The 54394-nt window shown below is 64.5% G+C and carries 45 protein-coding genes; 23 read left to right on the top strand and 22 right to left on the bottom strand.

The genetic code is table 11. From position 1 onward, the window contains the following. The 7 genes from SAS01S_RS09625 to SAS01S_RS09595 all read left to right on the top strand — a co-directional run. The coding region (locus tag SAS01S_RS09625; RefSeq protein WP_066807471.1) for a glycoside hydrolase family 2 TIM barrel-domain containing protein at positions 1 to 1316 on the top strand (1316 nt) is incomplete at its 5' end. Between the two features lie 255 nt (positions 1317 to 1571). Beyond that, the gene (locus tag SAS01S_RS09620; protein ID WP_066807468.1) at positions 1572 to 4601 is read left to right on the top strand and encodes a TonB-dependent receptor; all 3030 of its coding nucleotides are present in this window, start codon (positions 1572 to 1574) and stop codon (positions 4599 to 4601) included. A gap of 77 nt (positions 4602 to 4678) precedes the next feature. Beyond that, complete coding sequence (locus SAS01S_RS09615) at positions 4679 to 5734, top strand: glycoside hydrolase family 43 protein (protein ID WP_157082751.1); 1056 nt, start codon at positions 4679 to 4681, stop codon at positions 5732 to 5734. A 50-nt stretch (positions 5735 to 5784) separates the two neighbouring features. Next, a complete protein-coding gene (locus SAS01S_RS09610; protein ID WP_439646837.1) occupies positions 5785 to 8076 on the top strand; it encodes a GH92 family glycosyl hydrolase in 2292 nt (763 codons plus the stop codon). Positions 8077 to 8114: 38 nt separating this feature from the next. Further along, positions 8115 to 9524: a glycoside hydrolase family 125 protein gene (locus SAS01S_RS09605; protein ID WP_066807465.1), complete on the top strand. Its 1410-nt coding sequence runs from the start codon at positions 8115 to 8117 to the stop codon at positions 9522 to 9524. Positions 9525 to 9546: 22 nt separating this feature from the next. Continuing rightward, a complete protein-coding gene (locus SAS01S_RS09600) occupies positions 9547 to 11868 on the top strand; it encodes a GH92 family glycosyl hydrolase (protein WP_066807464.1) in 2322 nt (773 codons plus the stop codon). Between the two features lie 105 nt (positions 11869 to 11973). After that, on the top strand, positions 11974 to 12873 hold the full coding sequence (locus SAS01S_RS09595; RefSeq protein WP_066807463.1) for an ROK family protein: 900 nt from the start codon (positions 11974 to 11976) through the stop codon (positions 12871 to 12873). A 15-nt stretch (positions 12874 to 12888) separates the two neighbouring features. Here SAS01S_RS09595 and SAS01S_RS09590 read toward each other — a convergent pair whose 3' ends face one another. Beyond that, positions 12889 to 13638 carry an SDR family oxidoreductase gene (locus tag SAS01S_RS09590; protein ID WP_066807462.1) on the bottom strand — a complete coding sequence of 250 codons (750 nt, stop codon included), beginning with the start codon at positions 13636 to 13638 and terminating at the stop codon, positions 12889 to 12891. Positions 13639 to 13736: 98 nt separating this feature from the next. Here SAS01S_RS09590 and SAS01S_RS09585 point away from each other — a divergent pair, with 98 nt between their 5' ends. Continuing rightward, positions 13737 to 14642 carry an AraC family transcriptional regulator gene (locus SAS01S_RS09585; protein ID WP_066807461.1) on the top strand — a complete coding sequence of 302 codons (906 nt, stop codon included), beginning with the start codon at positions 13737 to 13739 and terminating at the stop codon, positions 14640 to 14642. Between the two features lie 97 nt (positions 14643 to 14739). Here SAS01S_RS09585 and SAS01S_RS09580 read toward each other — a convergent pair whose 3' ends face one another. From SAS01S_RS09580 to SAS01S_RS09530, 11 genes are all read right to left on the bottom strand, one after another. Further along, positions 14740 to 15756: an LLM class flavin-dependent oxidoreductase gene (locus SAS01S_RS09580; protein ID WP_066807460.1), complete on the bottom strand. Its 1017-nt coding sequence runs from the start codon at positions 15754 to 15756 to the stop codon at positions 14740 to 14742. 80 nt (positions 15757 to 15836) lie between these two features. Then, positions 15837 to 16616: a 3-keto-disaccharide hydrolase gene (locus SAS01S_RS09575; protein WP_218016279.1), complete on the bottom strand. Its 780-nt coding sequence runs from the start codon at positions 16614 to 16616 to the stop codon at positions 15837 to 15839. 56 nt (positions 16617 to 16672) lie between these two features. Continuing rightward, a complete protein-coding gene (locus SAS01S_RS09570; RefSeq protein WP_066807458.1) occupies positions 16673 to 18358 on the bottom strand; it encodes a GMC oxidoreductase in 1686 nt (561 codons plus the stop codon). Positions 18359 to 18381: 23 nt separating this feature from the next. Continuing rightward, positions 18382 to 19218, bottom strand: a complete 837-nt coding sequence (locus SAS01S_RS09565; RefSeq protein WP_066807457.1) for a sugar phosphate isomerase/epimerase family protein — start codon at positions 19216 to 19218, stop codon at positions 18382 to 18384. Further along, positions 19215 to 19784 carry a gluconate 2-dehydrogenase subunit 3 family protein gene (locus tag SAS01S_RS09560; RefSeq protein ID WP_066807456.1) on the bottom strand — a complete coding sequence of 190 codons (570 nt, stop codon included), beginning with the start codon at positions 19782 to 19784 and terminating at the stop codon, positions 19215 to 19217. The genes SAS01S_RS09565 and SAS01S_RS09560 overlap by 4 nt, the downstream gene beginning before the upstream one ends. A 40-nt stretch (positions 19785 to 19824) precedes the next feature. Next, entirely contained in the window at positions 19825 to 20748 is a 924-nt protein-coding gene (locus SAS01S_RS09555) for a hydroxypyruvate isomerase family protein (RefSeq protein ID WP_066807455.1), read from the bottom strand. Positions 20749 to 20760: 12 nt separating this feature from the next. Further along, positions 20761 to 21147: a c-type cytochrome gene (locus SAS01S_RS09550; RefSeq protein ID WP_066807454.1), complete on the bottom strand. Its 387-nt coding sequence runs from the start codon at positions 21145 to 21147 to the stop codon at positions 20761 to 20763. Continuing rightward, complete coding sequence (locus SAS01S_RS09545; protein WP_066807453.1) at positions 21147 to 22244, bottom strand: sugar phosphate isomerase/epimerase family protein; 1098 nt, start codon at positions 22242 to 22244, stop codon at positions 21147 to 21149. Before SAS01S_RS09545 ends, SAS01S_RS09550 begins: the two co-directional genes overlap by 1 nt. Continuing rightward, a complete protein-coding gene (locus SAS01S_RS09540; RefSeq protein WP_066807452.1) occupies positions 22241 to 23380 on the bottom strand; it encodes a Gfo/Idh/MocA family protein in 1140 nt (379 codons plus the stop codon). The genes SAS01S_RS09545 and SAS01S_RS09540 overlap by 4 nt, the downstream gene beginning before the upstream one ends. A gap of 20 nt (positions 23381 to 23400) precedes the next feature. After that, entirely contained in the window at positions 23401 to 24657 is a 1257-nt protein-coding gene (locus tag SAS01S_RS09535) for an MFS transporter (RefSeq protein WP_066807451.1), read from the bottom strand. Between the two features lie 190 nt (positions 24658 to 24847). Beyond that, complete coding sequence (locus SAS01S_RS09530; protein ID WP_066807450.1) at positions 24848 to 25870, bottom strand: LacI family DNA-binding transcriptional regulator; 1023 nt, start codon at positions 25868 to 25870, stop codon at positions 24848 to 24850. 318 nt (positions 25871 to 26188) lie between these two features. Here SAS01S_RS09530 and SAS01S_RS09525 point away from each other — a divergent pair, with 318 nt between their 5' ends. Both SAS01S_RS09525 and SAS01S_RS09520 read left to right on the top strand, forming a co-directional pair. Continuing rightward, the gene (locus SAS01S_RS09525; RefSeq protein ID WP_066807449.1) at positions 26189 to 27547 is read left to right on the top strand and encodes a UDP-glucose dehydrogenase family protein; all 1359 of its coding nucleotides are present in this window, start codon (positions 26189 to 26191) and stop codon (positions 27545 to 27547) included. 11 nt (positions 27548 to 27558) lie between these two features. Next, on the top strand, positions 27559 to 28701 hold the full coding sequence (locus SAS01S_RS09520; protein ID WP_084238751.1) for a glycosyltransferase family 4 protein: 1143 nt from the start codon (positions 27559 to 27561) through the stop codon (positions 28699 to 28701). Here the strand turns inward: SAS01S_RS09520 and SAS01S_RS09515 are convergent. Further along, a complete protein-coding gene (locus tag SAS01S_RS09515; RefSeq protein WP_157082750.1) occupies positions 28659 to 28952 on the bottom strand; it encodes a hypothetical protein in 294 nt (97 codons plus the stop codon). The genes SAS01S_RS09520 and SAS01S_RS09515 overlap by 43 nt on opposite strands. A gap of 182 nt (positions 28953 to 29134) precedes the next feature. Here SAS01S_RS09515 and SAS01S_RS09510 point away from each other — a divergent pair, with 182 nt between their 5' ends. From SAS01S_RS09510 to SAS01S_RS09495, 4 genes are all read left to right on the top strand, one after another. After that, entirely contained in the window at positions 29135 to 31336 is a 2202-nt protein-coding gene (locus SAS01S_RS09510; protein ID WP_157082749.1) for a calcium-binding protein, read from the top strand. A gap of 112 nt (positions 31337 to 31448) precedes the next feature. Beyond that, positions 31449 to 32639, top strand: a complete 1191-nt coding sequence (locus SAS01S_RS09505) for a glycosyltransferase (protein ID WP_066807446.1) — start codon at positions 31449 to 31451, stop codon at positions 32637 to 32639. Further along, the gene (locus SAS01S_RS09500; RefSeq protein ID WP_066807445.1) at positions 32636 to 33184 is read left to right on the top strand and encodes a polysaccharide biosynthesis/export family protein; all 549 of its coding nucleotides are present in this window, start codon (positions 32636 to 32638) and stop codon (positions 33182 to 33184) included. The genes SAS01S_RS09505 and SAS01S_RS09500 overlap by 4 nt, the downstream gene beginning before the upstream one ends. Then, positions 33184 to 33885, top strand: coding sequence for a serine O-acetyltransferase (locus SAS01S_RS09495; RefSeq protein WP_066807444.1), 702 nt, complete (start codon positions 33184 to 33186; stop codon positions 33883 to 33885). Before SAS01S_RS09500 ends, SAS01S_RS09495 begins: the two co-directional genes overlap by 1 nt. On the opposite strand, the gene SAS01S_RS09490 is transcribed toward SAS01S_RS09495, so the two are convergent. The 4 genes from SAS01S_RS09490 to SAS01S_RS09475 are packed head-to-tail and all read right to left on the bottom strand — an operon-like array spanning position 33874 to position 37920. After that, the gene (locus tag SAS01S_RS09490) at positions 33874 to 35175 is read right to left on the bottom strand and encodes an outer membrane beta-barrel protein (RefSeq protein ID WP_066807443.1); all 1302 of its coding nucleotides are present in this window, start codon (positions 35173 to 35175) and stop codon (positions 33874 to 33876) included. The two genes, SAS01S_RS09495 and SAS01S_RS09490, sit on opposite strands and share 12 nt — an antisense overlap. Next, positions 35172 to 36095 carry an endonuclease/exonuclease/phosphatase family protein gene (locus tag SAS01S_RS09485; RefSeq protein ID WP_157082748.1) on the bottom strand — a complete coding sequence of 308 codons (924 nt, stop codon included), beginning with the start codon at positions 36093 to 36095 and terminating at the stop codon, positions 35172 to 35174. Before SAS01S_RS09485 ends, SAS01S_RS09490 begins: the two co-directional genes overlap by 4 nt. Further along, positions 36092 to 37045, bottom strand: a complete 954-nt coding sequence (locus tag SAS01S_RS09480; RefSeq protein WP_066807441.1) for a glycosyltransferase family 2 protein — start codon at positions 37043 to 37045, stop codon at positions 36092 to 36094. The genes SAS01S_RS09485 and SAS01S_RS09480 overlap by 4 nt, the downstream gene beginning before the upstream one ends. Next, positions 37045 to 37920, bottom strand: coding sequence for a glycosyltransferase family 2 protein (locus SAS01S_RS09475; RefSeq protein ID WP_066807440.1), 876 nt, complete (start codon positions 37918 to 37920; stop codon positions 37045 to 37047). Before SAS01S_RS09475 ends, SAS01S_RS09480 begins: the two co-directional genes overlap by 1 nt. Before the next feature lie 281 nt (positions 37921 to 38201). On the opposite strand from SAS01S_RS09475, the gene SAS01S_RS09470 reads away from it, so the two are divergent. From SAS01S_RS09470 to SAS01S_RS09455, 4 genes are read left to right on the top strand one after another with little or no spacing between them, the layout of a single operon-like run. Further along, positions 38202 to 38918: a glycosyltransferase family 25 protein gene (locus SAS01S_RS09470; RefSeq protein WP_245656827.1), complete on the top strand. Its 717-nt coding sequence runs from the start codon at positions 38202 to 38204 to the stop codon at positions 38916 to 38918. Next, the gene (locus SAS01S_RS09465; protein WP_066807439.1) at positions 38908 to 40389 is read left to right on the top strand and encodes an oligosaccharide flippase family protein; all 1482 of its coding nucleotides are present in this window, start codon (positions 38908 to 38910) and stop codon (positions 40387 to 40389) included. Before SAS01S_RS09470 ends, SAS01S_RS09465 begins: the two co-directional genes overlap by 11 nt. Further along, positions 40386 to 41399, top strand: a complete 1014-nt coding sequence (locus SAS01S_RS09460) for a polysaccharide pyruvyl transferase family protein (RefSeq protein ID WP_066807438.1) — start codon at positions 40386 to 40388, stop codon at positions 41397 to 41399. The genes SAS01S_RS09465 and SAS01S_RS09460 overlap by 4 nt, the downstream gene beginning before the upstream one ends. Further along, positions 41386 to 42093 (top strand): TylF/MycF/NovP-related O-methyltransferase, encoded by a 708-nt coding sequence (locus SAS01S_RS09455; RefSeq protein ID WP_066807437.1) that lies wholly within the window; start codon positions 41386 to 41388, stop codon positions 42091 to 42093. The genes SAS01S_RS09460 and SAS01S_RS09455 overlap by 14 nt, the downstream gene beginning before the upstream one ends. Here SAS01S_RS09455 and SAS01S_RS09450 read toward each other — a convergent pair. The 4 genes from SAS01S_RS09450 to SAS01S_RS09435 all read right to left on the bottom strand — a co-directional run bounded on the left by SAS01S_RS09450 (position 42050) and on the right by SAS01S_RS09435 (position 47577). After that, complete coding sequence (locus SAS01S_RS09450; protein ID WP_066807436.1) at positions 42050 to 43408, bottom strand: O-antigen ligase family protein; 1359 nt, start codon at positions 43406 to 43408, stop codon at positions 42050 to 42052. The genes SAS01S_RS09455 and SAS01S_RS09450 overlap by 44 nt on opposite strands. A gap of 12 nt (positions 43409 to 43420) precedes the next feature. Then, the gene (locus SAS01S_RS09445) at positions 43421 to 45619 is read right to left on the bottom strand and encodes a GumC family protein (protein WP_066807435.1); all 2199 of its coding nucleotides are present in this window, start codon (positions 45617 to 45619) and stop codon (positions 43421 to 43423) included. A gap of 5 nt (positions 45620 to 45624) precedes the next feature. Next, the gene (gene galU, locus SAS01S_RS09440) at positions 45625 to 46482 is read right to left on the bottom strand and encodes a UTP--glucose-1-phosphate uridylyltransferase GalU (RefSeq protein ID WP_066807434.1); all 858 of its coding nucleotides are present in this window, start codon (positions 46480 to 46482) and stop codon (positions 45625 to 45627) included. Positions 46483 to 46650: 168 nt separating this feature from the next. After that, positions 46651 to 47577: a hypothetical protein gene (locus SAS01S_RS09435; protein ID WP_066807433.1), complete on the bottom strand. Its 927-nt coding sequence runs from the start codon at positions 47575 to 47577 to the stop codon at positions 46651 to 46653. A gap of 395 nt (positions 47578 to 47972) precedes the next feature. Here SAS01S_RS09435 and SAS01S_RS09430 point away from each other — a divergent pair, with 395 nt between their 5' ends. The 4 genes from SAS01S_RS09430 to SAS01S_RS09415 all read left to right on the top strand — a co-directional run bounded on the left by SAS01S_RS09430 (position 47973) and on the right by SAS01S_RS09415 (position 52069). After that, a complete protein-coding gene (locus SAS01S_RS09430) occupies positions 47973 to 48149 on the top strand; it encodes a hypothetical protein (RefSeq protein WP_157082747.1) in 177 nt (58 codons plus the stop codon). Positions 48150 to 48365: 216 nt separating this feature from the next. Then, a complete protein-coding gene (locus SAS01S_RS09425; protein WP_245656826.1) occupies positions 48366 to 49709 on the top strand; it encodes a sugar transferase in 1344 nt (447 codons plus the stop codon). 199 nt (positions 49710 to 49908) lie between these two features. Continuing rightward, positions 49909 to 50757: a lysozyme family protein gene (locus SAS01S_RS09420; protein ID WP_066807430.1), complete on the top strand. Its 849-nt coding sequence runs from the start codon at positions 49909 to 49911 to the stop codon at positions 50755 to 50757. Positions 50758 to 50788: 31 nt separating this feature from the next. Further along, positions 50789 to 52069: a caspase family protein gene (locus SAS01S_RS09415; protein ID WP_169804934.1), complete on the top strand. Its 1281-nt coding sequence runs from the start codon at positions 50789 to 50791 to the stop codon at positions 52067 to 52069. An 89-nt stretch (positions 52070 to 52158) separates the two neighbouring features. On the opposite strand, the gene SAS01S_RS09410 is transcribed toward SAS01S_RS09415, so the two are convergent. Beyond that, complete coding sequence (locus SAS01S_RS09410; protein ID WP_066807428.1) at positions 52159 to 53337, bottom strand: mandelate racemase/muconate lactonizing enzyme family protein; 1179 nt, start codon at positions 53335 to 53337, stop codon at positions 52159 to 52161. Between the two features lie 130 nt (positions 53338 to 53467). Here SAS01S_RS09410 and SAS01S_RS09405 point away from each other — a divergent pair, with 130 nt between their 5' ends. Next, positions 53468 to 54301, top strand: coding sequence for an IclR family transcriptional regulator (locus SAS01S_RS09405; RefSeq protein WP_084238743.1), 834 nt, complete (start codon positions 53468 to 53470; stop codon positions 54299 to 54301). Positions 54302 to 54394 lie beyond the last annotated feature (93 nt).

The raw sequence follows: 54394 nt of genomic DNA, 5'->3' as shown, positions 1-54394 counted from the left end.
GGCTCGAGCCGGTGCCCAAACTCCATATCGAGGACGTCCGCGCGACGCCCGACATCGACCGCGGAGTCGTCGATGTCGCGGTTGCGTTGAGCGGCTGGGCGAACGACACCGACGCCGTGCGGCTCACGGCGAGCGCCGGCGGCAAGGTGATCGCGTCGACGATCATCCGCGCCAATCGCCGCGCGACGCTCGCTATCCCCAATGCTCGTTTGTGGTCGCCTGACGATCCCTATCTCTACGACCTCAAGGCCGAGCTCGTAACCGTTGCTGACCCCTATGCCGGGCAGGAGGAGCGCGACCGCAAGGCCTATGATGCGCGCTTCACCGCGGGAGAGGATCGGACTTATGCCGCGGCGCGCATCGCCGGCACGCCGCGCGATACGGTCGACGCCTATTTCGCGATGCGCAAGATCTCGATCGGTCCCGGGCGGGTCGGGGGCCAGCCGGCGATCCTGCTCAACAACAAGCCGCTCTTTCAGAACGGCACGCTCGACCAGGGGTGGTGGCCCGATGGACTCTACACCCCGCCGTCCGAGGAGGCGATGAAGAGCGACCTGGTCTTCCTCAAGAAGGCGGGCTTCAACATGCTGCGCAAGCACATCAAGGTCGAGCCGGCGCGTTATTATTACGACGCGGACCACCTCGGAATTCTGATCTGGCAGGACATGCCGTCGGGCGGCGGCGAGGACCAGTTCGTCACGGGCACCAGCAAAAGCCAGGCAGTGCTGTCGTCGGACGCGATGGCGGAGAATCAGAGCGAACTCGCCGCGATGATCGGCGACCTGCGCGCCTTTCCCTCGATCGTGATGTGGGTGGTCAATAACGAAGGCTGGGGACAGTACGATTCCGCGACCCTGGCCCGCTACGTCAAAGGCATGGACCCCAGCCGGCTGGTCGATGCCGATAGCGGCTGGCTCGACGTCGCGCCCGGCGACTCGGATGTGTTCGACATCCACACTTATGAAGACGTACCCAATACGCCGACCCGGCAGTCGAGGCGCGCGATCGTGATCGGCGAATATGGCGGCATCGGCATGCCGATCGCGGGTCATATCTGGCGACCGGGCCAGAAGAATTGGGGCTATCAGGTGGCGACCGACGAGGAGGATTATCTCGCCCGGTTCCGGCGCAAGATGGACGGCGTCATCCGCGCCGCGCGCGAGGATGGACTGAGTGCGTCGATCTATACCCAGACGACCGATGTCGAGGACGAGATCAACGGTCTGCTGACCTATGACCGTGCGCGGGCCAAGGCGCCGCCGGAAGCGCTGTCGGGGGTCGCAGCGCCGCTGTGGAAGCTGCCTGATACGCGGTAATATACTGATTATATGAAATAAATTGTGACGGCCGCGCCGACTTTTTTGCGTCGTAAGCGTGGGACGCAACGGGACGGGGCAGCGTTTCGAGCGTTATAAATCGCGCTGGACAATTTAATTGACAAATTGCTTTTTATATTCTGAATTGCGCCGCGACAGTTGGGCGGACGGGCTTTGAGCCCAGCCGCGGCGTCGGAAGAAAACAAAAAAATCGGAGGGCGCTAACGCCCTCATCCATGGAGAGGGAAGATCCATATGAGCATTCGTCACATCGATTTCGGCTTGGGCACGGCATGCACCCGGTCGCGGGCCAGGCTGATTCGCGACCTCATGCTGACCGCCGGCGCGGCAATCGGTTTCTCGGGCGGTTTCTCCGGCATTGCCCAGGCGCAGACCGCGCCCGCCACACCCACTGCGCCCGACGCTAACGTGCAACCCGCCGATCCCCAGGCTGCCGACTCGACCGGCGAAATCACCATCACCGGATATCGTCAGTCGATCGAGGCCAGCTTGCGGACGAAGCGCGAGGCCAATGCCTTTATCGATGTCATCACTGCGGAGGACGTCGGCAAATTCCCCGACAAGAACGTCGCCGATGCGCTACAGCGCGTGCCGGGCGTCATCATTTCGCGCGACGGGGGCGAAGGCTCGCGAGTCAGCATTCGTGGTCTGAATTCCGACCTCACGCTAACCGAGCTCAACGGCAATTTCATCGCCGGTACCGACAGCGGCGATCCGTCGCGGTCGTTTAACTATCTGCTGCTGCCGTCGAGCATGATCGGCAGTGTCGAGGTGTTCAAGTCGCCCGAGGCGCGGCTCGATGAAGGCGGGGTCGGCGGCACCGTCATCCTGCGCACGCGCCGGCCGCTCGATCTCAAGCCCTGGTCTGGCTTCGTTTCGGCTGAAGGCACCGACTCGGATGTAACCAAAAAGGTCGAACCCCAGCTCACTGGTCAGATTTCGTGGCACAACGACGCCGGTACGATTGGCTTGTTGGTCGGGGGTAGCTGGCAGAAGCGCACCAATCGCGAGATGGATGGGTCGACCGAGAGCTGGCAATGGTGGACCGATGGCGGCCGCAGCGGCAAGCTGGCAACCGACGTCAACGGCAAGGTGCTCCCCAACCAGGACGCGATCACCTATTGGTCGGAGGACAAGGCCCCGACTACGCGCTCGGGCCAGCATTATAACGGCTATTGGGCGCCGCAGTCGGTCGACGAGCAAATTACTACAGACAAGCGCGAGCGCATCGGCATCCAGGCTACGGTCGACCTGAAGCCGTTCGACAATCTGCGTCTGACTTTCAATTATTTCCGCTTCCAGCTCAATCGCACGCGCGAGGACAATGTCCTGAAGATTCCCGAATGGGGCTATGGCAATTTCTTCACCGGCGCGAAGTTCGACAAGAGCGGCACGGTGATGGAGTCGGCGACGTTCGAGGTTCCGCCGGCCGGCCAGGGCTGCTCCGCCAACACCCCGATCTGTACGATGGAAACGCCGCAGCTGTCGGCCATATACCAGCGCGAGAAGCAGATTTCGAATACCTATGACCTGCATGGCGACTGGAATCTCGGTCACCTCGCCGTGTCGTTCGCGGTCGGCAAGACGAAGTCGACCGGTGGTCCGTCGCAGCAGATGAAAGTCGCGGTAAAGCCTCGCCTGACCGGCACCGTCACGCAGAACGGCAATTTTCTCAGCACCTGGGACTTCAGCGGCGGCGACCTGGGGATGACCTTCTCGCCCGACGTGCAGAAGAACCTGCTGGCCGGCATCGCTCAGGTCGATACGGGATCGACCGGATCGGGCTACACCAACAGCAGCATAGAGCAGCGCTATGCCCAGATCGACGTAACGCGCAGCTTCGATAACTCTTTCATCAGTTCAATCCAGGTCGGCGGCAAATGGCGCGACGGCCGCGTCCAGCGCTCGACCGGCGAGCAGGATTGGTATGCGGATCCGGCGACGCTGCTGCGCTTCCAGGATACGCCGCAGGGCGCGGTGGCGCAGCCGTCGTTCTTCTACAGCAATCCGATCACCAACATCCCCGGCGGGTTCACGGCATCGTCCTACCCGGCGATCAACATGGTCAATTACCTGAACTACCTCAATACGACCTATGGCCCGGCCGTGAAGGTCCCACAGCCGCAGAACCTCTACAGGATCGGGGAGAAGATCTGGGCCGGCTATGCCCAGCTGAACTTCAAATCGGGTCCGATCCGCGGCAATATCGGGATCCGCGTTGCCAACACGAAGCAGACGGGCAGGTCGACCGATACGCTGTATTTCGAGAAGGACTATTGCGTCGACGGCCCCGGCGGCCCGTTCGATCCCAACCGGCCGATCGGCCCGGACGGCAATTGCCAGGTCATCCCGCAGGCCCAGCGCGAAGTTCGGGTCTTCAGCCCGAACAACGAGTCCAAGAGCTATACGGACGTGTTGCCGAGCTTCAACATCTCGTGGGACGTCACGCCGAACCTGCTGGTTCGCGCCGCGGTGTCGAAGGTTGTCGCGCGTCCCGCCTATAACGACCTCGCTTCGGCGCGCTCGCTGACCTTCCACTCGGATGCCTATACGTTCGATCGCGCGCAGTTCGGCGAACGTGCGGGCTGGTCGGGCGACGGCGGCAACTTCAACCTCTCGCCATTCTCCGCCTGGGCGTACGATATCGGCGCGGAATGGTATTTCCACCCCGGCTCGGTGCTCGGCGTCGCGGCGTTCCGCAAGGACGTGAAGAACTTCGTCGTCCCGCTGGTGCTCGACTTGAACCAGGAAGTGCAGGGGCAGACCGTGCTGGTCCAGTCCTATTCGACCCAGGCGAACGGTTCGAGCGCCAAGTCGGAGGGCGTCGAAATCTATGCGCAGCACACTTTGTCGTTCGGCCTCGGCGCGCAGGTGAACTTCACCTATAACCACACGTCGGTCGCCGACGTATCGCTCGAAGGCAAGAAGATCGGCACATCGCCGCTTGTCGGCAGCGCCAAGACGCAGTGGAACGCATCGATATTCTATGAAAAGGGACCGGTGCTGCTGCGGGCCTCGTACAATCGGCGCGGCGAGCGAGTGCAGGGGCTGGTGTCCGGCCTCAACGTCTATGACGACCCGTATCAGCAGGTCGACCTCAACGCCTCGGTCGAGGTGTTCCACAACCTCACGATCACGGGCTCGGTGATCAACCTCACCAAGGAGACGGCGCGGTCGCATCTCGGTAACGACACCACGGCCCGTTATTATTCGTCGCAATATACCGGTCGCCGGTTCTATCTTGGCGCCGCGTTCAAGTTCTGATCGATCGTAACCGGGACGGCGGCCTCTCTCCGCCGCCGTCCCAACCAAGGGGCCGAGACGGCATGCCAAGGATAGCGATGCGCCTTGCCGCGGGGCTTGCACTAGCGGCGGCATCCGCCGTGCACGCCTCCAACCCGATCGTGCCCGGCTGGTATGCGGATCCCGAAATTCGCATCTTTGCTGGACAATATTGGATCTACCCCACCTATTCGGACGACAGCGGCAAGCCCGATCCGGCGCCGCCGTTCACTCCTTCTCAAACGGCGAAGCGCGCCAAGCCGAAGATCCGCCCCGAATATCTCAAGCAGACGTTTCTCGACGCTTTTTCCTCGCCCGATCTCGTCCACTGGACCCGGCACCGGCATGTGCTCGATGTCGCGAGTATCGAATGGGCGGCCTATGCGATCTGGGCGCCGTCGGCGATCGAGCGCGACGGCAAATATTACCTCTTCTTCGGCGCCAACGACATTCAGAGCGACAAGGAGACCGGCGGCATTGGCCTGGCAGTGTCCGACAGCCCCGGCGGCCCGTTCCGCGACGCGATCGGCCATCCGCTGGTGTCGGCCTTCCACAATGGCGCGCAGCCAATCGATCCGTTTGTCTATCGCGACGATGATGGCCGCATCTATCTCTATTATGGAGGCTGGGGCCATTGTAACGTCGTTCGGCTGAGCCCCGATCTGAAGTCGGTGAAACCTTATCCGGACGGCTCGACATGGAAGGAAATCACCCCGCCCGGCTATGTCGAGGGTTCCTTTGTGATCAAGCGCAAGGGGATCTATTATCTGATGTGGTCGGAGGGCGGCTGGACCGGCCCCGATTATCGCGTCGCTTATGCGACCGGCAACAGTCCGCTTGGTCCGTTCGAGCCGAGGGGGACCATCCTCGCCCAGGATTTCCGCATCGCCAATGGCGCGGGACACCATTCGGTGGTCAACGTGCCGGGCACCGACGATTGGTACATCGTCTATCACCGCCGACCGCACGGCGACGACAATGGCGACCACCGCGAACTTGCGATCGATCGCATGACGTTCAACGCCGACGGGACCATCCAGCCGGTCGTCATGACCAATGAAGGCATCGCGCCCCGGCCGCTGCCGGCCATCATGAAAAAGGGACGCCGATCGTGATCAGAGCTTTTGTCACGCTGCTCAGTGCCGGTGCCTTGCTGTCATCGCCGATCATCGGCGCGGCGACGCCAGCTTACGCCCAGCAGGCCGCGCCGCCGCAGCCCGCTTTGGTCGACCTCATCAACCCGCTGATGGGCACCGACAGCGACCATGCGCTGTCTTATGGCAATACCTATCCGGCGATCGCGGTGCCGTGGGGGATGAATTTCTGGACGCCGGTGACCGGCAAGATGGGCAGCGGCTGGGGCTACACCTATGCCGCTAAAAAGATCAACGGCATCAAGCAGACGCATCAGCCCAGCCCGTGGATGAACGACTATGCCGCGCTCGCGCTGTTCGCCGAGACCGGTCCGCTCAAGATCGAGCAGGAGGATCGCGCCAGCTGGTTCAGCCACAAGGCCGAGGAGGCGCGTCCGTACGGCTACAAGGTTTATCTCGCCGATTACGACGTCACCGCCGAAGTCACGCCGACCGCGCGCGCGGCGCAGTTCCGTTTCACTTTTCCCAAGAGCGACGATGCGCACATCCTGATCGATGGTCAGGACGGCGGATCGATGGTGACGATCGATCCGGTCAAGCGGCGGATCACCGGCTATGTCCGCAACAATAGCGGCGGCGTGCCTGACAATTTCCACAATTACTTCGTCGCCGAATTCGACCACGATTTCACCGTCACCCGCACCTGGGACGACAATTACCAGCTCTCCGCCGCCAAGACGCGCGAAGGCGGCCATGTCGGGGCGGTGGTCAGCTTCAAGACCGCGGCGGGCGAGCAGATCGGGGTCAAGGTCGCCTCCTCGTTCATCAGCCCCGAACAGGCGGCGCGCAATCTCGACGCGGAGATCGGCAAGGACGGTTTCGACGAGACCCAGGCCAAGGCGAAGCAGGCATGGGAAACGCAGCTGGCGCGCGTCCGGGTTGAGGATCCCGATCTCGACAATCGCCGGACCTTCTACTCGGCGCTGTACCGCATGCTGCAATTCCCGCGGATGTTTTACGAGATCGATGCCAAGGGAAAGCCGGTCCATTACAGTCCCTATGACGGCAAGGTCCATGCCGGCTTCCTGTACACCGACAACGGCTTCTGGGACACGTGGCGCGCGGTCTTCCCGTTCTTCGCGATGATGTATCCCGAGCGCGACAGCGAGATGATGCAGGGCCTCGTCAACACGGTGAAAGAGGGCGGCTGGCTGCCCGAATGGGCGAGCCCCGGCTATCGCGACGTGATGATCGGATCGAATTCGGCGAACATCATCGCCGACGCTTATGCCAATGGCGTGCGCGGTTTCGATGTCGAAACGCTCTACAAGGCGATGGTCAAGAACGCGACGACCAGCGCGGGCCGCCCGACCGACAAGAAGGGAAATGTCGTCAGCGCGGTCGGCCGCGAGGGCGTCGAATATTACAACCGGCTCGGCTACGTGCCGTACGATGTCGGCATCAACGAAAATGCCGCGCGGACGCTGGAATATACGACCGCCGATTTCTCGCTGTCGAGGCTCGCCGCTTCGCTCGGCAAGGCCGAAGACGCCAAACTCTATGCCCAGCGCGCGCAGAATTATCGCAAGCTCTACGATCCGCAGAGTGGGTGGATGCGTGGGCGCAACAAGGACGGGTCGTGGGAGACGCCGTTCAATCCGTACAAATGGGGCGATGCCTTCACCGAAGGCAATGCGCTCCACTACACCTGGGCAGTGATGCAGGACACGCAGGGCCTGATCGACCTGATGGGCGGCGACCGCAAGTTCGTCGATCGGCTCGACGGCATCTTCACCACTCCGCCGATTTTCGACGACAGCTATTACGGCTCGGTCATCCACGAAACGCGCGAGATGCAGATCGTCAACATGGGCCAATATGCCCATGGCAATCAGCCGATCCAGCACATGATCTATCTCTACGATTGGGCCGGCGCGCCGTGGAAAGCGCAATATCACGTCCGCGACGTGATGAAGCGGCTCTATTCGGCGACGCCCGATGGCTATCCGGGCGACGAGGATAACGGCCAGACCTCGGCCTGGTATGTCTGGTCCGCGCTCGGTTTCTATCCGGTGACGCCGACGGTCGGCCAATATGCGATCGGCAGCCCGCTGTTCCAGAAGGTCACCCTGACCCTGCCAAACGGCAAGACGCTGGCGATCGAGGCGGAGAATAGCGGCCCCGACAATGTCTACATCCAGTCGGTGACGCTGAACGGCACGCCGCACGATATGGCCTATGTCACCCGCGAAGCGTTGGCGCAGGGCGGAACATTACGGTTCGTGATGGGGCCGACGCCGAACAAGCAATGGGCCAGCACCAAGGCTGCCGCGCCCTTCTCGATGACCGCGCCCGCCAAGTGACCCGGAGAAAGACGCTGACCCCCAATCGACGCCATATCATGGCCGGAGCCGGCGCCATCGCGCTCAACGCGGCCTTGCCGATAGCCGCGCGCGCGGAGTCCTTCGCCAGTAAGCGCCCGCCGCTCGCCCGGCGGCTATTCACCAGCCCCGCCGTCGAGGCCGAGATCGCACGGGTGAAGGCCGGCATCGCCGATCCAGAACTCGCCTGGATGTTCGAGAATTGCTATCCCAACACGCTCGACACCACGGTCGAAACCGGGATGGTCGACGGCAAACCCGACACGTTCGTCATCACCGGCGACATCAAGGCGATGTGGCTGCGCGACAGTTCGGCGCAGGTCCAGGCCTATGTCCATCTCGCGCCGCGCGACGCGGCGCTGCAGCGGCTGTTCCACGGACTAATCCAGCGCCAGGCGCGCTGCATCCTGATCGATCCTTATGCAAATGCCTTCATGAAGGACCCGGCGGCCAGGAGCGACCTCGAGTGGTCGCAAAAGGACCAGACCGACATGAAGCCCGGCGTCGCCGAGCGGAAATGGGAGATCGACTCGCTTTGCTATCCGATGCGGCTCGGCCACGCTTATTGGACGACGACACGCGACAAGACGCCGTTCGACGACACCTGGGCGCGCGCGATGAAGCTCGCGGTCGCGACCTTCCGTGTGCAGCAGCGCAAGGACGGCGCGGGACCCTATCATTTCCAGCGTACCGCCGCACAGCCTACCGATTCGCTGATCCTCGACGGCTATGGCGCGCCGACGAAGAAAGTCGGCCTGATCCATTCGATGTTCCGGCCGTCGGACGATGCGTGCGTCTATCCGTTCCTGATCCCGTCGAACCTGTTCGCGGTGTCGGCGCTCCGCCAGCTGGCGGCGGTCCATCGCCAGGCGCGCAACGACGCCGTGGCAGCGGTGGACTGCGAGACGCTGGCGGTTGAAGTCGAGGCGGCGTTGAAGGCGCATGCTTTGGTCCCGGACGGGCAGGGCGGCCGGGTCTGGGCCTACGAGATCGACGGGTTCGGCAACTGGCTGTTCATGGACGACGCCAACGTCCCGAGCCTGTCGGGCCTGGCGCTGATCGACGCAGCCAAACGCGACGATCCGTTGTTCCGGCGCACCGCGGCGCTCGCCTGGAGTCCGCGCAACCCCTATTTCTCCCGGGGCAAGGCGGCCGAGGGGATTGGCGGCCCGCATGTCGGGATGGACCAGATCTGGCCGATGTCGATCGTTACCCACGCGATGAACGCCGACGACGACGCGACGATCGTCCAATGCCTGCGCTGGTTGAAAGCGACGCATGGCGGCACCGGCTTCATGCACGAATCTTTCGACAAGGATCGCCCGTCAAAATTCACGCGGTCATGGTTCGCCTGGGCCAACGCGCTGTTCGGTCAATTGATCGTCGAGCTCGCCCAGCGCAAGCCGGCGATCCTCGCCGGCCGCATCTGACCAATCCGGGAAGGGAAGAACGATGATCACCGCCAGCCGCCGCCAATTGCTCGCCGGCGCCGGTCTTGCCGCGCTCGGCAATGCGATGCCCGGTTCAGCTTGGGCAGCGTCGCCAGCTGCCCCTCGGCCCGATTTGTTCGTCGGCACGGGCGGGCACGGCCATACCTTCCCCGGGCCGTCGCTGCCTTATGGCATGGCGCAGCTTGGGCCGGACACCAACAATATCGGCTGGGACGCCTGCTCGGGCTATCACCGCGATGACCGCTCGATCATGGGCTTCAGCCATACGCACCTGTCGGGCACCGGGATCGGCGATATGCTCGACATCCTGGTGGTGCCGACGCGCCAGCGGCTGATGCTCGAGCCGGGGACGGTCGGCGATCCCGACAAGGGCTATCGCCAGCGTTTCTCTGATGAATTCGCCGAGCCCGGTTATTATCGCGTTCGGCTGGAATCGGGAGTCCAGGCAGAGCTGACCGTCACCGAGCGCTGCGGTCTCCATCGCTATCGCTTCGCCAGCGGCCCGGCGCATATCCTGATCGATTTCGCCCATGCGATGCTCGACACGTCCGACAAGGGCGGACTGCTCGAGAATGCCTCGCTGGCATTGGATTTCGACGGCGTGCTGACGGGCAGCCGGACGGTCAACCGCTGGGCCAAAGGGCGGCATATCCATTTCGCGATGCGGCTGTCGCGCAAGCCGGACCGCGTCCAGTTCTTCGGCGATGACGATGCGCCGGCCGCCAAGGACGCGACGAATGTCGCAGGGGGAAAGCTCAAGGTCGCGCTGTTCTTCGACGATGCCGGCGGCGATCCGATCCTGGTCAAGACCGGACTATCGGGCGTCGACGTCAAAGGCGCGCGCGACGCGCTCGCGGCGGAAATTCCTGGCTGGGATTTCGATGCTGCCCACGCCGCCGCTCGGTCCGCCTGGGCCACTGCGCTCAATCGGATACGCGTCTCCGGCGGGACCGAGGCACAACGCACGATCATGGCGAGCGCGCTCTATCACGCGCAGCTTGCACCGACCCTGTTTGCCGATCGCGACGGGCGCTATGTCGGGCTCGACCGGCAAGTCCATCAGCTGGCGCAGGGCGAACGGGCCTATAGCGCCTATTCGCTGTGGGACACTTATCGCGCGCTCCATCCCCTGCTGACGCTGATCAATCGCGATCAGGCGACATTGCTGGTGCGCGACCTGATCCGACAGACGCAGCAAAGCCCCTATGGCCCCCCGGTCTGGACGCTCCAGGGAGCCGAGACCGGGTGCATGATCGGCTGGCATTCGGTGTCGGTGCTGGCCGAAGCGCATGTCAAGGGGATCAAGGCCGATTACGCCGCCGCCTGGCCCAATATCCGCCGCCGCGCTTTCGATCGCGACTATAAGGATTCCGACGGTTCGCTGGGCAGAGGCTTTTATTACGACCTGAATTACATCCCTGCCGACAAGATATGGGAATCGGTCAGCCGCACGCAGGAATATGCCTATGACGATTGGGCGATGGCGCATCTGGCGGAAGCGGCCGGCGCAAAGGATGACGCTGTCACGCTGCGCAAGCGGTCGCGCAATTATCGCAACGTCATCGATCCCAAGATCGGCTTTGCCCGCCCGCGCTTTTCCGATGGCACCTGGTGGGAGAAATACGATCCAATCCAGCTCGGCCACGACGTGCCCAAGTGGCGCGATTATACCGAGGCCAATGGCTGGCAGGCGACCTTCCTCAACCAGCATGACGTTTATGGCCTGATCGAGCATTTCGGCGGGGACGCTGTATTCGAGGGCAAGCTCGACGCGCTGTTCAAAGGCCCATCGACCTTGCCGGCCAACGCGCCGCCCGACATTTCCGGCCTGGTCGGGCAATATGCGCACGGCAACGAACCCGATCAGCACGTCGCCTATCTCTACGCCTATTGCGGCGCGCCATGGAAAACCCAGGCGATGGTGCGCCGGCTGCTGACCGAAATGTACAAGGCCGATCCCGACGGGGTGATCGGCAACGACGATTGCGGCCAGATGAGCGCGTGGTTCGTGCTGAGCGCACTCGGTTTCTATCCGGTCGACCCGGTCAGCGCGATTTACGTCTTCGGGTCGCCGCTGTTCGATGTCGCCGAGGTGGATGTCGGCAATGGCCGCACGCTGACCGTGCGCGCCAATGGCAACGGGCCCGACCGTCCGTACATCCAATCGGTGCGCTGGCGCGGCAAGCCCTGGACGAAGAACTGGATCGCGCATTCAGAGCTGATCCAGGGCGGCGATCTCGTCTTCGAGATGGGGGCGCGGCCGTCGCGGTTCGGCGCCGCGAAACGCGATCGGCCGCCCTCGTTCGCGCGCGGGCCGGCGTAACCCCAGGACATGGAGCCGCTTAGCGGCGCCGAATATTCTTAGATAGTCGAGAGCAGTTTCAATGACGTGTGCGTGGTGTGTGCTGACGATGAACGCGGTGATGCAATGAGTGCCGGCGGGTCGTCTCCGCTTTTTGCCGGTGTCGAGCTTGGCGGCACGAAATGCGTGTGTACCCTCGCATACGGTCCCGACGCGATCGTCGATCAGCGAACCGTGCCGACCACCACGCCGTCCAAGACTTTGCCCGCCATCTGCGCGATCCTGTCGGACTGGGAGCGGGACCATGGCTTCGCCGCGATCGGCATCGCCTCGTTCGGCCCGCTCGACCTCGATCCCGGCTCCGAACGGTATGGCCGGATCACCAGCACCAACAAGCCTGGATGGCCGGGCGCGGACGTCCGGGGCATTTTGTCGGCGCTCTTTTCCGTATCTGTCGGGTTCGACACCGACGTCAATGGCGCCGCACTGGCGGAGATCCGTTGGGGCAGCGGCCAGGGGTTGAGCGATTTCGCCTATGTCACGGTCGGCACGGGGGTCGGCGTCGGCCTGATCGTACATGGCCAGCCCACGCGCGGCATCGGACATAGCGAATTGGGGCATATCCGGGTGCCGCGACTGCCGATCGATCAGGTGAAGAGCGCATGCTCCTATCATGACGATTGCGTCGAGGGCCTCGCCTCGGGACCGGCGCTGCTTGCCCGGCTCGAGGGACGGTCGCCATCGCATCTGTCGCCAGACGATCCCGTATGGGACCCGATCGTCCATACGCTCGCCGCCATGTGTCATGCGCTGGTCTGCGCGACCGGCCCCTATCGGATCGCGATGGGTGGCGGCGTCGTATCGGGCCAGCCGCATCTGCTCGACCGGATCAACACGGCGCTGGTCGAGAGCCTCGCGGGCTATATGCCTCTCCCCGGCGACGGCGACTATATCGTGGCACCACGGCTGGGCGATCTGGCCGGCCCGCTCGGCTCGATCGCACTCGCCGCCAACGCCGTCGATTGAGACGGCAGGTGTTGATCACCCTGCGTCGGCCATCCATTGCACCGCATCTGGTCCCGCCGGAATCCTGAGCGGGGCATTCGCGTCAGTAGCCGCCTGCCAGACCGCCTCCGCCACATCGCCCGGATGCGTCACCGGGCCGCTATCGTCGCGGAAATTGGCGATCATCCCCTCGATCAGCGGCTTGTAGTCCGGATTGTCGAGCCCGCGCAGGTGCGGCATCGCATTGTTGCCGAACTGGGTTTCGGGCGAGCGGCCGGGGAGCACGATGTGCACGCGCACGCCGAACGGCTCCATCTCGACCGCCAGGCTTTCGGTGAGGGCATTCACCGCCGCCTTGCTCGCGCGATAGACGCTGACGAGCGGCAGGGGCTTGAGCGTCACCGTGGAGGTGACGTTGACAATCACGCCCGACCGCCGCGCGCGGAATTGCGGAAGCACCGCCTGCAGCATGGCCAGGGTGCCCAACGTGTTGGTCTCGAACAACTGGCGCGCCGTCTCCGGCTCGATCAGCTCTATCGGCACCCCCGCGCCGAAACCCGCATTGTTGACAAGCACGTCGATATCGCCGGCCTTTTCCATTGCACAGGCGATGCTGGTGGCATCGGTGACGTCGAGCGGCAGGACGAAGAGATTGTCGGACGCCGGCAGGATATCGGTCCTGGGGTTGCGCATCGTGGCGATCACCTTCCACCCGCGATCGAGGAACAATTTCGCCGTTTCGAGGCCGAAACCCGACGAACAGCCGGTGATGAGGACGCTGGGCATGACATGCTCCGGAAGTGTTGAAGATGATCCAGAGATGGCGCGCGCGCGCGATACCTTCTATAGGTGAACGTCCCGAATAAATTTGCGATAGTCCTGAAATGACCGTGGATCCGCTTGCCGAGATCGTGACCCTGCTTCAGCCGTCGGCCAGCTTCTCCAAGCTGGTCGACTATGCCGGGCGCTGGCGCATCCACCGCGATGTCGAGGGCAAGCCGGTCTATTTCGCGGTCCTGGAAGGCGAATGCCGCATGATCGGCGCGAACCAGCCGCCGATCATCCTGCGCGCCGGTGATTTCGTGCTGTCGCCGTCGACCAACGACCAGGTCGTCGAGAGTATCGACGCGCCGCCTCATGGGATGGACATGCTGCCGGTCGAGCTTGGCGAAGGACGCTTTCGCGTCGGTCGGCCGGACGCGCCGATCAACCTGAGGATGCAGGTCGGGTTGTGCAGCTTCGCGTCGCCCGATGCCGCACTCCTGATATCGTTGCTCCCGGCGATGGTGGTGGCGCGCGGTGAACCACGGCTTGCAACGCTGATGCAGTTGGTCGGCGACGAGACCCGCCGATCGCGGCCCGGGCGTGAGCTGGTGCTCGAACGCCTGCTGGAGGTGCTGCTGATCGAGGCGCTGCGCAGCGGAGCGGACGCGAGTTCGGTGCCGAGCCTGGCGCGTGGGCTCTCCGACGACCGCTTGGCGGCGGCCTTGCGGGCGATGCACGCGAAGCCGGCTCGTGGCTGGACGGTAGCAGATCTCGCTGCCGAAGCGGCGATGTCACGCTCTGCCTTCTTCGCCCGCTTCAGCCGAATTGTCGGGTTGCCGCCGATGGAATATCTGCTCGCCTGGCGTATGGCACTTGCCAAGCGCTTGCTGCGCTCGCGCGAGTTCGCGGTTCCGCAGGTCGCCGTCCGCGTCGGCTATGGATCCGCGAGCACGTTCAGCACCGCTTTTACCCGCCATGTGGGCATACCGCCGGCGCGCTACGCACGAGATGGAACGGCCAGTTGATCAATAGCGATGAGGAAGAAGCGCGAGCGAGCGGCGTTGGCTGTTGTCAGTCCGACGCGAACGCCGCTCCATCTGATGTCCCGGCCGCCGCGACGTCCTATCGCCAGTCAAGAGCCGGGGCGACGTGCCTGAGGATGCTTTCGAGGACGTGCGCGTTGTACTCCACACCGAGTTGGTTGGGCACGGTCAGCAGCAACGTATCGGCTTCGGCGATCGCCTCGTCCGCCTTTAGCTCCGCGATCAGGCGGTCAGGCTCGGCGGCATAGGAGCGGCCGAAAACCGCGCGCATATTGTCGATGACCCCGATCTGGTCGCTGCTGCCGTCGCGGCCGAAATAGGCGCGGTCCTGGTCGTTCATCACCGCGAAGATCGATCGCGACACCGAGACGCGAGGCTCGCGGTCGTGGCCCGCTTCTTTCCACGCTGCGCGGTAAGCGCGAATCTGCTTGGCCTGCTGGACGTGGAACGGCTCGCCGGATTCGTCGGCCTTGAGCGTCGAGCTTTGCAGGTTCATTCCCATCTGCGCCGCCCAGACCGCGGTGGCGTTCGACCCCGAACCCCACCAGATACGCTCGCGCAAGCCGGGCGAGTGCGGTTCCAGGCGCAACAGTCCGGGAGGATTGGGAAACATCGGCCGCGGGTTCGGCTGGGCGAAGCCGTCGCCCTTCAACAGCTCAAGGAAGACCTCGGCATGGCGGCGCCCCATATCGGCATCGTTCTGGCCCTCGGCCGGCGAATAGCCGAAGTGCCGCCAACCCTCGATCACCTGCTCGGGCGAGCCGCGGCTGATTCCAAGCTGCAGGCGTCCCCCGCTGATAAGGTCGGCGGAGCCAGCATCCTCGAGCATGTAGAATGGGTTCTCGTAGCGCATGTCGATCACGCCGGTGCCGATCTCGATGCGGCTGGTCCTGGCGCCGACGGCTGCGAGTAGCGGGAACGGCGAGGCCAGCTGCTGCGCGAAGTGATGCACGCGGAAATAGGCGCCATCGGCGCCAAGCTCCTCGGCGGCGACGGCAAGGTCGATCGATTGCAGCAGGACATCGCTGGCGGAGCGAGTCGCCGATTGCGACGAGGCAGACCAATGTCCGAACGAGAGGAAGCCGATTTTCTTCATGCCGAAGAGCTGGCGGTCGATCGCTCGAACCGCAAGGCTCGCGCCGGAATTTCACTGTTTCCGATCGAGAGGTTCGGGACCTATCCCAGGTCGCGCACCCAAATGTTGCGATAGCTGATCGGCGGGCTGGGATCGCCATGCGCCTGCAGCTTGATCGGCGCGCGATCGTACGCCTTGTAGCTCGGCTTGCCGATATAGAGCGTCTCGCCGAGCAGCGAGACATGGTTCTGCACCAGCACGCCGTTGATGAAGGCGGTGACATGGGCCGGGGTCTTCAACGCCCCGTTCGCGTCGAAGGTCGGCTTGTCCCACACGACGTCCACGCTCTGCCACTCTCCCGGCTTGCGCACCGGATTGGCGAGCGGCGGGTATTGTTTGTAGATCGCGCCGGCCTGCCCGTTGACATAGGTTTCGTTCTTGTAGCTGTCCAAGATCTGCAGTTCGTAGCCGGTGTCGCCCGGACCGGTTGAGGCCAGGAACAGGCCGCTATTGCCGCGCGCCTGCCCCGTTCCGGTGACATTGGTCGGGATGCGATATTCGAGGTGAAGCTGGTAGCTGCCGAAGGATCGGCGGGTCTGGATGTTGCCCTTGTCCTTCGCCACGGTCACGATGCCGTCCGCGACCGTCCAGCCCGCCGACGCGCCGTCCTTCACGTTTACCCATTGATCGAGCGACTTGCCGTCGAACAGGACGATCGCGTCGGATGGCGGCGACGCAGTCTCGCTCTTGCCGGGGGACACCACGGGCACGGCGGGGGACCAGACCTCCGTGTCCTCCGGCTTCGGCTTGGAGTCCTGCGCCATGGCGGCCAACGGGGCCATGACCAGCAACAGGCTCGTGCCCCGCAGGATCGATTTCATCGCGCTCATCCTTTCGATTTGGTCCCGGTCAGCGGAACCGCCACGACGTTCCCCGCTCAAGCCAGGGCGCCGGCGTGCAGCTGCTTCACCGCATGGTCCACTGCCCGGCAGGTCAGCGCCATGAAAGTCAGCGACGGATTGACGCAGGAGATGGAGTTCATCTGCGACCCATCGGTCACGAACAGATTGGCCGCCTCATGCGCCTGGTTCCACTTGTTGAGCACCGAGGTGCGCGGATCGTCGCCCATCCGTGCGCCGCCCATTTCGTGGATCGCCTCGCCGGGGACATGCTCGGACTCGCCGCTGGTCACGTTGGTCAAGCCTGCCTGGCGCAACATCATCTCGCCCTGCGCGCGGGCATCCGCCATCATGCGCAACTCATTGTCCCGGAACGTCACGTCGAACCGTAATTGCGGGATGCCGAAACGGTCGACCCTGGTGGGATGCAGCGAGACGCGATTGTCCTCGTAGGGCAGGCATTCGCCAAACGCCCCAATCGAGAATCTCCACGGATCGTAGCGGCGCATGCCTTCCTTCATCGACGCGCCGAAGCCGACCGGCTTGGACGGGCTACGGCTCGCGCTGCCCTGATAGCCATAGCCGCGCTTGAAACCGACGCCGTCATCGGTGCCGATGTTGCGGAAACGGGGAATGTAGATCGCCCCGGGCCGGCGGCCATATTCGATATATTCCGTCATGCCCGGCACCTCGCCCGTGATGTGCGTGCGGAAGATATGATCCATGACGTAGCGGCCGAGCGTGCCGCTCGTGTCGAAATAGCTGCGATCCGTCCCCGGCGCGCGGCTGTTCATCAGGATCTGGACCGAAGCCATCGCAGACGCGCACAGGAAGACCAGAGGTGCTTTCACCACTTCGGCCTGGCCAGTCTTCGCATCGACGAAGCGGACGCCGGTCACGCGCTTGCGCTTGGGATCATATTCCAAATTCGACACGACCGCATCGGAGCGGATGGTGAGGCGGCCGGTCGCGCGCGCCGCCGGCAAGGTGACGGCCTGGGTCGAGAAATAGGCGCCGAACGAGCAGCCGTTGGAGCATTGGTCGCGAAACTGGCATTTGCTGCGATTCTGCTCGGGCTTGTCCTCGGTCATGTTCGAGAGCCGGGCGTTGATCAGCTTCCTGCCGGGGAAGGCGCCTTCCAATCGGTCCTTTACCCACTTCTCGGCGACGTTCATCGGCATCGGCGGCTGGAACTCGCTATCGGGCAGATAGGGGAGGTTCTCACGCGAGCCGGAAACGCCGATATATTTCTCGACATAGGAGTACCAGGGCGAGACGTCGTCATAGCGGATCGGCCAGTCGCCGCCGACGCCTTCGCGCTTGTTCGCCTCGAAATCCGCCGGGCTCCAGCGGAAGCACCAGCGGCCCCAGATCAGCGACTTGCCGCCGACCGCCGCCGGCCGGATCCAGCGGAATTTGCTGCCCTCGTCGGTGACATAGGGGTTCAGCCGATCGTCATTGTAGAATTGGAGGTTGCTGGTCGACAGATAGCCGTATTTGGCGATGAAATAGTCGCTGTCCACGATTGCCTGGGGCACCTTGCCCCGGGCCGGGAGCTCGAAGGCCGGCTTGCCGTCATAGGGATAGCCGGACTGATGCTCGACCATGAAGCCGCGGTCGAGCATCAGGACGCGGAGGCCTTTCTCGGTCAGTTCCTTTGCGGCGAACCCGCCGCTGATCCCCGAACCGATGACGATCGCGTCGTATTTGCTGGTGGATGCCATGGTAGATGCCTTGAAGAAGGGGATCAGAAGCGCAGCGCGCGCAAATTCCTGAAGCTGGTGGTGATGTCCGGCAGATAAGGGGCCGGCGCTTCGTCATTCTCGACATAGAAATGGCGGACGCCTGCGGCGCCGGGCAGCTTGAACAGCCCGGCAAAATCGATCGTGCCGGTGCCGACGGCGGTCATCCTCTTGTCCGCCCGCATGTCCTTCACGTGGAAGGCGTAGAGGCGCCTGCCGAGCCGCGTGATAAGCTTGCCGGCATCCTCGCCGGCGTGAACCGCCCAATAGAGGTCCAGCTCCAGCTTCACCAGCGACGGGTCGGTTCCCGTGACCAGTCGCTCGTAGAGGGAAGTGCCGCCAAAGCGGGTGGTGAACTCGAAATCGTGATTGTGATAGGCAAGGCCGAGGCCCGCCTCGCGCGCCTGTTTCGCGAACCGGTTGACGTTCTCCACCACGCCACCGAACCCGGTATCAGTGCGAAGCTCGGGGGGCAGCCAGGGCATGACGATCGTGTCGGCGCCCAGCGTCTTCGCCATCTTCACGGCGTCGGGGAATTTGGTCAGCAGCACGTCATAAGATATGTGAAGCGACGGCGCGGACAGTTGCAGCCGGTCCATCGTGCGGCGCAGCAGCGCATGATCCATCTTGTCGTAATTGCCGCCGCCGAACTCGACCTCGCGATAGCCGATACCGGCGACCTTCTCGAGCGTTCCGACCGGGTCGCTCTGGAAGATTTCGCGCACGGTGTAGAGCTGCAACCCGGCCTTGCGGATCTGGGCGGCGCGCGCGAGGCCCGCGATGCTGCTGGCAGCCATCACCGCCCCCATGCTGGTAACGAATGTGCGTCGATCGATCGTCATGCCGAATAGACCTTGTTGACGTTGGAATAGAGATAGTCGCCGTGATATTCGCCGGGGACGGGCAGATATTCCTGCTCCTGCGTCATCCCGATTTCGGACGTGTAATATCCGGTGATCACGAGCTGCCGGAACGCCCAGAAGAACGACGCGCCGTCGGCGAATTGCGCGTTCATCGCGGCGGTCAGCAGCGCGTCGAGTTGCTCGGGAGTCGCCTGGGCTGTCGGCACCTTATAATCCTGAACACACTTCGCCTCGATCGCGTCGAGCCCGGCGAGGATCGGAATCCTCTCCTGGGGAAGCGCCCAATCGGCGAGCAGTTTTTCGATATAATCGGGCACGCCCGCCTTGATCGCCCCGGGCGTGTCGGTGGTGGGGACTACGCGTTCGCTCAACTGCGTCATCAGCGCGCGTTGTACCGGGCTAAAGACCTGTACGCTCGGTGGCCCGTCGCTGATGACGGGTCGCGAATCCTTGCCGACTAGCCCGGCCGCGCGCGCGATTGGCGCGAACAGCGGAGCACCGAACAAGGCGGCCATGCCGGCAAGGGCGGTTCTACGGTCTATCATTGCGGGCCTCCGGGCCGATGCGAAATCGGGGTGTCGCTCTTCATGCCGCGTCGATCTCCCTATAGGCGGCGATCAGCCGGTCTTCTCCCGCGCGCCCGGCGAGCGAGTTGCCATGCTCCATGCCGATCACGCCGTCGTAGCGGCGGCCCTTCAGCCAGCGGACGATGTTGTGATGGTTGATCTCGCCGGTGCTGGGCTCGAGCCGGCCGGGATTGTCGCCGAACTGGATATAGGCGATCTCGCTCCAGCAGGTTTCGAGCGTGGGGATCAAATTCCCCGCCTGGATCTGGGCATGATAGAGATCGGCGAGCACCTTGACCGCTGGATTGGCGACCGCCGTGGCGATCGCATAACCCTGCGGGATCGTGCGCATGAAGATATTGGGATGATTGGTGATCGTGTTGAGCGGCTCCATCACCAGGATCAGCCCGTTTTGCGCGGCGATATCGCCCGCGCGCCGCATCACCTCGATGATCCGCGCGGTCTGAATGTCGACCGGAACCTTGGGGTCCATGAAGCCGGTGACGACGGTCATCCACTTCGCATCGAGCCGCTTGGCGACGTCGACGGAGCGGCGGATGTCGGCGAGCATGGCATCCTGCTCGGCGCGGTCGCCGGAGCCGAGTAGCGGCCGATATTTATCCCATTTCGGCATGCTCGCGACCAGCACGCCCATCGTCATGCCGCGCTGCCTGAGCGCCTTGCCCATTGCTTCCTGCTCGGCGACGGGCCGCGCGGCGGCCTCATTGTCTTCCCAGGCGGTAAAGCCCTGGTCGGCGGCATAAGCGATCTGTTCGATCCGGCTGCCCCGGCTGGCGAAACTGCCTTCGTGCGGCGCGAATTTGAGCGAGAAGCGTGCGGCGTTTGGCGCCTTCCTCGCCGCCCGCGCATAGCTCGCCGCGCCGATCCCCGCCAGGGTCCCTGCCAGGATGGAACGGCGGGAAGGTGTCAGGTGTCGCGGCATTGCCTCTATCTCCTATTTGGCCGTAGCCGTCGTCAGATAGGCGATGATCGCCGCACGCTTCGCTGGGTCGGAGACGCTGATCGGCATCTTCGTACCGGGCACTTTCTTGGTTGGCGCCGCCAGGAATGCGTCGAGCGTCTTGGCGTCCCAGGTCAGGCCCGAGCCCTTCATCGCGGCCGAATAGCTGAAGCCGGGAACGGAGCCGGCACGCCGGCCGATCAGGCCGGAAAGATTGGGGCCGATCCCGTTGCGGCCGCCCTTGGTTACCGTATGGCACGCCGTGCACATGCCGAAGACCTGGGCACCGGCCGGGGTGCTTTGCGCGCCGGAAGGCACGGCGAAGACCGCGATGGCTGCCATCAGAGCAGGGGCAGCGGCCAGGCTGTAGATCGACTTCATCATTGCTCTCCTGAAGATAGCGTCCCGGTGATCGTCGCCGCTTGCGGATCGAGGCCCATCAGCGCGCGATTGGCGCTGCTATCGGTACCACTCGACGCGAAATCGTCGAAGGCGTGAGGCGTGACGCGAATGATATGGTTCTTGATGAAGGGCGCACCTTCGCGCGCGCCGTCCTCGGGATGCTTGAGCGCGCATTCCCATTCGAGCACGGCCCAGCCCGGATAGTCATAGGCCGCCATTTTCGAGAAGATCGCGCCGAAGTCGATCTGGCCATCGCCCAGCGAGCGAAAACGACCGGGGCGGTCGACCCAATTCTGATAGCCGCCATAGACGCCGGATCGCCCGTCCGGCCGGAACTCCGCATCCTTGACGTGGAAGCAGCTGATCCGCTCGTGATAAATGTCGAGAAAGGCGAGATAGTCGAGCTGTTGCAGCACGAAATGGCTGGGATCGTAGAGGATCCGGGCGCGCGGATGCTGGTCGACGACGTCGAGGAATCGCTCGAACGTCACGCCGTCGTGGAGATCCTCGCCCGGATGGAGCTCGAAAGCGCAATCCACGCCGCATTCCTCGAATGTTTCGAGAATCGGCCGCCAGCGCTTGCCGAGTTCGGCGAAGGCCTCGTCGATCAGCCCGGCCGGGCGTTGTGGCCAGGGATAGACATAGGGCCAGGCCAGCGCGCCCGAGAAGGTCGCGTGTGCGTCGAGCCCCAGCCGCCGGCTGGCCCGCGCCGCGAGCTTCACTTGATCGACCGCCCAGGCCTGGCGCTCGGCCGGCTTGCCGCGCATCTGCTCGGCGGCGAATCCGTCGAACAAACTGTCATAAGCAGGATGGACCGCCACCAACTGACCCTGGAGATGGGTCGAAAGCTCGCTCACCACGATGCCGTGCTTGTCGAGCGTGGCGCGGAGATCGTCGCAATAAGCCTGGCTCTCCGCCGCCGTGGCTAGGTCGATCAATTGCGGCGTGCAGGGTATCTGGACCGCCACATATCCCAGCCCGGCAGCCCATTCCGCCAGATGATCCAGCGTGTCGAACGGCGCCTGGTCGGACAGGAACTGGGCGAGGAAGATGCCGGGGCCTTTGATCGTCTTCATCGTGCCTCTCCCGCGACGGGCAGCCAGGTGCGGGCTTCGTTCGAGCGGATCGCGCAATCGATGAAGCGCGCCGACCGCAGGCCGTCTTCGATGCCGGGCAGGAGACCGTCCCTGTCGTCCGCACCGTCGATCCTGTCGGCGAAATCCCGGTAGAGCGTCGCGAACGCTTCGATGAAACCTTCTGGATGGCCACTCGGCAATCGGGTCGCTGCTTGTGCAGTCGGGTGCAGGCCCGGCCCTCCAGCATGGACGATCTCGGTCCGCGAGTCGGGCCAGCGCAGGATCAGCTCGCCTGGTGCGTCGTGGCACCATTCGAGCCCGCCCTTTTCGCCATAGATGCGCAGGCGCAGCCCGTTGCGTTCGCCGGTGGCGATCTGCGAGGCGGTCAGGACGCCGGGCACGCTACCGGTAAAGTGCAGCAGCATGTTGCAGTCATCGTCGAGCTGCCGTCCCGCGACCACGCGGGGAAGGTCCGCGATCAGCTCGATGGCGCGCAGGCCGCTGACATATTCCGCCAGCTGGAAAGCATGGACGCCGATGTCGCCGATGGCACCGCCCGTGCCGGCCCGGGCGGGATCTGTCCGCCAGCCCGCCTGGAGATTGTCGCCTTCGATCCGTTCCGACAGCCACCCTTGCGGATAGTCGACCATGATCTTGCGCACCCGGCCGATCGCGCCATCGGCGATCCGCGCCCGTGCCTCGCGGATCATCGCGTAGCCGGTATATGTATAGGTGAGCGCGAAGGGGCGGCCCGATCGCGCGACGATCGGAGCCAGCGCCTCGGCCTCGGCCAGGGTCGCGGTCATCGGCTTGTCGCAGATCACCGGGAGGCCGGCTTCCAACGCCGCCTTGGCGATCGCAAAATGGCTGTCGTTCGGCGTCGCGATGGCGATCGCCTGTACGCCATCCTCGCGCCCGCGTTCGCCCTCGATCATCGCCTCGATGCCGTCATAAGCCCGCTGATCCGGAAGGCCCCATCGGGCGGCCTGCTGACGGGATTTCTCCGGCGTGCGGCTGAAGGCGCCGGCAGTCAGCACGAAGCGCGCGTCGAGGCACGCGGCCATGCGATGCACCGGGCCGATAAAGCTTCCGGGACCACCACCGATCAGTCCGAGCCTGAGAATATTCTGCGTCATCGAAAATCCGTCCCGGACCGTCAGGGAAGCACCGGCGCGGCCGTGCCGGACTGCTCGTCCTGGGGCGGAGCCAGCTTCTCGCGGAAGGCGAGGGCGAAGAGGACCATCGCAACGAAGGCGATCACCGCCGGCACCATCCAGATCGCGCGCCAATCATGGCTGCCGTCGGGATTGGCATGCATGCCGTAGACGACGCCGGCGATATTGGAGCCGATCACGATGCCGATACCCTGGGTGATCAGGTTGAAGAAGGATTGCGCGCGGGAACGCGCCTCGGCATCGAACTTGCGATCGACATAGATCTGCCCGGACACGATCAGGAAGTCGTAGCAGATGCCGTGGATGATGATGCCGAGCAGTACCATCGGCATGATCGCGGTCGAGCCCTGATAGCCGAAGCCGAACAGCAGGAAGCGAACTGCCCAGGCGCCCATTCCGACCACCAGCACCCATTTGATGCCCAACCGGAGGAGCACGAACGGCAAGCTGACCAGGATCAGCGATTCGAAAATCTGCCCCGCCGTCTGGATGCCGGTCGCCTCGATCCGCGTCCCGAACAATGTCAGGTGCAGGTCCTTGTCCGCGAAGAAGGTGTTGCCATAGGCGTCGTAGAAGCTTCTCGGCGTCATCAGCGCCAGGGTGCAGGCGATGAAGATCCAGAACGCCGTCTCGCGGTGGCGCAGGATGACGTCCAGTCCCAGCACCGCCGACGGGCTGACGATACGTCCGCGGGCGCGCGGCGGGGTGTTCGGCAGGGTGAGGGCATAGAGGCCGAGCGCGATATAGACGATCGCCGCCATCCGCATCGGCAGAGCGGTTTGCGCCGCCCCGGCGATCACGCCGACCAGCAGGCCGGCCACGATCCAGCCGATCGTGCCCCACACCCGAACGCCGGGGAATTCCTTGGCGATATCGGTCATCGAGTTGAACGCGATCGCGGTCGCGAGCGGGATGGTAGACGCATAGAACAGGAAATGGAGCAGGCAGCCGAACAGGAAGAGCGATGGCGAGCTCTGGATGGTCGACACCCAGAAGAGGGCGATGCCCGCGCAGATCGACAGGATGCTCAACAGCTTCTCGGCCGCCATGAAGCGGTCCGCGATCATCCCGACGAACAAAGTGGAGGCGATCGTAGCGATACCCACCATGCCATAAGCAGCGCCGATGATCGTGTCGAAATGCAGGCCTTTGCTCATATAAGTGCTGAGCGGAACGAGCCAGACGCCCCACGCGAAATATTGCGCGAACATCATGATCGACAGCCGCAATTTGACCATGTGCCGCACCCCTTCAGAGCCAAGGCATGACCCTGGCAGACCTCTCACCCGGCAGGAAACTGGCGATTAGAGAAAAACGCCACCCGATACCGTAACTTGCCTCGATCTTCGCCGAGTCCTCGATTGGCCAAAACAATCATGAGATCGATCTCATTGCAAGTGCAAATTGACGAAAATCGGATACGTCGCGTCAGGAAATGGGCGACTGCCCTGGGACGGGGCCCATGCTTTGCCGGGCGATGATCTCATAAGGCAGCGTGGCATAGACCGGCTGGGTCTGCCGACCGCTCAATATGTCGAGCAGGAGCTCGACCGTTTTCCGGCCGATTTCGGCCATCGGCTGGCGCACGGTGGCGAGCGGCGGATCGACATAGCGGGCCATCTGGATGTCGTCGAAGCCGACGACCGAGACATCGCCCGGGCATGAGATGCCGGCGGACCGCGCCGCCGCCAGTGTCCCGATCGCCATTTCGTCGCTGAAGCAGAAAATGGCGGTGGGGCGTTTGGCACGCGAGAACAGCGCCATTGCGGCGCGGCGACCCGATTCGATCGAGAAGTCGCCATTCTCGATGACGAGATGCGCGGCCAGGCCCTGATCCTCCGCCGCCTTCTGCGCGCCGGCTAGGCGGTCCCGGGTCAGCGGGCTATCGGCGGGTCCGATGATGACGGCGATGTCGCGATGGCCCAATCGATAGAGCGATTGCATGACATCATATCCCGCCCCTGCATTGTCGATATGGGCGCTCGATACGCCGAGCGATGGCGTGAATTCGCAGCCGTTGACGATCGGCGCTCGGCCGCCGTCGCGTTCGAGGATGGTCGCCAGCACCGTGGGCAAGCGGTGGCCGAGGAAGATGATGCCGTCCGCCTCGCGGCGATTGAGCATGTCGGCATATTGCTCCTCGCGCTCGCGCTCGTTGCGCGTATCGCCGAGCAGAACCGCATAGCCTGCTTTCTGCGCCGCTTCCTCGACCCCGCGGATGACCCGCGAGAAGAAGGGATTAGAGATGTCGGGGACAGTCACGATGATCCGGCCGGTTCGCGTCGTGCGCAGGCTCGCCGCCACCGAATTGCGGCTATAGCCAAGCTCCTGCACGGCCTTGAGAACACGTTGCCGGGTGACTTCCGCGACCATTTCAGGCGCGGACAGTACGCGGGCGGCCGTTGCTCTCGAGACGCCGGCGGCCTGCGCGACGTCGCGAATCGTCGTCATGGTAACAGAATATCGCGGGCGATGACCGTAACACGACGATCGAGGTGAGCGATGAACAGTCCGTGACAACGCATCCGGTACATTTGCGATAGGCCGACCAATTGACAAGCCCTCTTCGCAGAGGCTGGCCGGATGCGGGCCTGACGGTCATGGACTCGGCGCCCGCTACGATTGGCGCATTTGGTAGGACAGTGCTCGCGCACCGTAGATTTTTGTGCGTCAACCGACCTCTTACACCGTTCGTCGTCCGGCGATTGACGTCAGCGTGTTTCTCTTCGCATGTGCAGCATATTGTTAAAGAATGAGGCGAGAAAGCTGATGCGCATCGTGATGATCGGTTCGGGTTATGTGGGACTTGTCTCGGGCGCGTGCTTCGCGGATTTCGGCCATGATGTGGTCTGCGTCGACAGCGACGACGCCAAGATCGCCAAGCTGAAAGCGGGCGGAATTCCGATCTACGAGCCGGGACTCGACAGACTCGTCGCCAAGAACGTCGCCGCGGGTCGGCTGTCGTTCACGACCGAACTCGCAGCTCCGGTGGCCGCAGCAGATGTCGTGTTCATCGGCGTCGGCACGCCCACCCGACGCGGCGATGGTCATGCCGATTTGTCTTATGTTTATGCTGCGGCGCACGAAATCGCGCTGGCGCTCGATGGCTTCACCGTGATCGTCACCAAATCGACCGTCCCGGTCGGAACCGGCGACGAAGTGGAGCGGATTATCCGCGAGGCCAATCCGGGCGCCGATTTCGCGGTCGCCTCCAATCCCGAATTCCTGCGCGAGGGTGCTGCGATCGAGGATTTCAAGCGCCCAGACCGCATCGTCGTCGGCATCGAGGACGAGCGCGCCCGTGCGCCGATGGAAGCGGTCTATCGTCCGCTCTATCTCAACAAGTCGCCGCTGCTGTTCACGCGCCGCCGCACTAGCGAACTGATCAAATATGCCGCCAACGCGTTTCTCGCGATGAAGATCACCTTCATCAACGAGATCGCCGACCTGTGCGAGAAGGTGGAGGCGGACGTTCAGGACGTCGCGCGGGGCATCGGGCTCGACAACCGGATCGGCGGCAAGTTCCTCCATGCCGGCCCCGGCTATGGCGGATCGTGCTTCCCCAAGGATACGCTGGCGCTGGTCAAGACCGCGCAAGATCACGACAGCCCGTTGCGGTTGATCGAGACCACTGTCGCGGTCAACGACGTCCGCAAGCGCGCGATGGCACGAAAGGTGATCGCGGCGGCCGGCGGCGACGTGCGCGGCAAGACGATCGGTGTGCTCGGCCTGACCTTCAAACCCAATACCGACGACATGCGCGATGCACCCGCGATCGCGATCGTCCAGGCGCTGCGGGATGCCGGTGCGACCGTGCGCGCTTATGATCCGGAAGGGATGGCGGCGGCAGCGCCATTGCTGGGCGAAGTCGCCTATACCGATTCCGCTTATGCGGTGGCGGAAGGCGCGTCGGCAATCGTCATCGTCACCGAATGGGATGCGTTTCGCGCGCTCGATTTCGCGCGGTTGAAGGCGGTGATGGCGACGCCGGTGCTGGTCGACCTGCGCAACATCTATCGCGCCGACGATCTCACCGCAGCAGGCTTCATCTATCGCAGTGTCGGACGGCCCGGCGACGGCGAGCCGGTCATCCATCCCGAGACGGTCAAAATCCCCGAGTTGCAATAAGGGCGTCGGACATGGCCTCCACCACGCCGCCGGTCTGCGTCACCGGACTGCGGGGCTTTCCCGATGTCATGGGCGGCATCGAAAGCCACTGCGAAGAGTTGCTGCCCCGCATCGCGGCACTCGCGCCCGACCAGCCGATCGTCGTGCTCGGCCGCGCGCCCTATTTGCCGGCGCGGCGGCGAACATGGCGCGGCGTCGAGATCGTCGGACTGCGCTGTCCGCAATCGAAGCATTTCGAGACGATCCTTTCGACGTTGTTCGCGATCGTCGCCGCCAAGCGGCGCGGCGCGGACGTGCTCCACATCCACGCTATCGGGCCGGCGATCCTGGCCCCGTTCGCGCGGATGCTGGGGCTGCGCGTGGTCGTGACACATCACGGCACCGATTATGATCGAGCCAAATGGGGCCGTTTCGCAAAAGCCGTACTGCGGGCAGGCGAGCGTGCAGCGCTCGGCTGGGCGGACCAGATCGTCGCGATCTCGCCGTCGCTTGCCGAGCAATTGCGGGCGACCTTTCCGCGAAAGGCCGACGCGATCCATTACATTCCCAACGGTGCGCCCGAGTTGTTCGCTGGCGGCGATGCCAACGAGATACTCTCGGGGCTCGGGATCGGCGACGCACCTTTCCTCCTCGCGGTCGGGCGACTGGTACCGGAAAAGGGGCTCCACGACCTGATCGCCGCGCACCGCGCATCGCGCACGGGGTATAAGCTGGTGATCGTCGGTGGCGCCGATCACGACAGTCCCTATGCGCGCGACCTGGTCGCCGAAGCGGGACCGGATGTGATTTTCGCCGGCGTGCAACCGCGTACTGTACTCGCGACGCTCTACCGCCGGGCGGCGATGTTCGTGATGCCGTCCTATCATGAAGGGCTGCCGATCGCCGCGCTCGAGGCGGCGGGCGAGGGCGCGGCAATGATATTGAGCGACATTCCCGCCAATCGTGACATCGGCTTGCCCGCGACGAACTATTTTCCGGTGGGTAACGTCGATCGTCTCGCGACTATGCTGGCGGCCGATCCCGCTTTGCTCCGTGCGGACGCAAAGGCGGTGCGCATGCGCTTCTCCTGGGACAAGGCGGCGGTGGAGACGCTCCGCCTGTACCGTGCGCTTCAGCCCGAACGGTCGCGTACGATCCGGCCAAGCGCGGCCTGAAACGCGCGCGCGTCGCGGGGATCGGGCTTGCCCGAAACCTGGAGCGCCGTACCCTCGACAGTGATCCGGCCGGTCAGGGGATGCCACGCCCCCTTGGCCCAGGTCCAGCTGCGGAACCGCCACACGCCGGGGCCTTCCCGCGCGATATGGAAAGGCGGGCGCGAAGAATCGGACGGCGCTATCGCACCGAGCGATCCCGCGGGCACCGCCACGAGCGCACCGCCTAACAGGCTACGTCTCGAGAAGTCCATCGCGCGTCTCCGTCATGCTTAGCGGCCCGCTAATAATGCCTGTTGAGCCTTTGGGCACGCCCGCCATGGCAGACAGAGCCTTGCAAGCGGCGGACTGACGCGGCCGGGGGGCCAACCATCCGCAATTTCGTAAAATCTGGACAGGGCGACGCGACGAGCGGCGCCCGTGATGCGGTGGGTGTATGGGTACGCGTTATATTTCGCCGACCGGGGCGGGGGATAAGTCCGGATCGAGTTTGGAAAACGCCGCGCCGATCGGGGCGCTCGATGCCCAGATCGTCAAGGCCGGCGCGGGCGGCGAAGTGCTGCTGATCGCCGATGCGGGCACTTACCAGGTTGCTGGGACGATCGGGGTGTCGCATGGCGGCGCGGACGGCCTGCCGGTCACGATCCGCGGCGTCGACCATCTCGGTAACACGATGGCGGCGCAGTTCAGCGGTACCCGCCCAGCCGATTGGCAGGCCGGCGACGCGGCCGGGAACGAGCTGTTCAAGATGGGCAGCGGCGCGAACCACCTGACGTTCGAGGATATCGACGTCAGCAATGTCGGTACCGCCTTCCGCGCCAGCGCGGACATTGCCGACATCACCGTCCAGCACGTCGATGTCCACAATGCCCGACGCTTTTTCGAGGATCTGGCGAGCAACGGCACCGCGTCGATCAGCGGCCTCACTATCCGCGACGTCACCGTCACCGGCTTCTCACGCGAGGCGATCCGGCTGCAATATGACACCCATGACGTCCTGATCGACAACGTTCGCGGCGACATGGCGGGCCAGGTCGGCGACGACTTGCCCGAGGGTATCCATCTCGACGGCACCGTCCACAACGTCCTGATCCGCGACACGACGATGGCCAATGTCCAGAGCGTCGGCAACGACAGCACCTATCTGAACGGCGACGGCTTCGCGACCGAACGCGGCGTGTACAGCGTGCGGTTCGAAAATACCCTCGCCACTGGCAATAGCGATGGCGGCTATGACCTGAAATCCATCGATACCGTGTTGGTCGGCGCGGTCGCGTCGGAGAATGCGCGCAACTATCGGCTTTGGGGCGACATCACGATGTCGGACTCGGTCGGCCTGAATCCGGTCTGGCGCGGCGGATCGTCCGAGCAGAACCAAGTGTGGATCGCAGCCGGTGCGCATGTCACGATCATCGACGGCACTTTCACCGACGCCGGATCGCGGACCAAAGTCTTCTCGTCCGAGGGCACGCTGCTGCTCGACGGGGTGCACATCGTCCACGCGGCGGACTCGATTCTGATGACCTCCGATACCTTGCTCTCGCTTGAGGGTCTGCCGACGCTTTCGGAAAGCGTCGTGGCATCGGACGGCACCAATTCGGCGGGATGGTCGATCGACGATCCGGCAGTTGTCGCGGCGGTCCGCTCTGCGATCTACGGCGTATCCGCTGATCACTTCGTCGGGACGGCCGGTAACGACCATTATTTCATCGATTCCATCAAGGATATGATCGTCGAGTCGGTATCGGCCGGCATCGATCACGTCGCGACGACGCTCGATAAATACACGCTCGGCGCCAATCTGGAGAATTTGACCCATATCGGCCTGGGAGATTTCGCTGGCACCGGCAACGCGCTCGCCAACACCATCACCGGCGGGGCCGGCCACGACACGCTTCTGGGGCTCGATGGCAACGACACGCTGTATGGCGGTGGGGACGCCGATTCGCTCCAGGGCGGCAAAGGCGCCGATGCGCTGAACGGCGGTGATGGCAATGACATGCTGATTGGCGGGTGGCAGGGCGATACGCTCGACGGCGGCACCGGCGACGATCGGCTGATCGGCGACATCACTTGGCTGAGCACGACCGGCGCGCGCGACACACTTCGCGGCGGCGACGGCAACGACATTCTATTCGGCGATGCGGAGACGATGAGCGGCACCGCGCATGGCGGGGTCGACACTCTGTCGGGCGGCAGCGGCAACGACGTGCTTTACGGCGATGCCATGACGATGACCGGCAGCTCGGTTGGCGCTGGCGACGTGCTGTACGGCAATGACGGCGACGACATACTGTACGGCGACGGCGCCATCATGGCGATCGGCGCCGTCGGAGGGGACGATCGGATCGACGGCGGCGCGGGCAATGACGTGCTCATCGGCGGCGGCGGCCATGACACTCTGATCGGGGGAGCCGGTGCCGATCACTTCGTCTTCGCGCCCGGATCGGGGAAGGACGACATTCTCGATTTCTCGTCCGCTGACGGCGATCGGATCGATCTGTCGGGATTCGGCGCCGCGGCTGGGAACTTCACGACCACGCTCACGGCCGACGGACTCTCGATTCATGTCGGCGCGAGTACGATCGTGTTGCACGACGTCGTCACGCTCCATCCCTACGATCTGATCCTCCTGTAGCGACGGGCCGCCCGCTCCCAGCGACGGGCAACCCCCGGAATGGTGCATTGCAGCAGATGCGCATGCTATGCTCCGCAACCATAACCGGTGGTAGCGCCGAACGTGAGGATACATGGCCGAAAAGGCGACGATCCTGTTCGTCATCAATTCGCTCGTCGGCGGCGGGGCGGAACGTGTGCTTACGACGATCCTTGGCGCGTCGGCGCCGTGGCGGGATCGTTATGACGTGCATCTCGCGTTGCTCGATGACGAGCCGCGCGCTTATGCCGTTCCGGAGTGGATCACCGTTGCCCAGCTCGACGCGGGGCATCGATTGGGCGCGAGCATCGCCCAGTTGCGTCGGCTGGTTGGCCGCCTGAATCCCGACGCCGCGCTCGCTTTCCTGACCCGTGCCAATGTGGCGACAGCCGTAGCCATGGCCGGGCGCGGCCGGCCGTGGCTGATCAGCGAGCGGGTCAATACCAGCGCACATCTGGGGAGCGGCGCGGGTGCGATCGTAGCGCGCGCGATGGTGCGCTTCGCCTACCCACGGGCGCGGCACGTCATTGCCGTGTCGGATGGTGTAGTCGACGATCTGGTGCAAAATTTCGGTGTCGCCCGCGACCGCGTCAGCGCGATCGCCAACCCGGTCGACCATGACGCGATCGCGGCTCAGGCCGCCGCGCCCTGCCCATTGGCGATCGACGGCGATTATGTCGTCGCGGCCGGCCGGCTCGTCCCCAACAAGAACTTCGCGCTGCTCGTCGATGCGTTCGCCGCGTCAGGCCTGCCGCATCGGCTCGTCATCATGGGCGAGGGACCCGAACGCGCGTCGCTGGAAGCGCAGATCGCGGCAAAGGGACTGACGGAGCGCGTCTTGCTCCCCGGTTTCGTCGCCAATCCCTTCGCGGTGCTGGCGCGCGCGCGCCTGTTCGCGATGCCCTCCAATGCCGAGGGTTTTCCCAACGGCCTGGTCGAAGCGATGGCCTGCGGATTGCCGGTGGTTGCCACCAATTGCGCATCGGGACCGTCGGAGATCCTCGCCGATCTGCCGCGTGAATCGGTAGTCGATGCGCGCCAGGTTCCGGCAGGTGCGCTGGTGCCGCCGAACGACGTCGCCGCCTTCGCATCGGCCTTGCGTGAAGTCGCGAGCGAACCGCGCCGTACCGCTTCGGCCAATGCCGCGCGCCAACGCTCGCTCGATTATGGCGTTGCCCAGGCGACCGAACGTTATTGGCGTCGCATCGACGCCGCACTGCAACCCCCTCGAACCAGCGGCTCGCCCGCGTCTCCCTATCCCCTGTCCTCAGGAATCGCGCGATGAAGCTTCTGCTTGCTCTGACCCTTCTGTTTCTCTCTGCCTGTGTCGGGCAGACCCCGGTCGCCGGCGGCGGTCCTCCGCCCGCGGCAGATGCGATGAAGCTGGCGCCGGGCGACAAGGTGAAGGTCACGACCTATGGCGAGCCGACGCTGACGGGCGAGTTTCAGGTGACTCCCGCCGGCACTGTCGCCTTCCCGCTGATCGGCGACGTGCCGGCTGCGGGGCTCGAGCCCGCCGCGCTGGCGGGAGCGCTCGAAGCCAAGCTTGGCGCGGGCTATCTGCTCAATCCCAAGGTTGCGGTCGAAGTGCTGACCTTCCGCCCGATCTACGTTCTGGGTGAGGTGCAGAAGCCCGGCGAATATCCCTATACGCCGGGCCTCACGATCCGCGGGGCGGTGGCGAAAGCGGACGGCTTCACCTATCGCGCCAACCAGAAAAAGGTGTTCGTCAAACGCGCGGGCGAGGCGGGTGAAACCGAATATCCGCTGACCGCCGACTTCGCGGTCATGCCCGGCGACACGGTGCGCTTCTCCGAGCGCTATTTCTGATGGAGGAAACGGGCGAGCCGCATCTGCGCGGTTGTGCAGTCAGCTTCACGAAGCTCAAGGCGCTGCTTGCCGCCGACCTCTACCGCTATGCCGGTCGGGCCGATCTGAAGAGCTTCGTGCGGCATTATGCCTTCACGCCGGGATATAAATATACCGTGCTGATGCGCACCTGCGGGTGGCTGAAGCGCAAGCCGGCCAAGGCGTTCGGCCTCTATCCGCTCGCCAAGCTGATGCTGCTGCGCGCGCGCTACAAATACGGTTTCGCCATCCCCGAATATACCGAGATCGGGCCGGGGCTTTTCCTCAACCGTTTCGGCGGCTTCTACATCCATGGCGACGCGGTGCTGGGGAGCAACGTCAACCTGACTCACGGAGTCGTGCTCGGCTATATGAACCGCGGCGCGCGCAAGGGCGCGCCGGTGATCGGTGACCGCAGCTTCCTGGGGTCGGGCGCGAAGATCATCGGCGGCATCAATGTCGGCGAGGAGGCGGCGATCGGCGTCAATGCCGTCGTCACCAAGGATGTGCCCGACCGCGGGGTGGTCGTCGGGATTCCGGCCAAGCTCATTTCCGACCAGGGATCGGAAGGCTATATCAACCGGATGGCGCCCGAGGCGCTATTGGCCGCCTGCGCCGACGCCTATCCCGGCCAACGTCGGGTAACGGCGCAGCCAGCCGTCGTCGGTGCCTTACAGACCTGACAGCGTCACGCCGAACGACACGCGCGTCTTCTCGAATTCGCGGCCTAGGACCGTACCGACGCTGGACTGGCTACGCCGCAGCAAGTCCGCGCGGAGCGCTATCCGCGGGCTGAGCCGGTACGTCCCCGATGCGCGGTAGGTCCAGCGGTCGTCGTCGCGATCGATATTGTTGAAGTTGCGCGCCTCCTTTTCGACGCTCGCGCTCAGGATGAGATTGCGCAGCAGTTCATAGTCGGCGCGGAGCGTCATGGTGGTCGAAAGGTAGCCCGCGGCGCCGAGGATTCCGGTCTCGTTGACTCGGCGATCGATCGTCCCCGTTAGCGTAACGAGCGGCGTCAAAAAATACTCGACATCGCCCCGCACCAGCACGCCGCGGATATCCGCGAAGAAGGGGTCGCGATAATTCTGCTGAAGATAGCCGACGCGCAGCGACCCGCGTATCTTGGCGCCGAGTTCGAAACTCGATCCCACCGCAGCCTCATAACCTTGCGAGTCTCGCGCCGGAACCGGGCCGATCCGCGTGCGGTAATCGCGGATGTTGTACGATCCCACACCGAACAGCGAAATGCTTGGGCTGAGCGCATATTCGGCGATGCCGGTGCCCGTGACCGTCGTGCGGTCGCGAAAATCCTCATCGACGACGTTGCCCAGGGCATCGCGACCGTCCCGGTAATTGCGATTTTCGACGTCCACCACTCCGCGCACGCGCAATCGGTTGAAGACATGTGTCACGGCTCCGGTCGCTTCGCTGATCGTGAAACGGATCGGACGTTGCACCAGCGCGGGAGAATCGGGCTCGGTACGCTCTTGGGCAAAGCGACCGTAGAGCCCGGTCAGATCGACCGTCGTGTCGTTGCTGATGACGTAGTGGGCACCGCCATCGAGCCGATAGTTGGTCTGGTTCTCGCTGATACGCGATGCGTAGCGCGTCAGATCGAACTCGCCGTTCAGCGTCAGCTTCAAATTGGGCGACGGGCGCACGATCTTCAGCCGCGGGACGATATGGAGATAGGCATCGCCGATGCGTGGCGCGTTCACCGCGTACAAATTGTCGTCATACCCCGTGCCGATCGCCACCGACGGCGTGAGCTCGAGCACGCCGACATGGACCGGGACCGGGTCGTATTCGGGATGCTCGCGCTCCATCACGCTGACGTTGCGGTCGCGGCCGAACGCGCTTGATGGCGGGGCCTGGCCGACGCTGTCGGTCGCATCCGATACCTGCGCGAAGGCGGTACCGGTGATCGCGGCGTTGATCAGGCCGGCCAATAGGATCACACGAGGCGTCATCGGCGCCCCAGCGTCACGAGCACGGGGAAATGGTCGGAGCCGGTCGCCGCCAGGCGATCGGCGCGCACCAGGCCCCAGGCCGGGCCGGCATAGAGCTGGTCGATCGGCAGGAAGGGCAGAGTGCGTGGCCAGCTCCAGATCGCGCGGGTCATCCGCGTCAGTGGCGCGAACGCCGCATCCTGTGCGCGCATCGCGGCGCTCCATGGGGTCAAATTCATATCGCCTCCGATGATCAGGCCGCCGCGATCGATGCGCGCCAAGGCGGCGGCAAGCGCGGCGCGCGCCGCCGCCTGTCGGCCGGCGGGAATCGGGCGCGGATAATGCAGCGTCGCGACCGTCACCGGCGCGCTGCCGGGCACAGCGATCTCGGCCCAGAGGAGCGGCGGTCCGAACTTCTGTCCGCGCGCATCTTTCAGGAAATAGCCCGACGCCCGGATCGGCCAGCGCGACAGGATCGCCAGGCCGCAGCCGCCGCCGGGGCACGCCGTGCGATAGGGAAAGCGGCGTGAAGTCGCGGCAACCAGTGGTTCTCTCGCGCGCGACACCTCTTGCAACAGCACGATGTCGGCGTCCGTCCCCGCGATCGCCGCGCCGGTCGCGGCGGGGGACGCGTTGTCGACCCAGACATTATGGGTCAGAACGCGCACTTCGCGTGCCCCCTTGGGCGCGGCGGGGATCGTCCGAACGATTTCCGGCGTCGCCGCCATCGCCATCGGTACGATGCCGATCGCCGCGAGCGGCAAGGTCCAGCGAACGCGGCGCCGCGCGATCAGGAGCCCGACCGCCAGCGCCACGGCGAACAGCGGCACGAACGACGCGAGCACGTCCAGGCTCGGAAGCCATGCCCCGAGGATGGCGAGCCACGCCGCGATCGCCGCGCCGGCGATCATCAGCCGACCGATATTGGCAAGGATCGTCAAGCCTGCGCGCTCCACCGGGTGCGCAGCTCATGTCCGCGTTGCCGGAGTGCCGCCGGGATCGTGCGGGCAGCGAAGACCAGCGCCGCGGTCGTCCAACCTTCGGGCAGATAGACGTCGCGCGCGCGGATCGCGGTGCGGCCCGGATGCTTCATCGCGTAGCGAGCGTAATGCGCGATCTCCTGGTTCGCCAGCCGCCGCAGCAACGCGGCTTCGCGCCGGTTCGCGGTCGGGATCATGCCGCGCACAGTCGTCACGATTAACGGCAGGTCGAGCGTGGTGGTCGACTTGCTGACCTTGTTCTCGGAGTCGCGATGAAAGTCGGCGCTGATGACGGGAGAATAGCGCAACCCGCCCTTGCGGAGGACGCGCAGCCACAAATCCTTGTCACCGCCGCGCACCGCCTTGCCGTGAGGGAAGCCGCCCGCCGCCAGAATCGCGGTTCGGCGAATCGCGATCGCGCCGGTCCACATCGGACATTCGCGCACCGCCAGCCAGCTTTCGAGAAACCCGGCGAAATCGAGCGTGACGGAGCTTTCCAGCCGGGCCGCGATGCGTTGCGGCTGGCGGCGGTCCGCGAACACATGGTCGAACCGTGTCGCAGCCGCGGCGACGCTGGGGTCCTCGGCGATAGCCTGCGCCAATAACGCCAGATGGTCGCGTGCCCACAGATCGTCGGCGTCGAGAAAGGCGATCCATTCGCCCCGCGCCGCCTCGATTCCGACATTGCGGCCGGCATAGCCGCCCGGCCCCGGTGTCGCGAGATCGAGCAGGCGGATGCGCGGATCGTCGAACGCTGCGACAATCTCGCGGCTGCCATCGGTCGAGCGATTGTCGACCACGATGATTTCATAGGCCGCATGAGATTGCGCACGGACGCTGTCGATCGCGTCGCGGACATGCGCGGCCTTGTTGTACAGCGGCATGACCACCGAGAAGCGAACGTCAACCATCAGTCGCGCGCCGCTTCGCGTCCGCCCGCCAGCCGCAGGAATTCGCGCGTCGCGACCCCGGCCAGCTCGAGCGTCAGCTTCATCACTGCCAGCCGCCGGCCGAGCGGCAGGTCGCGCGAGATCGCTGCGCGGCGTAACCGGCGCACGGTGTCGACCGCGGTGACGCCCAGCACTCGCGCCAGGCGGGGCGTAGCGCTGGTCCGATCCCAGCGACCGCCGCTGAGCCGGCGGCGCTTGCGCACCAATTCGCTGCGGTCGGCTCGAACCGGGTGACGCACGATCATGTCGGGGACGTAGATGAGTGGGTGGCCGGCGGCGCGGATCCGCAGCGCCATCTGGCGATCGCCGCCCGATTTCAGACTGGCGTCGAACCCGCCCAGCGCCCGCAACACTTCTGCGCGGCTGATCCAGTTGGCAGTCGCGCAATTCCCTCGCGCCGCATGCGCCTGTGGAAAGCTGAACAGCCTTTCATAGTCGGCATAGACTAGTGCGCCGGATTCGCCCTCTTCGAACAGATCGATCTTGCCCGCCAGGACGCCGAATCCGGGATTCGCCTCTGCCGCCGCCAAAGCGGTGGCGAGCCAATCGGTATCGGGCACGCAATCGGCATCGGTAAACGCGACGATCGGCGCCGCGGCCTGCGCGATCGCGATATTGCGTGCGGCATAGGATCCCGGCCTTGGCTCGGCGAGCAGGGTCACGCCGGGATAGCCCCGCACGATCTCCGCGGTGCGATCGGTCGATCCGTTATCCACCACGATGATCTCGTAACGCGCGCGATCGACCGTCTGGCGCGCAAGCGCGTCGAGGCAGCGCGCGATCACCGCTTCGCCGTTCCACACCGGCACGATGACGCTCAGCGCAACACGCGTCACGACTCGTCTCCTCGTCTGACGTCAAGCATGGGCACTGCCTCCCTCCCTGCGCGGTCAGCGTCAATGTCTTGCTGCACCTGCGAAGGCGAAATGCCCCATTATGCCGACGACGCGAGAAGCTTGGATACGCGACTTTGGGTCCGTCGCTCGTGCCGCTCGGGTCGTCGCAGCGCCGTCTTGCGCTGCACTGCAAAATAATCTCTGCCTAGTGTGTGGTGTCGGACCCAGACCATGTTGAGCGAGGGAAGCCCTCCGGCACGCCCCCGCGGACCGAGCTCTTCGTGGTGTCGCTGGCCGACGCCGGCGACCGTCGCGCAGCATTCTCCGATCGCGCCCGCGACACCGCGCTGTCATGGCGTTTCTTCGACGCTTGCACCCAGCGCCCCGACAGCCTTGCCATCGACGAAGCGGCGATCCGGCGTAACAAAGGGCGTATCCTGACCCGCGGCGAGATCGGCTGTTACGCCAGCCATTTCTCGATCTGGGAAGAGATGGTCGCGCGCGACGTCGCCCAGGCCATCGTCCTGGAGGACGATACAATTATCGACTGGGCCTATATCGAACGCCTTGCGGAGACGGACCTCGCCGCGCGTGGTTTCGATTACCTGCGGCTCTACGCAAAGCGGCCGACCTTTCAGCGGATCGTCGCGACCGACTTCCTTCAGCACTCGCGTACCGTGGTCGAGTTGATCGGCCCGGCCTACGGCACACAGGGCTATGCCATCACGCTGGCCGGTGCGCGCGCGTTCATCGACGAGTGCCGAATTATTCGCCGGCCGATCGACGACGCGATGGATCGATCCTGGGCGCACGGGGTTCGCAACCTCGCGCTGTTCCCGGCGCCGATCCTCGAAGCGACCGTGCCGTCGGCGATCGGCGCGGCGCGGTTCGCAGGCAAGAACGATCCCGCATTCCGCACGCTGCGCCAGCGCGCCTGGCGTCAGCTGGAACGCACCCGCATGCGGATGATGAAGGCGAGGCGCTTCCTTGGATATTGATCAGGCCCGTTTCGACACCGAGCTCCGGAAACGGAGCAAGAGCTCGGTCGGCTGGACGCTGGTGCGTTTCCTGTCCGACCAGGTGCTGTCGTTCATCGTTTTCGTGATGCTGGCACGATTGCTGTCGCGCGCCGAAGTCGGTGCGTTCGCGGTCGTCGCGGTCACGTCCGAGGCGTTCCGGATCATATCGACCGCCGGCCTGCTCCAGACGGTCGCTCGACGGCGCGAGCTGACCCCGGCGTTCCTCGACACGATCTACCGCTCGCAACAGGCTTTCTCCTTGCTGTCTTGCGGGGCCATCATCCTGCTGTCGCGCCCAATCGCCGAGTTGATGGGGGCGCCCGGCATCGCGCTGCCGCTCGCGGTGCAGAGTCTTGTCCTCCCCCTAGCCTCGTTCGGCGTGACCCACATGGCGCTGCGCCTGCGCGAATTCGGGCATCGCACAACTGCGCTGCGCTCGGTGGTCGGCGGCGTGATCGGCGGCGGGGCCGCCGTGCTTGCCGCCTTTTACGGGCTCGGTCTGTGGGCGCTGGTGATCCAGCGTCTGGTGACCGAAGCGGTCGGCGTCGTTCTGTCACGCCAATCCTATGACTGGACTCCGGGATGGCGGTTCGAATGGCCGATCCTGCGCGGCAATCTGATGCTCAATGCCAGCCTGATCTATGTCCAGCTGATCTTCCTGGCGACCGTCCGCGTCCAGGAGATGGCGATCGGTGCGGGGATCGGCCTAGCTGCCGTCGGCGTCTACCGGACCGCTTGGCGCACCGTGGAGCTGATCGCTCGCGGCGCGATCCAGCCCTTCACCACGGTCGCGACGCAAACGCTGGCGCGGGTGAAGGATGACACCGTCGAACTCGCCCGCGCCTATCGCTGGATGATCGGGCGGGCCGCCGCGATTTCCTTTCCCGCACTGGTCGGCTTCGGCGCGCTGGCGCCGATCGCGGTGCCGTTCGTGTTCGGCGCGAAATGGGCCGATGCCGGCGCTCTGGCGCAGATTTTCGCCTTCATGGCGCTGCCCTTCACGCTCAACTTCTTCGCCTCGCCGTCGCTGTCCGCGCTTGGCGCTGGGCGGAGCCTGATCATGCTGTCCACGGCGCAACTCGTGCTCGGCATCGTCCTGACCTTGCTGTCGCTGCCTTACGGCCTGTTCGCGGTGGCAATTTCCTATGTGGCGCGCGCCTATGTCACGCTGCCGCTTCAGGTCTGGCTGCTGCACCGCATATCGGGGATCGGACCCGGGACGACGCTCGCGGCAGTGCGGGCGCCGCTGGCCGCCTCGACCATCATGGGGGTCGCGCTGTTCGTCGGGCTGCGCGCCCTGGAGGCTGCCGGCATCAGCAAATTCCTGACCCTCGCGACGCTCGTGCCGCTCGGCGTCGCGCTTTACGCCGCGGTGCTTCTCGCGGTCGGACCCGAATGGCGCACGATGATCCTGGATCGCGCCTACCGCTTGAGAAAGGCCCGCATTTGACCCCGCTCAGCGCCGATCAGGTCGTCGCCACCCTCGCCAATCGCTTCGCATCGACGCTCGGCGGCATCTTGCCCCCGGGCAGGCTCGCGCTGGTCGATTTTCCCGATCACAGCAATGTCGGGGATTCTGCGATCTGGCTGGGCGAGATCGCCTATCTGCGGCGCGCCGGCCGGATGCCCGTTTATGTCTCCGCGCTGGGCGACCATGACGACGCCGCGATGGTGGCGGCGATCGGCGACGGCACGATCCTGATCCATGGCGGCGGCAATTTCGGAACGCTCTGGCCGAAGCACGAGGCGTTTCGGTTGCAGATGCTGCGGCGCCATCGCGACCGCGCGATCGTGCAGATGCCGCAATCGATCCATTACGACGCGCCCGAGCGCGCCGACGAGATGGCCGCGGCGATCCGCGACCACGGCCGCTTCACATTGCTCGTCCGCGACGCGAAATCGCTGGCCTTCGCCCGCGCGCGCTTCGATTGCACGGTCGAGCTGTGCCCGGATGCCGCGCTGATGCTCGGCCGGTTACCTCGGCCCGCACCCGCCGTGGCGTCGGTATTCGCGCTGCTGCGCACCGACCATGAACGCGCCAACGGTGCCGATGCCGAGCCGCCGGCGGGCGTGATCGCCGACGACTGGCTCGAGGAGGATAAGGGGGCGAGGGACCGGATTCGGGCGACACTGAAGCTCCGCCGGCTCTTGGTCCGCGATCCGCAGGCGCGACGGCTGTTACGCCAGCGCGTGCTTGCCGAATGGCGAGTCAAACGCGGGCTGGCGATGCTGGCCCAAGGCGAAACCGTCGTGACCGACCGGCTCCACGCGCACATCCTCTCGCTCCTGCTCGATATTCCGCACGTGCTGCTCGACAACAGTTACGGCAAGGTCGCCGGGTTCGCCGATCAATGGACCGCCGATTATGCCGGCCTGTCGCGCGCGACCTCGCGCGAGACCGCGATCGACCTGGCGCTTGCCGCGACCACCAAGAAGGAAATGCGCCATGTCGCTTCGTAGCCGCATCGTCCGCCGCTGGATGCTGTTGCGCCTCAGCCCGGTCGCGAAACTCATGCGGCGCGACGGGCTGACTTATCTGCGCCCGGTCAAGCTCGTCCGGATCGAGACGGCGCTGCGCCGGCTCGAGCAGCGCCGCGTCGCGGGCGACTATCTCGAATTCGGCGTCGCGCTCGGCGGGACCGCCGCGTTGATCGCCCAGGCCGCGCGTCGCGCCGATGCGCGCTTCGTCGGCCTGGACGTCTTCGCCACCATTCCGCCGCCCACCTCCGAGCATGACGATGCCAAATCGCGCGAACGTTATGCCGTGATCGCCGCCGGCGAGGCGACCGGAATCGGCGGCGACGTCTATTACGGCTATCGCGACGATCTGCTCGATCATGTCGGCCAGGTTCTCGCCAGCGTCGGTGCACCGGTCGACGGTCGCCAGATCCGGTTGGTAAAGGGCCTGTTCGAGGAGACCTGGCCCACGCTCGACGTCGAGCGCGTCGCCTTCGCGCATATCGACTGCGATTGGCACGATCCGGTGCTCTATTGCCTCAATGCCGTCGCGCCGAAACTGTCGGAGCATGGCGTGATCGTGATCGACGATTATCACGATTATCCCGGCTGCCGCGCTGCCGTGGACACCTTTCTCGAGCAGAATCCCGGCTTCAGGATGGTGCCGGGCGCCAATCCGCTGATCGAACGGCGATAGCTTCGCGCCGCGGCGACGCCAAAGCGCGGGCACGGTACATCGTGTAGCCGCACAGGAATCCGTAGAGACCGAGCCCTTCGAGCTGCCAGAATGGCATCGTCGCCATGTTGAGCAGCAGGAACGACGCGTGCGCCGCGATCAGCATCAGGCGCTCGCCCTTCGCATTTATCGCCACCCACAGCATCGTCAGCCATAACGAGAGCATGCCGAGCACGCCGACGAGTCCGAGTTCGTATACCGTCGCTACCAAAGTGTTGTGCGGATAGACCTTGAACAATCCCTCCCAGCTCTCCGGCCCGAACCCGAACAGATGCTGGATCGGACCGCCCGCCTTCCAGGCGTAGATATAGCTGCTCCAGATATAGGCGCGTGCCGACAACACCTGCTTGTCGGCCCAGGTAAACTCGCTCGGGGGCTTGATCAGCGCGCCAGGATTGGCAGCGATAGTCGCGATGTCGGCGAACTTATCAGCGTAGAAGACGACCGCGACCCCGACCAGGAGCACGGCGAGCGCGGCGCCGACTCCCGCCATGAAGGGACGCTGGTCGCGCCGGACGCTGGTGGTGATGCCGATCCACAACGTCGCCACCGCCAGCGGCCCCATCGCGAAGATAGCGGTGCGATACCCCGCGAGCTGGATGCCGACGAGCATCGCCAGCAGGAAAATCACCCGGGGAAGGGGATGCGCGGCGCGGGCGAAGCACCCGACGACGAACCCCGCCACCAGCGCGACCGAGAAGGCCGCCTCATGATTATAGCCGCCGATCCATACCAGGCCGCCGTCGAGTTCGGACCCCTTGGGCAAATGGAGCACGACCGACAGAAACTGGAACACGGTCAGCGGCAGGAAAGCGACCATCAACCAGCCGATGAAATGCCCCTCGGGATCGCGCCGATGCGCCTGGAGCACCGCCAGCGCGATGACGGCGAAATAGAGATATTTGACGACCGCGTTGATCGCGCCGCTGGGATCATGATTGAGGATCGCGCTGACCAGCACGAGCGCCATCATCAGATAAACGGGCACCAGCCAGCGAATCGCCAGATTGGCGAAGCGGACCACGAACAGCAGCCCGATGCCGGTGGTTGCAATCGACACGATCGCATTGCCGGAAAAACCCGCGGCGATGGGGCGAAACATCCAGAGATGATAGGCGCCGGCGATATAGCGCAGCCACAGCGCGACCAGCACGAAACGCGCCGCGGCGCTGCCCGACCGCACATAGGCGATGGCGAGCGGCACGAGCAGGAGCATCGTGACGGGAACGAGGATCTGCAGCCCGAAGGACGGGCCGAAACTGGAGGCTTCGTTCACGTCACTGCTCGTTCAGGCTGTGTGGTAGCTTTCAACGTCCTTGTAGTAATAGCCGGCGTCGCCGAACCCGGCGCGGGCCTGCTCGACCACATTGACCTGAGTCAGTGCGACGCCGATCACGTTCGCGTCGACATCGGCGAGCCGATCGAGGGCGATTTCCGCGGCCTTCGCGGCGGTTTTGCGCCAACGCAGCAAGAACACGACGCCATCGGCCATGCTGGCGACGACGCGCGCCTCGTCGATCGCCAGCAGCGGCGCCGTGTCGAGCAGGATCAGATCAAACCGTTCGCGCAACTGCGTCAGCAGCGCTGCGAAGCGGCCGCCCTCGGTCAGGGTCAGGTCGTCGGCATCGACCCGCTGCGGCAGCAGCCAGGCGCCGGTCGCCTGATCCTGGACCAGGACCTGATCGAGCGACGCGCTCCCCCGCAGCAGCTCGTTGAGCCCAACCTTCACATTGCCGCCGAACTGCCGGCTCGTCGCCCGGCGGCGCGGGTCGCAATCGACTAGCAGCGTCTTCACGCCTGCAGCGGCGGCCGATCGCGCCAGGCAGATCGCGGTCGTCGTCTTGCCTTCGCCCGGTACCGAAGAGGCGATCGCAATGATGCGGTGCTTCTGATGGGGAAGCGCGAACGAGATCGATGTTCTGAGCGAGCGAAAAGCCTCGGCCAACAATGATTGCGGCCGTTGCACGACGAGCTCCATCGGCGGCGCGGGGAGTCCCTTCTTTTTATATTCCGGCAGCGTCGCCGCGTCGGGGATCGACGCCAGCGCCGGCAACCCGAGCTTCCGCTCGATCGCTTCGCTTGTCTCGACGCCGCGCTCGAGCAGCTGAAGCAGCAGCACGACCAACGTCGCGATACCGAGCCCGCCGACCAATCCCGCCGCGCCGAAGATCAGCAAATTGGGCGCGCTCGGCGACCCCGGGACGCGCGCCGCGGCGACGATATAACTGTCGCTCTGTTCGAGGCCTGCCTGCGCGATCGTCTGGCGATAGCGGTCGAGGAACGAGCGGTAGAGCGTGCGCGCCGAATCGGCGTTGCGCTCCAGTTCGTTCAGCCTCACCGTGGCATTGTTGTCCGCTGCCAATTTACCTTCGGCGCGGTTGATCGATCCCTGGAGCGAAGCGGCACGCTGGCTGGCGATATTGGCCTGGATCGAGGTATTGGCGACGATGCGGCTGACCTCGGCGGCGATCTGCGCGTCGGTATTCGCCATCGCCCGCTGCGCCCGCTGGAGATCGGGATGAAGCGGGCCATATCGCTTTTCGAGGCTGGCAACGTCGCGGCCGATCTCGGCGCGTTGCCCGCGAAGCGCACTGATGACGGGCGAATCCAGCGACTCGCCAAGTTCGTCGCCGCTTTTTCCGCGCGCGAGTTGCGCGCGAGCAGTCGACAGACGCGCTTGCGCGGCGGCGCTTTCAGCCTGCGCCTGCGCGAGCTGAGTGGAAAGGTTGGACAAGGCTTCCTGGCTGGTCGACTGGCTTGTCGCACTCTGGTTCGACACCGCGAAAAGGTTGTTCGCTGCACGGAAATCGGCGACTGCCTTTTCCGCCGTCAGCACCTGGCCGCGCATTTCCTGCAACCGCCCTTCGAGGAATTGGCTGGCGCGCTTGGTCGCGCCGGACTTGGTATCGACCTGACCCGAGACATAGGTCTGCGCCAGCGTGTTCACGACCTGCGCGGCGAGCACCGGCGAGGTTGCTTCAAACGAGATGCTGATCGCGTAGGACAAACCATCGCGCTTGATCGTCAAATTGCCGAACACATTTCCGATCGCACGAGCACGCGCGAGCGGGTCAGGCTTCGCGTTCGCGGCCGTCGAGAGCGCCATATGGCCATTGAAATCGGGATTGCGATCGAGCCGCAGCGTATCGACCACCCGGCCAATCAGCGCAGGCGATTGCAACGCCTGGACTTCGGTATCGACTGCCGCCGAATCGGGATCGACGGTAGGCGTCACCTGATCCTCGGCGATCACCTTTTCGGCGGTTCGCTCGAGCGCCACCTGCGCGGTTGCGACATAGCGTCGCTGCACCATCATATAAGCGATAACCGCGATCACCGCGGCGCAGACCAGGATGATCGCGATCAATAACGCACGCCGGCGGAGGATGCGGCCGATTCGCCGCAGATCGATCAATGTCGATTCGTCGACGTCCGATTCCGGGCCGAGCGGCCGCGGGTGAAGGCGGGGCCGGGTTGCTGCATCCATATGGTTCAAACCCCGGCCAGACAGTCGCGAACTGCCGACGCCATGTCCGGCCGCGACAGCGCGACCGCGATCGTGGCGCTCACGAAGCCGTGCTTGTCGCCGCAATCATAGCGCGTGCCCGCGAAGGTGACGCCGTGGAACGGTTGGCGGCCGATAAGGTGCTCCATCGCGTCGGTCAGTTGGATTTCCCCACCGGCGCCCTCTTCCTGCTGCGCCAGGATGTCCATGATCGCCGGTTGCAGGATATAGCGCCCGATCACTGCCAGATTCGATGGCGCCTCCTCGGGCGCGGGCTTTTCCACCAGGCCGCGAACCTGGGTCAGCGTGCCATCGGCGGCGCCAGGCGTGATGATGCCGTATTTGTGCGTCCGATCGTGCGGCACCTGCTCGGCGCAAATCAGGTTGCCGCCGACCTGCTCATAGGCTTCGATCATCTGTTTCAGGCAGCCGGGCTGGCCGATCATCAGGTCGTCGGGTAGCAGCACGGCGAACGGTTCGTCCCCGACTAGACGCCGCGCGCACCATACGGCGTGGCCGAGGCCAAGCGGTTCCTGCTGACGGACGATGGCGATGTCGCCCGGCGCGAACCGCGTGTCGACCAGCGCGTCGAGCGACTTGCCGCGTCGCTCCATCGTCTCTTCGAGTTCGAACGAATGATCGAAATGATCCTCGATCAGCGACTTGCCGCGGCTCGTCACGAAGATGAACTGCTCGATCCCCGCCTCGCGAGCTTCGTCGATAGCGTATTGGATCAGCGGGCGATCGACGATCGGCAGCATTTCCTTGGGCATCGCCTTGGTGGCGGGAAGGAAACGCGTCCCCAGTCCGCCGATCGGAAACACCGCTTTGCGCACCTTGTCCATATCGATCCCTTTTGTAGAGCGTTGTCGACAGGTGCCCGGCACGCCAAGACTCCAATGGTCGGCTTAAGACGGGCAGGCCTTACCTGTGCCTTTCTGCTGCATCGCAACAAGAGCGCAACGTTGAGCCGTGCCTACATCGCGTCTAATGCTGCAACTGCTCAACTCGGATCACAGCTTTGGCGGCGCACCGCCCCATGTGATTCCTCCCGGCACGCTGCCTTTGCCCCGCGGACGGACCAATTGGGTGCCCGGGGGGACCTGGATGTCGTGCGAATCGATGATGATCCGTACCGGGCCGTCATGCACGTCGAAGACGGGCCATCCATGCGCGCTCTTCACTACCAAATGGGCGATCCGAATGACGATCGGCGCCCCACCCGGCGCCTTGGCGCCCATCAGCGCGAAATGCACGGTATCGCCGATGCCGCCGACCTTGACCGGCTCGATGCTGGTCAGGCGGCTTGCATTGATGCTCGACCATAAGCGGTAATTGCGCGCGTTGCGGCCTGAAACGCAGTCGTCGAGCATCGAATCGCTCGCCTTCAGATCGAAGCCGCCGTCGCTATTGTCCCAGGCAGCGCACGCGCGGAACACTAGCCGCCGGTTGCCGCGTTCGGCCGAAAACCCATCGCCATTCCAATATTGGCGGTCGTTCCGCTTCCATTGGAAGCCGCGCATCGTGCATCGCTCGAAGCGAAAATCCGATGCATCGTCGGCGATCGCGATCCCGCATGGGAGGTCATGCGCGCCCGTCGTCAGCATGCCGCTGGCGGTGATGTCGGAGAAGAGTCCGTCCCGGCTGTCGTATCGGATCCGGGCAAAGCCGCGACGTAGGTTGGTCGCGGTAACGTTGGACACCCGCAAGCCGACGACGCGCGCCTCGGCGCGATCGATCCCAGTATTCTCGATGACGCGATAGCCGCCGTCGACCCGCACATCGTCCATCACCACGCCGGTCGTCGGACGATCGAGCACCACCAGGCCGTTCCCCACGTCAAGCGCGCTGACATGGCGATAGGCCGCACGGTCCTTGGCATGGTAAACCGGCTCGCCGCGAGCGTCGATCTGGGTCCGGCCGGGTGCATCGAACGGCATCGCTCTATTATCGGGATACCGGCGTCACCGGCTAGCTGCCTGCGGCAGTTCGGGAGACACAGTCGGCCAACCGATGCTTAATTCGTGTTAAAGCATGTCATTTAACGCCATCGAAGCTCCGCCGGAAGCATAAGCGCCGCGATCACAAGGAGTTCGCGCGATGCGCCCATCCCCCCTCGTCACGCATGTCGCGCGACCCGAAGACCATGATATCGCGGCCGCGGTTCTGTCCGCCTGGCTCGCGCCCCGTAAACAGTCTCGCCGCCGGTTTGTTCCGGACTTCAAGCGGCTGATCAAGCTCGGCTAATTATTTTAGTCTTCACCGAACAGTTTAACCCGGCTATGCCACAGTCTGCCTCAGCGGCATAAGCGTGGGCGGGGAGAGGATGGACGATATGTCTCAACAAGCGCTCGGCGCTGCGCTGGATCGGGTCGAGATCCAGGCCAATCCCGAATCAACCCCGGCAGAGCGTGATTGGATCGAGCTCACGGTCCGCCGCGTGTCCCGCGTCGCCGGCTATCTGGCGCTGGCTGCAGCGGTGGCCGGAATCGCCTATCTGGTGATTCGCTGAGGTATCCGAATTCCGCGATTACGCTGCACCGCGGCATAATTGAAAACCGGTCGTCCTTTTCACAGACCGGGTGGTCTTGCCTTCGGCGAATTTGACCCGCACCTCCATTGCCACTCCGCTCTAGATAACTGATTTATACCGAAAGACCCGGATCGGCGCTTTTGCGCAGAGTCAAAGGGGAACTCGGGAATGAATGTTTCTACGCTTGGGGAATTCGTGGCACCGCGCGTACGCTCAAAGCGTCTGCAGCGCCTTCGCCTTTATACCGAACTCCTCGCGGTGGATTGCCTGGCGATCATTGTCGCGTTCGTGACGGCCCACGCATTGCACGCCGGGCCTCGCACGTTCGACGGCTGGCAATTGTCGCTGATGGTGTTGACCGGCTATCTGGGCATCGCCCTTGCTGCCGAAGTCTATAACGCGACGGTATTCACCAATCCCAAGCTCAGCCTCAAGCGATCGGCGACGGCGCTCGTCTATGCCTTGGTCGCTGTCGTGTTCCTTACCTATATCGCCCATGCCAGCCAGGAGATCTCGCGCGTCGATTTCGCGATCGGGTCGCCGCTCGCCTTGCTGTTCCTCGTCGGCGGTCGGCTGCTCTTCGTGGAGCATGGTTTGCGGCGTCTCGAGGGATCGCTGTATAATGAATTGCTGATCGTCGATGGCGTCGAAGCGCCTGGCGTCGCTTGGGCCCACCGCATCAACGCGCGCGCTATGGGTCTTTTGCCCGACCTCAGCGACCCGGTGATGCTGCACCGCATCGGCGACGTGCTCGCGGGGTTCGATCGGGTGATCGTCTCGTGCGACGATGACCGCCGACATGCATGGACCACGTTGTTGCGTGGCGCGAATATCGACGGCGAACTGCTCGTTCACGATCGCAACTATTCCGACGTGATCGGCATCGGGCGTGCCGGGAGGCAATCGACCCACATCGTATCGCGCGGGCCGTTGAGCATGAGCAACCGCGCGGCGAAACGCCTGCTCGATCTCGCCTTGACGGTACCCACCATCATCGCGCTGTCGCCGCTGCTTGCGGTGATCGCGCTGATGATCAAGTTCGATAGCCGCGGGCCGGTCTTCTTCCGGCAGGACCGGGTCGGCCGGCGCAATCAGCTGTTCAAGATCGTGAAATTCCGCACGATGCGGCATGAGGAAAGCGACGCCGCCGGCAATCGCTCGGCCAGCCGCACGGACGACAGGATCACGCGGGTCGGGCGCTTTTTGCGGCGCACCAGCCTCGACGAGTTACCGCAACTGTTCAACGTGCTGGAAGGCGATATGAGCTTGGTCGGTCCGCGGCCCCATGCGCTCGGGTCGCTGGCGGGCGACCAGCTATTTTGGGAGGTCAGTCACCAATATTGGGTCCGCCACGCCCTCAAGCCCGGCATAACCGGTCTGGCTCAGGTTCGCGGACACCGCGGCGCAACCGAAAAACGCGAAGATCTCGAACGCAGACTCGCCGCCGATCTCGAATATCTCGATCAATGGTCGATCTCGCGCGATCTGCGCATCCTGGCGTCGACCGTGGTCGTGATGGTGCATCGCAACGCCTATTGACGAGGCGTCAGCTTAGCGAACTCGGCTCCGGACAATGGAGTCCGCTTAATCCCACGACTGATCGCCTCGGGTGCCGAGCCGTAACTACGGTATCGGTCGGGTAACACTATTACGTCCGCTTTGGTGGCTTCCCTGCGCGATCTTTCCCCCCGTTCCATGGTATCAACCCCCTAGGCATTTCTAAGCACCGGGGGGACCCATGAACAACAGGCGCGACCTGCTGATCGGCTCACTCGCGATCGGCGCCTTATCGGTATTGCCAAGCGCGGCGTTCGCGGCACCCGACAGTTTCGAGGATCTGCTGCGCCAGGCGGAAACGGATCCCGCGCTGGTCTACGACGCGCGCGCCGCCAATGAAGGGCGCAGCAGCGTCTATATCGAGTATAATCTAACGCAGGGCCCGCGCTTGCGCACCCCGCCATCGAATCGGCCGATCTCAAGCGACGCCATCCGCTTGCTCATCGGTTTCGAAGTCTCGAGCGCGTCGCATTACGAGGCGGCCTTGCAAGGCGCCGTTCTGCCGGCGCCACCATCCGGGCTGACGATCGGCATGGGATATGACCTGGGCTATGTCACGGAAACCTGGCTTCGCGAGGATTGGGGCACGTGGCTATCGCCCACGCAACTCGCCGTGCTGGCGAAGGCATGCAAGAAGACCGGCGCGAAGGCAAAGCCGGTTAAGCCGCTGCTCAAGGACATCCGTATTCCCTGGGCGCAGGCCGAGCCGCAGTTCCGGACGGTTGTGCTGCCGCGATACGTCGGAGAAACGCTCAAGCATCTTCCGGTAGATGACAACCTGCCGTCCGACTGCCTCGGGGCGCTGGTATCTTTGGTCTATAATCGCGGTGCGAGCTTCGGCGCCTCCGGGCCACGTTATGCCGAGATGCGCGCCATCAAGCGGCACGTCCAGACCGGCCAGATCGACCGTATCCCGGCCGAGTTCGAAGCGATGACTCGGCTGTGGACCACGCCCAAGACCCGTGGCGTAAAGCTTCGGCGCATGGCGGAAGCAGCCTTGTTCCGCAAAGGGCTCGCAGCGCACGGCTGATTGGACATCCGCTATGGATTGGGGAACGACGATGCGCAGGCTCTCGATTGTTTCGCTCGTTGGCGCGATCGCCTTGGGCAGTTCCAGCGTTGCCGCTCCGGCCCCGCCGCCAGTCCGCATCGCGTTGCTGTTCGGTAATTCGGATTACAATCTGAACGGCCAAATCGATAGCGCGCCCATGGGGCGCTATGAACGCGATTTGCCGCATACCTGCCAACGCGTCGCGGCGATCAAGCCGAAGCTCGCCGCCGCCGGCTTCACGGTGCTGGACTATTGCAATCTCACCCACCAGCAGTTCGAGGCCGCGGTCGACGCGCTCAAGCGGAAATATCCCTCCATGCCGCGCGGCTCGGTGGTGTTCGTCTATTATGCCGGCCATGGCAGCCAATTCTACGGCAACCCCTTCCTCTTGCCGGTGATGTTTCAGGAAGAAACCGGGCCCGACGCGGCGTCGGAAAAGGCGCGACTTCGCTATTACCGACTGAACGCCGACGAGCTCTCCTATCTATTCGAGCGGCTACCGGGCGATCCCGGCGTGGTCGCCCTTGTGTCGCTCGACAATTGCCGGGACGATCCCACTGGCGACAATGGCGTCTATAACAATGCGGTCACAATCCGGTCGCCGGACAACGCGATCGTCCAATATGCGACGAGCCCGGGCGATACCGCACCGGATGACGACAGTTATGCCAAGGCGCTCATCGCCGAACTGGATTCGCGGCGCGACGTTCGCGACGTTATGGCGCGGGTCAATAGCCGTATCTATCGCCAATATGTGGACGGCCAGCGCGGGACGATCGCCGATACCTATCCCGGTGCCGGCATCACGTCGCTCAGTCCGACGCCATTGGGCTTGCCCGGACGCACCTCGCCCGATGGGCCGACCTGGGCGTTGACGCCATCTCCGACCATGGCCGGACCGGGAGCGCCGGGCGAAGCCACGTTCCGGCGCGAGGGGACGCCCGGCACCAAGCTCGATATCTTCTGGTGCGGAGGCGGGCCTGAGCGTCAGCGTTTTGCCTATGCCAAGACGCTGGCGGTGAAGATCGCGGCGCGGGCGGATGAATTCGGGATCGGCCGGCTGCGCATTCGCTTCCTGTCGGAAAACAAGAACTTTCACCAGGGCTTCAACGTGCGCAACAATTTGATGCGCTATGATCCCAAGCAGCCAGCCGAGCGCGCGTTGCTCATGAAGCTGTCGGCGGCATACCCTGACGGAAATTTCCTGCCGCAGCCCGGCAAGGGCCATGGCGGCAAGGATACGGCAGGATATGTCTCGGCGTTCGTGTGCAGCGCCACGATCTCAAGCTAGCGGGATCGCCGGTATCAAGCGTGGGTGCTCGCGATACCGAGCCGGTTGATCGCGAGCCAGTGCTGACTCAAGCGTTAGCCTGGCGCATTTCAGCCACCCAACCGGGTCGCGTTCTCCCAGAACCGCGCGTTAGGCGTGACGCCGAGCCCCGGCCCTTCGGGAAGAAGGAAGTGGCCGTCCGAGCATTCGAGCCGGCCATCCATCAGCGATGCCGAGTGATGGAAGATCGAGTGCTGATATTCGTGCCAGCGCAGGTTGAGGATGGTGGACGACGCCAACAGGCTTGCCGCCGCGAAAATCCCGGCGCCGATGGTCGCATGCGGGATGATCTGGGCATGATGCGCCTGCGCCAGTTGGGCGATGCGCATGAATTGGGTGATGCCGGTATGGCCCATTTCCGGCTGGGCGATCGACACAGCGCGCGCCTCCAGGCGGCTGCGCGCATCGAACACCGTTCGCCATTCCTCGCCGGCGGCAACCGGGATGACCGAGTGGCGGGCGATTTCCGCTAGGCCCTGAACATCCTCGGTCTTGCACGGCGCCTCGACGAACGTGAGGTCGTAGCGCGCGAGCTTGTCGATCAGCGCGATCGCTTCGGCGGGCGAATAGATCCAATGGCAATCGAGCATGATGCCGATATCGGGACGTAGGCCTTCGCGCAGAGCCGCGATCTCCCGCTCGACGCCCTCATAGCTGACCACCGCGGCAATCTTGACCGCGCGGTAGCCGCGGTCGACGAAGCTCTTGGCCAGATCGACCTTTTCCGCGATTGTCGGCCTCGGCAATCCGGAAACATAGGCCGGGATACGATCGCGATGCCGACCGCCGAGCAATTGCGGCAGCGACAGGCCGGTGAGCTTGCCCATCAGGTCCCACAAGGCGATGTCGACCCCGGCCATCGCGTCGAGCCAGAAGCCGCCGGTATAACCGCGCACGCGCATCAGGTCGTAAAGGTCGTCCCAGATCGCCTGCACGTCGAACGGCGAGCGGCCGGCGATGATCGGCGCGATGATATCATCGACCAAGGCGTGGATCGCATTGGGCGCCACCAGGCCATAGGTTTCACCCCAACCTTCGGCGCCCGACTCGAGCGTCACGCGAATGACCGCCGAGCGCATCGTTTGCGGGTAGATGGTGCGGTTGCCGCGGCGTACCACGTAGCCGCGGTCGTTGACCGTTTCGCCTGGCCCCAGCCCGCCGAGATAGCTGTCATCCTGGGGAATGCGGACCGAGAATATGTCGATCGCCTTGATCGCATCACTAACCATCGAACATCCCTCTCGCGCGGTTCAGTTTTTCATTTCTATATCTCTATTAGCAACAATATTGAGCGCCGCCAGTCTTTAATCGAGCCGGAAGTGTAGACGTGCCGTCGGCGCTGCGGTAGCGTCGACGGCGATGGTAGCAACGCAATCACCAGCATCCGCCGACCGTGGAACCCGGGTACGCAGCGACAAGGCCGGGGCGCAGCCCAACCAGAGCCTGATCGACGGCATTACAGTGCTCCAGGCTCTCGCCATCTCGACGGAGCCGGTGGGCTGCCGGGAGGTCGCGCGCCGCGTCGGGCTGGAGACGACGCGGGTCAACCGGCTGCTCAAGACGCTGACCTATCTCGGCATCGCGCGCCAGACGCCCGATCGCAAATATCGCGCCGGCGCCGGCATGACCGTGCTGGCGGCCCAGAGCCTGTTCGCCTCGGGCCTGTTGCGGCGCGCTTTGCCGGCACTCGAGGAACTGCGTCATTTCGGCCATACCGTGGCCATGGGGGTTCGCTGGCGGGACAATGTCAGCTATCTCTTCCATGCGCCCCCCAACATGCCGGCGACTGATGCGCTGGGCCGCATCGGCCTTTACCCGGCAACGCGGGGGGGCATCGGCATGGCGCTGTTGGCGACGCTGGAAGATGACGAGATTCACGAGATCTACGGCAAGGGCGAGATACCCGGCTATGCCGATACCGACGCGCTGCTGCTGGCGCTGACCGATATCCGTCGCAAAGGCTATGCCCGGTTGCGCGTCAAGGACGAGCGCGAGCAGCATACGGTGGCGATCACCGTCGGGCAGACAGCCTATGCGGCGATCGGCTTGTCGGGCTGGATTCCCGAGGCGGCCATGCCGACCATGCTCGAAGCGCTACGCGTCGCCGCAGCGGAAATCCAGGCCAGAGGCCAGGAACGCGGCGAGGAGATCGCGCCGGTGGATCCGGCGCTCGACTATCGCCTCGCCGTTTAGGCTGGGTTGGGGATCTGTAATTTCGGTCGTCATCTGCGCGAAATCCTCCCGTCGCCCCAGCGCACCCTCCCGTCACCCCAGCGAAAGCTGGGG

It is taken from the genome of Sphingomonas asaccharolytica NBRC 15499 (assembly GCF_001598355.1).
GTDB lineage: Bacteria > Pseudomonadota > Alphaproteobacteria > Sphingomonadales > Sphingomonadaceae > Sphingomonas > Sphingomonas asaccharolytica.
Note: the sequence above shows the minus strand (reverse complement) of the source record. Positions and strands in the feature narration are given on the sequence as shown.

Excerpts from the sequence above, each read along its gene's own strand:
- SAS01S_RS09535 (WP_066807451.1), bottom strand. The coding sequence starts at position 24,657 with ATGGTCAAATTGCGGCTGTCGATCATGATGTTCGCGCAATATTTCGCG.
- SAS01S_RS09605 (WP_066807465.1), top strand. The coding sequence starts at position 8,115 with ATGGCCGGAGCCGGCGCCATCGCGCTCAACGCGGCCTTGCCGATAGCC.
- SAS01S_RS09545 (WP_066807453.1), bottom strand. The coding sequence starts at position 22,244 with ATGAAGACGATCAAAGGCCCCGGCATCTTCCTCGCCCAGTTCCTGTCC.
- SAS01S_RS09575 (WP_218016279.1), bottom strand. The coding sequence starts at position 16,616 with ATGAAATCGATCCTGCGGGGCACGAGCCTGTTGCTGGTCATGGCCCCG.
- SAS01S_RS09495 (WP_066807444.1), top strand. The coding sequence starts at position 33,184 with ATGGAGGAAACGGGCGAGCCGCATCTGCGCGGTTGTGCAGTCAGCTTC.
- SAS01S_RS09525 (WP_066807449.1), top strand. The coding sequence starts at position 26,189 with ATGCGCATCGTGATGATCGGTTCGGGTTATGTGGGACTTGTCTCGGGC.
- SAS01S_RS09560 (WP_066807456.1), bottom strand. The coding sequence starts at position 19,784 with ATGATAGACCGTAGAACCGCCCTTGCCGGCATGGCCGCCTTGTTCGGT.
- SAS01S_RS09435 (WP_066807433.1), bottom strand. The coding sequence starts at position 47,577 with ATGCCGTTCGATGCACCCGGCCGGACCCAGATCGACGCTCGCGGCGAG.
- SAS01S_RS09510 (WP_157082749.1), top strand. The coding sequence starts at position 29,135 with ATGGGTACGCGTTATATTTCGCCGACCGGGGCGGGGGATAAGTCCGGA.
- SAS01S_RS09445 (WP_066807435.1), bottom strand. The coding sequence starts at position 45,619 with ATGGATGCAGCAACCCGGCCCCGCCTTCACCCGCGGCCGCTCGGCCCG.
- SAS01S_RS09515 (WP_157082750.1), bottom strand. The coding sequence starts at position 28,952 with ATGGACTTCTCGAGACGTAGCCTGTTAGGCGGTGCGCTCGTGGCGGTG.
- SAS01S_RS09405 (WP_084238743.1), top strand. The coding sequence starts at position 53,468 with ATGGTAGCAACGCAATCACCAGCATCCGCCGACCGTGGAACCCGGGTA.
- SAS01S_RS09520 (WP_084238751.1), top strand. The coding sequence starts at position 27,559 with ATGGCCTCCACCACGCCGCCGGTCTGCGTCACCGGACTGCGGGGCTTT.
- SAS01S_RS09580 (WP_066807460.1), bottom strand. The coding sequence starts at position 15,756 with ATGAAGAAAATCGGCTTCCTCTCGTTCGGACATTGGTCTGCCTCGTCG.
- SAS01S_RS09615 (WP_157082751.1), top strand. The coding sequence starts at position 4,679 with ATGCGCCTTGCCGCGGGGCTTGCACTAGCGGCGGCATCCGCCGTGCAC.
- SAS01S_RS09595 (WP_066807463.1), top strand. The coding sequence starts at position 11,974 with ATGAGTGCCGGCGGGTCGTCTCCGCTTTTTGCCGGTGTCGAGCTTGGC.
- SAS01S_RS09550 (WP_066807454.1), bottom strand. The coding sequence starts at position 21,147 with ATGAAGTCGATCTACAGCCTGGCCGCTGCCCCTGCTCTGATGGCAGCC.
- SAS01S_RS09555 (WP_066807455.1), bottom strand. The coding sequence starts at position 20,748 with ATGCCGCGACACCTGACACCTTCCCGCCGTTCCATCCTGGCAGGGACC.
- SAS01S_RS09585 (WP_066807461.1), top strand. The coding sequence starts at position 13,737 with ATGACCGTGGATCCGCTTGCCGAGATCGTGACCCTGCTTCAGCCGTCG.
- SAS01S_RS09540 (WP_066807452.1), bottom strand. The coding sequence starts at position 23,380 with ATGACGCAGAATATTCTCAGGCTCGGACTGATCGGTGGTGGTCCCGGA.
- SAS01S_RS09490 (WP_066807443.1), bottom strand. The coding sequence starts at position 35,175 with ATGACGCCTCGTGTGATCCTATTGGCCGGCCTGATCAACGCCGCGATC.
- SAS01S_RS09570 (WP_066807458.1), bottom strand. The coding sequence starts at position 18,358 with ATGGCATCCACCAGCAAATACGACGCGATCGTCATCGGTTCGGGGATC.
- SAS01S_RS09600 (WP_066807464.1), top strand. The coding sequence starts at position 9,547 with ATGATCACCGCCAGCCGCCGCCAATTGCTCGCCGGCGCCGGTCTTGCC.
- SAS01S_RS09590 (WP_066807462.1), bottom strand. The coding sequence starts at position 13,638 with ATGCCCAGCGTCCTCATCACCGGCTGTTCGTCGGGTTTCGGCCTCGAA.
- SAS01S_RS09415 (WP_169804934.1), top strand. The coding sequence starts at position 50,789 with ATGCGCAGGCTCTCGATTGTTTCGCTCGTTGGCGCGATCGCCTTGGGC.
- SAS01S_RS09455 (WP_066807437.1), top strand. The coding sequence starts at position 41,386 with ATGTCGCTTCGTAGCCGCATCGTCCGCCGCTGGATGCTGTTGCGCCTC.
- SAS01S_RS09430 (WP_157082747.1), top strand. The coding sequence starts at position 47,973 with ATGTCTCAACAAGCGCTCGGCGCTGCGCTGGATCGGGTCGAGATCCAG.
- galU (WP_066807434.1), bottom strand. The coding sequence starts at position 46,482 with ATGGACAAGGTGCGCAAAGCGGTGTTTCCGATCGGCGGACTGGGGACG.
- SAS01S_RS09565 (WP_066807457.1), bottom strand. The coding sequence starts at position 19,218 with ATGACGATCGATCGACGCACATTCGTTACCAGCATGGGGGCGGTGATG.
- SAS01S_RS09480 (WP_066807441.1), bottom strand. The coding sequence starts at position 37,045 with ATGGTTGACGTTCGCTTCTCGGTGGTCATGCCGCTGTACAACAAGGCC.
- SAS01S_RS09530 (WP_066807450.1), bottom strand. The coding sequence starts at position 25,870 with ATGACGACGATTCGCGACGTCGCGCAGGCCGCCGGCGTCTCGAGAGCA.
- SAS01S_RS09620 (WP_066807468.1), top strand. The coding sequence starts at position 1,572 with ATGAGCATTCGTCACATCGATTTCGGCTTGGGCACGGCATGCACCCGG.
- SAS01S_RS09420 (WP_066807430.1), top strand. The coding sequence starts at position 49,909 with ATGAACAACAGGCGCGACCTGCTGATCGGCTCACTCGCGATCGGCGCC.
- SAS01S_RS09410 (WP_066807428.1), bottom strand. The coding sequence starts at position 53,337 with ATGGTTAGTGATGCGATCAAGGCGATCGACATATTCTCGGTCCGCATT.
- SAS01S_RS09505 (WP_066807446.1), top strand. The coding sequence starts at position 31,449 with ATGGCCGAAAAGGCGACGATCCTGTTCGTCATCAATTCGCTCGTCGGC.
- SAS01S_RS09500 (WP_066807445.1), top strand. The coding sequence starts at position 32,636 with ATGAAGCTTCTGCTTGCTCTGACCCTTCTGTTTCTCTCTGCCTGTGTC.